44 protein-coding genes, 1 tRNA gene and 1 pseudogene are annotated in these 57,671 nt (G+C 75.0%); 19 read left to right on the plus strand and 27 right to left on the minus strand.

What is annotated here, in order from left to right:
• Nucleotides 1-16 precede the first annotated feature (16 nt).
• Nucleotides 17-721, plus strand: coding sequence for an arsenate reductase/protein-tyrosine-phosphatase family protein (locus tag ABIE39_RS12685; protein ID WP_051028577.1), 705 nt, complete (start codon nt 17-19; stop codon nt 719-721).
• 7 nt (nt 722-728) lie between these two features.
• Here the strand turns inward: ABIE39_RS12685 and mfd are convergent, their stop codons facing one another.
• Both mfd and ABIE39_RS12695 read right to left on the minus strand, forming a co-directional pair.
• On the minus strand, nt 729-4,481 hold the full coding sequence (gene mfd / locus ABIE39_RS12690) for a transcription-repair coupling factor (protein WP_175008907.1): 3,753 nt from the start codon (nt 4,479-4,481) through the stop codon (nt 729-731).
• Between the two features lie 110 nt (nt 4,482-4,591).
• Entirely contained in the window at nt 4,592-5,935 is a 1,344-nt protein-coding gene (locus ABIE39_RS12695; RefSeq protein WP_255437194.1) for a lipopolysaccharide biosynthesis protein, read from the minus strand.
• 209 nt (nt 5,936-6,144) lie between these two features.
• On the opposite strand from ABIE39_RS12695, the gene ABIE39_RS12700 reads away from it, so the two are divergent.
• Together ABIE39_RS12700 and ABIE39_RS12705 are read left to right on the plus strand one after the other, a co-directional pair.
• On the plus strand, nt 6,145-7,662 hold the full coding sequence (locus ABIE39_RS12700; protein WP_209829491.1) for a tyrosine-protein kinase domain-containing protein: 1,518 nt from the start codon (nt 6,145-6,147) through the stop codon (nt 7,660-7,662).
• Entirely contained in the window at nt 7,659-8,963 is a 1,305-nt protein-coding gene (locus ABIE39_RS12705) for a hypothetical protein (protein ID WP_354052012.1), read from the plus strand. Before ABIE39_RS12700 ends, ABIE39_RS12705 begins: the two co-directional genes overlap by 4 nt.
• A 61-nt stretch (nt 8,964-9,024) precedes the next feature.
• Here the strand turns inward: ABIE39_RS12705 and ABIE39_RS12710 are convergent, their stop codons facing one another.
• From ABIE39_RS12710 to ABIE39_RS12720, 3 genes are all read right to left on the minus strand, one after another.
• A complete protein-coding gene (locus ABIE39_RS12710) occupies nt 9,025-13,344 on the minus strand; it encodes a LamG-like jellyroll fold domain-containing protein (protein ID WP_354052014.1) in 4,320 nt (1,439 codons plus the stop codon).
• 128 nt (nt 13,345-13,472) lie between these two features.
• Entirely contained in the window at nt 13,473-14,207 is a 735-nt protein-coding gene (locus tag ABIE39_RS12715; RefSeq protein ID WP_354052016.1) for a hypothetical protein, read from the minus strand.
• Nucleotides 14,204-15,175, minus strand: a complete 972-nt coding sequence (locus ABIE39_RS12720; RefSeq protein ID WP_354052018.1) for a glycosyltransferase — start codon at nt 15,173-15,175, stop codon at nt 14,204-14,206. The genes ABIE39_RS12715 and ABIE39_RS12720 overlap by 4 nt, the downstream gene beginning before the upstream one ends.
• Nucleotides 15,176-15,388: 213 nt before the next feature.
• On the opposite strand from ABIE39_RS12720, the gene ABIE39_RS12725 reads away from it, so the two are divergent.
• Genes ABIE39_RS12725 through ABIE39_RS12740 form a run of 4 tightly spaced genes read left to right on the plus strand, consistent with a single transcriptional unit; the run spans nt 15,389 to nt 19,500 of the window.
• Nucleotides 15,389-16,150, plus strand: coding sequence for a CDP-alcohol phosphatidyltransferase family protein (locus ABIE39_RS12725; protein ID WP_354052020.1), 762 nt, complete (start codon nt 15,389-15,391; stop codon nt 16,148-16,150).
• Entirely contained in the window at nt 16,147-17,187 is a 1,041-nt protein-coding gene (locus tag ABIE39_RS12730) for a glycosyltransferase family protein (protein ID WP_354052022.1), read from the plus strand. Before ABIE39_RS12725 ends, ABIE39_RS12730 begins: the two co-directional genes overlap by 4 nt.
• Nucleotides 17,184-18,503: a phenylacetate--CoA ligase family protein gene (locus ABIE39_RS12735; protein ID WP_209829487.1), complete on the plus strand. Its 1,320-nt coding sequence runs from the start codon at nt 17,184-17,186 to the stop codon at nt 18,501-18,503. Before ABIE39_RS12730 ends, ABIE39_RS12735 begins: the two co-directional genes overlap by 4 nt.
• Nucleotides 18,487-19,500 (plus strand): glycosyltransferase, encoded by a 1,014-nt coding sequence (locus tag ABIE39_RS12740; protein WP_175008914.1) that lies wholly within the window; start codon nt 18,487-18,489, stop codon nt 19,498-19,500. The genes ABIE39_RS12735 and ABIE39_RS12740 overlap by 17 nt, the downstream gene beginning before the upstream one ends.
• On the opposite strand, the gene ABIE39_RS12745 is transcribed toward ABIE39_RS12740, so the two are convergent.
• The 8 genes and pseudogenes from ABIE39_RS12745 to ABIE39_RS12775 all read right to left on the minus strand — a co-directional run bounded on the left by ABIE39_RS12745 (nt 19,431) and on the right by ABIE39_RS12775 (nt 27,501).
• Complete coding sequence (locus tag ABIE39_RS12745; protein WP_175008915.1) at nt 19,431-20,609, minus strand: glycosyltransferase; 1,179 nt, start codon at nt 20,607-20,609, stop codon at nt 19,431-19,433. The genes ABIE39_RS12740 and ABIE39_RS12745 overlap by 70 nt on opposite strands.
• Complete coding sequence (locus tag ABIE39_RS18725; protein ID WP_502914867.1) at nt 20,606-21,556, minus strand: glycosyltransferase; 951 nt, start codon at nt 21,554-21,556, stop codon at nt 20,606-20,608. Before ABIE39_RS18725 ends, ABIE39_RS12745 begins: the two co-directional genes overlap by 4 nt.
• Before the next feature lie 201 nt (nt 21,557-21,757).
• Nucleotides 21,758-22,876 (minus strand): annotated as a pseudogene (locus tag ABIE39_RS18730) (DUF1972 domain-containing protein); the annotation flags it as partial.
• A 163-nt stretch (nt 22,877-23,039) separates the two neighbouring features.
• A complete protein-coding gene (pth, locus tag ABIE39_RS12755; protein ID WP_209829485.1) occupies nt 23,040-23,642 on the minus strand; it encodes an aminoacyl-tRNA hydrolase in 603 nt (200 codons plus the stop codon).
• A 121-nt stretch (nt 23,643-23,763) separates the two neighbouring features.
• The gene (locus ABIE39_RS12760) at nt 23,764-24,390 is read right to left on the minus strand and encodes a 50S ribosomal protein L25/general stress protein Ctc (RefSeq protein WP_021482199.1); all 627 of its coding nucleotides are present in this window, start codon (nt 24,388-24,390) and stop codon (nt 23,764-23,766) included.
• Between the two features lie 374 nt (nt 24,391-24,764).
• Nucleotides 24,765-25,907: an acyltransferase family protein gene (locus tag ABIE39_RS12765; RefSeq protein ID WP_175008919.1), complete on the minus strand. Its 1,143-nt coding sequence runs from the start codon at nt 25,905-25,907 to the stop codon at nt 24,765-24,767.
• Nucleotides 25,908-26,068: 161 nt separating this feature from the next.
• Entirely contained in the window at nt 26,069-26,788 is a 720-nt protein-coding gene (locus tag ABIE39_RS12770; protein WP_354052026.1) for a GOLPH3/VPS74 family protein, read from the minus strand.
• Nucleotides 26,789-26,883: 95 nt separating this feature from the next.
• Nucleotides 26,884-27,501: an SIMPL domain-containing protein gene (locus ABIE39_RS12775; RefSeq protein WP_255437199.1), complete on the minus strand. Its 618-nt coding sequence runs from the start codon at nt 27,499-27,501 to the stop codon at nt 26,884-26,886.
• Between the two features lie 137 nt (nt 27,502-27,638).
• Here ABIE39_RS12775 and ABIE39_RS12780 point away from each other — a divergent pair, with 137 nt between their 5' ends.
• Nucleotides 27,639-30,335, plus strand: coding sequence for a hypothetical protein (locus ABIE39_RS12780; RefSeq protein ID WP_354052028.1), 2,697 nt, complete (start codon nt 27,639-27,641; stop codon nt 30,333-30,335).
• A gap of 3 nt (nt 30,336-30,338) precedes the next feature.
• Here the strand turns inward: ABIE39_RS12780 and ABIE39_RS12785 are convergent, their stop codons facing one another.
• From ABIE39_RS12785 to ABIE39_RS12795, 3 genes are all read right to left on the minus strand, one after another.
• Nucleotides 30,339-31,322, minus strand: a complete 984-nt coding sequence (locus ABIE39_RS12785; protein WP_021483711.1) for a ribose-phosphate diphosphokinase — start codon at nt 31,320-31,322, stop codon at nt 30,339-30,341.
• Nucleotides 31,323-31,390: 68 nt separating this feature from the next.
• A complete protein-coding gene (glmU, locus tag ABIE39_RS12790; protein ID WP_175008923.1) occupies nt 31,391-33,070 on the minus strand; it encodes a bifunctional UDP-N-acetylglucosamine diphosphorylase/glucosamine-1-phosphate N-acetyltransferase GlmU in 1,680 nt (559 codons plus the stop codon).
• A 30-nt stretch (nt 33,071-33,100) separates the two neighbouring features.
• Nucleotides 33,101-33,172 (minus strand) — tRNA-Gln (locus ABIE39_RS12795).
• 319 nt (nt 33,173-33,491) lie between these two features.
• On the opposite strand from ABIE39_RS12795, the gene ABIE39_RS12800 reads away from it, so the two are divergent.
• From ABIE39_RS12800 to ABIE39_RS12840, 9 genes are all read left to right on the plus strand, one after another.
• Nucleotides 33,492-34,094: a TetR/AcrR family transcriptional regulator gene (locus tag ABIE39_RS12800; RefSeq protein WP_074807977.1), complete on the plus strand. Its 603-nt coding sequence runs from the start codon at nt 33,492-33,494 to the stop codon at nt 34,092-34,094.
• 166 nt (nt 34,095-34,260) lie between these two features.
• Nucleotides 34,261-34,866, plus strand: coding sequence for a hypothetical protein (locus tag ABIE39_RS12805; RefSeq protein WP_175008924.1), 606 nt, complete (start codon nt 34,261-34,263; stop codon nt 34,864-34,866).
• A 108-nt stretch (nt 34,867-34,974) separates the two neighbouring features.
• Entirely contained in the window at nt 34,975-35,961 is a 987-nt protein-coding gene (locus ABIE39_RS12810; protein ID WP_175008925.1) for an ATP-binding cassette domain-containing protein, read from the plus strand.
• Nucleotides 35,958-37,172 (plus strand): ABC transporter permease, encoded by a 1,215-nt coding sequence (locus ABIE39_RS12815; protein ID WP_354052031.1) that lies wholly within the window; start codon nt 35,958-35,960, stop codon nt 37,170-37,172. Before ABIE39_RS12810 ends, ABIE39_RS12815 begins: the two co-directional genes overlap by 4 nt.
• 416 nt (nt 37,173-37,588) lie before the next feature.
• On the plus strand, nt 37,589-38,089 hold the full coding sequence (locus ABIE39_RS12820) for a MarR family transcriptional regulator (protein WP_175008927.1): 501 nt from the start codon (nt 37,589-37,591) through the stop codon (nt 38,087-38,089).
• Between the two features lie 63 nt (nt 38,090-38,152).
• On the plus strand, nt 38,153-39,466 hold the full coding sequence (locus tag ABIE39_RS12825) for an MFS transporter (RefSeq protein WP_209829481.1): 1,314 nt from the start codon (nt 38,153-38,155) through the stop codon (nt 39,464-39,466).
• Between the two features lie 142 nt (nt 39,467-39,608).
• On the plus strand, nt 39,609-40,556 hold the full coding sequence (locus tag ABIE39_RS12830; RefSeq protein ID WP_354052033.1) for an ATP-binding cassette domain-containing protein: 948 nt from the start codon (nt 39,609-39,611) through the stop codon (nt 40,554-40,556).
• Nucleotides 40,553-41,374 carry an ABC transporter permease gene (locus ABIE39_RS12835; protein ID WP_354052035.1) on the plus strand — a complete coding sequence of 274 codons (822 nt, stop codon included), beginning with the start codon at nt 40,553-40,555 and terminating at the stop codon, nt 41,372-41,374. The genes ABIE39_RS12830 and ABIE39_RS12835 overlap by 4 nt, the downstream gene beginning before the upstream one ends.
• A gap of 179 nt (nt 41,375-41,553) precedes the next feature.
• The gene (locus ABIE39_RS12840; protein WP_354052037.1) at nt 41,554-42,570 is read left to right on the plus strand and encodes a TetR/AcrR family transcriptional regulator; all 1,017 of its coding nucleotides are present in this window, start codon (nt 41,554-41,556) and stop codon (nt 42,568-42,570) included.
• Nucleotides 42,571-42,640: 70 nt separating this feature from the next.
• Here the strand turns inward: ABIE39_RS12840 and ABIE39_RS12845 are convergent, their stop codons facing one another.
• Nucleotides 42,641-43,243: an NADPH-dependent F420 reductase gene (locus ABIE39_RS12845; protein ID WP_209829478.1), complete on the minus strand. Its 603-nt coding sequence runs from the start codon at nt 43,241-43,243 to the stop codon at nt 42,641-42,643.
• Between the two features lie 119 nt (nt 43,244-43,362).
• Here ABIE39_RS12845 and ABIE39_RS12850 point away from each other — a divergent pair, with 119 nt between their 5' ends.
• Nucleotides 43,363-43,848: a MarR family transcriptional regulator gene (locus ABIE39_RS12850; protein WP_175008932.1), complete on the plus strand. Its 486-nt coding sequence runs from the start codon at nt 43,363-43,365 to the stop codon at nt 43,846-43,848.
• 30 nt (nt 43,849-43,878) lie between these two features.
• Here the strand turns inward: ABIE39_RS12850 and ABIE39_RS12855 are convergent, their stop codons facing one another.
• The 8 genes from ABIE39_RS12855 to ABIE39_RS12890 all read right to left on the minus strand — a co-directional run bounded on the left by ABIE39_RS12855 (nt 43,879) and on the right by ABIE39_RS12890 (nt 54,438).
• Nucleotides 43,879-44,205 carry a hypothetical protein gene (locus ABIE39_RS12855; protein ID WP_074808004.1) on the minus strand — a complete coding sequence of 109 codons (327 nt, stop codon included), beginning with the start codon at nt 44,203-44,205 and terminating at the stop codon, nt 43,879-43,881.
• Complete coding sequence (locus tag ABIE39_RS12860; protein ID WP_354052040.1) at nt 44,202-46,058, minus strand: ABC-F family ATP-binding cassette domain-containing protein; 1,857 nt, start codon at nt 46,056-46,058, stop codon at nt 44,202-44,204. Before ABIE39_RS12860 ends, ABIE39_RS12855 begins: the two co-directional genes overlap by 4 nt.
• A 93-nt stretch (nt 46,059-46,151) precedes the next feature.
• Nucleotides 46,152-47,129, minus strand: a complete 978-nt coding sequence (locus ABIE39_RS12865) for a carbohydrate ABC transporter permease (RefSeq protein ID WP_354052042.1) — start codon at nt 47,127-47,129, stop codon at nt 46,152-46,154.
• Nucleotides 47,119-48,006, minus strand: coding sequence for a carbohydrate ABC transporter permease (locus ABIE39_RS12870; RefSeq protein ID WP_255437202.1), 888 nt, complete (start codon nt 48,004-48,006; stop codon nt 47,119-47,121). Before ABIE39_RS12870 ends, ABIE39_RS12865 begins: the two co-directional genes overlap by 11 nt.
• Nucleotides 48,007-48,008: 2 nt before the next feature.
• On the minus strand, nt 48,009-49,334 hold the full coding sequence (locus ABIE39_RS12875) for an ABC transporter substrate-binding protein (RefSeq protein ID WP_354052044.1): 1,326 nt from the start codon (nt 49,332-49,334) through the stop codon (nt 48,009-48,011).
• Between the two features lie 53 nt (nt 49,335-49,387).
• Nucleotides 49,388-51,019, minus strand: a complete 1,632-nt coding sequence (locus ABIE39_RS12880) for an FAD-dependent oxidoreductase (protein ID WP_354052046.1) — start codon at nt 51,017-51,019, stop codon at nt 49,388-49,390.
• Nucleotides 51,020-51,067: 48 nt separating this feature from the next.
• Nucleotides 51,068-52,156, minus strand: coding sequence for a LacI family DNA-binding transcriptional regulator (locus ABIE39_RS12885; RefSeq protein WP_074808016.1), 1,089 nt, complete (start codon nt 52,154-52,156; stop codon nt 51,068-51,070).
• 263 nt (nt 52,157-52,419) lie between these two features.
• Complete coding sequence (locus ABIE39_RS12890) at nt 52,420-54,438, minus strand: beta-xylosidase family glycoside hydrolase (protein ID WP_354052048.1); 2,019 nt, start codon at nt 54,436-54,438, stop codon at nt 52,420-52,422.
• A gap of 258 nt (nt 54,439-54,696) precedes the next feature.
• On the opposite strand from ABIE39_RS12890, the gene ABIE39_RS12895 reads away from it, so the two are divergent.
• The gene (locus tag ABIE39_RS12895; protein ID WP_175008936.1) at nt 54,697-55,719 is read left to right on the plus strand and encodes an acetylxylan esterase; all 1,023 of its coding nucleotides are present in this window, start codon (nt 54,697-54,699) and stop codon (nt 55,717-55,719) included.
• Between the two features lie 12 nt (nt 55,720-55,731).
• On the opposite strand, the gene ABIE39_RS12900 is transcribed toward ABIE39_RS12895, so the two are convergent.
• Nucleotides 55,732-56,682 (minus strand): 4-(cytidine 5'-diphospho)-2-C-methyl-D-erythritol kinase, encoded by a 951-nt coding sequence (locus ABIE39_RS12900; protein WP_083385171.1) that lies wholly within the window; start codon nt 56,680-56,682, stop codon nt 55,732-55,734.
• A complete protein-coding gene (gene rsmA / locus ABIE39_RS12905) occupies nt 56,679-57,620 on the minus strand; it encodes a 16S rRNA (adenine(1518)-N(6)/adenine(1519)-N(6))-dimethyltransferase RsmA (RefSeq protein ID WP_175008937.1) in 942 nt (313 codons plus the stop codon). The genes ABIE39_RS12900 and rsmA overlap by 4 nt, the downstream gene beginning before the upstream one ends.
• Nucleotides 57,621-57,671 lie beyond the last annotated feature (51 nt).

Raw genomic sequence — 57,671 nt, forward strand, 5'->3', positions numbered from 1 at the left:
AGTGCCGACCTCAGTCATGCCGTCCCAGGTCCTCACCGTGTGCACCGGGAACGTCTGCCGCTCCCCCACCGCCGAGAGGCTGCTGAGCATCCGCAGCGACACGAGCGTCACGGTGTCGAGCGCCGGGACGCACGCGCTCGAGGGGGCCCCGCTCGACGAGCCGATGGCGCGGCTGCTCGCGGCACGCGGCCTGGAGGCGTCGACGCACACCGGCCGGCAGCTCACCGCGGCGATGATCGAGCAGGCGGACCTCGTCCTCACGATGTCCCGGGCGCAGCGGGCCGCCGTCGTCACCCTCGTCCCGCAGGCCGTGCGACGCACCTACACGCTCCTGGAGCTCGCCGCGCTGCTCTCGGCCGTGGACCTGCCCGTCGACCCGGACGAGACCGACGCCGACCGGATCGCCCGCCTCCCGGAGATCGCGAGCGCGCAGCGCGTCCGGACGATCACCCCGCGCACGCCCCTCGACATCCCGGACCCGCACGGCCGCTCCGAGCGGGCCTACCGGCAGGCGTTCACGACGATCGACACCGCGGTCGCGGCGGTCGCCCGCGTCGTGCACCCGCCCGCAGCCCGGCGCCTCGAGTGGTCCCCCACCCTCACCGAGCGCGGCGCGCGCACGCCGCCGTTCCCCGGCGCCGGCGACGGCACCGACCCCACCGGGCGCGGCGGCAGCAGCTCCCCCCGGCACGGCGGCCGGCGGAGCTGGCGCCTGCGCTGACCGCGCGTCAGCGGGCCGACGACGTCCCCACCGTCGCGGCCGCGCTCACCTCGCCGAGCACCACGGCGTCGATGAGCTGGCGCGCCCACCCGAGGACCTCCGCACCGCGCAGCGGGCGGCCGCCGATGCGCGCCGTCGTCGGGTACGGCACGAGGATCGCGCGGATCGCGGGCTTGAGCAGCGTGCCCGGGTAGAGGCGCTTGAGCCGCAGCTGCGCCGACTCGGGGAGGTCGACCGGCGCGAACCGGATGAACTTGCCCTGCGCCGTGACGTCCGTGAGCCCTGCCCGGCGGGCGTGGTTGCGGAAGTCCGCGACGTCGAACAGCGCGGACGCGACGTCCGGGAGCGCGCCGTAGCGGTCGACGAGCTCGGCCCGCACCTCGGCGAGCTCCGGCGCGTCGGCCGCGGCGGCGATCTTCTTGTACGCCTCGAGCCGCAGGCGCTCGGTCGCGATGTAGGACTCCGGCAGGTGCGCGTCGACCGGGAGCTCGATCGACACCTCCGGCTGCTCCTCGGGCCCGTCGCCGCGGTAGTTCGCCACGGCCTCCCCCACCATGCGCACGTACAGGTCGAACCCGACGCCCGCGATGTGCCCGGACTGCTCCCCGCCGAGCAGGTTGCCCGCGCCGCGGATCTCGAGGTCCTTCATCGCGACCTGCATGCCCGCGCCGAGGTCGGTGTGGGCCGCGATCGTGGCGAGGCGGTCGTGCGCGGTCTCGGTGAGGGGCCGCTCGGGCGGGTACAGGAAGTACGCGTACGCGCGCTCGCGCCCACGGCCCACGCGGCCCCGGAGCTGGTGGAGCTGGGACAGCCCGAGCATGTCCGCGCGCTCGAGGATGAGCGTGTTCGCGTTGGAGATGTCGAGGCCCGTCTCGATGATCGTCGTGCAGACGAGGACGTCGAGCTCCTTCTCCCAGAACGCCCGGATCACCTGGTCGAGCTGGTGCTCGTTCATCTTGCCGTGCGCGACGCCCACGCGGGCCTCGGGGACGAGCTCGCGCAGCCGCGACGCGGTGCGCTCGATCGTCTCGACCTTGTTGTGCACGTAGAACACCTGGCCCTCGCGCAGGAGCTCGCGGCGCAGCGCGGCGGCGATCTGCTTCTCCTCGTACGCCCCGACGTACGTGAGGACGGGGTGCCGCTCCTCCGGCGGGGTCGCGAGCGTCGACATCTCGCGGATGCCCGTGACGGCCATCTCGAGCGTGCGCGGGATCGGGGTCGCGGACATGGCGAGCACGTCCACGTTGGTCCGCAGCTGCTTGAGCGTCTCCTTGTGCTCGACGCCGAACCGCTGCTCCTCGTCGATGATGACGAGGCCCAGGTCCTTGAACCGCACGCTGCCCGTGATGAGGCGGTGGGTGCCGATGACGACGTCCACGGTGCCCTGGGCCAGCCCGTCCACGACCTCCTCGGACTCCTTGGGGGTCTGGAAGCGCGAGAGCGCCTTGACCGTCACGGGGAAGCCCGCGTACCGCTCGGAGAACGTCTCGAGGTGCTGCTGCACGAGCAGCGTCGTGGGCACGAGCACCGCGACCTGCTTGCCGTCCTGGACGGCCTTGAACGCCGCGCGGATCGCGATCTCCGTCTTGCCGTAGCCGACGTCGCCGCACACGAGCCGGTCCATGGGGACCGTCTTCTCCATGTCGGCCTTGACCTCGTCGATCGTCGCGAGCTGGTCGGGCGTCTCGACGTACGCGAACGCGTCCTCGAGCTCGCGCTGCCACGGCGTGTCCGGGCCGAACGCGTGGCCCTGCGTCGCCATGCGGGCCGAGTACAGGCGGATGAGCTCGCCCGCGATCTCCTTGACGTGCTTGCGCGCGCGGGACTTCGTCTTGGCCCAGTCCGACCCGCCCATCTTGTTGAGGCTCGGCGCCTCGCCGCCCGTGTACTTCGTGACCTGGTCGAGCTGGTCCATGGGCACGAACAGGCGGTCGCCCGGCTGGCCGCGCTTGCTCGACGCGTACTCGATCACGAGGTACTCGCGCGTCGCGGCGTTGCCGCCCGTGCCGAGCGTGCGCTGCACGAGCTCGACGAAGCGGCCCACGCCGTGCTGCTCGTGCACGACGAAGTCGCCCGCCTTGAGCTGGAGCGGGTCGACGACGTTGCGACGCCGGCTGGGCATCTTGCGCATGTCGCGCGTGCTCGTGCCGGCGCGGCCCGTGAGGTCGGCCTCGGAGAAGACGGCGAGGCGCAGCCCCGGCGCGACGAAGCCCTTGCCGACCATCGCCGGGGTGACGAGGACGATGCCGCCCTCCGGCTCGTCGTCGAGCCGCGGCACGAGGCGCGCGGGCGTGTCCGCCGCGCCGAGCTGCTCGACCATGCGCTTGGCCGGCCCGTGGCCCTCCGTCGTGAGCACGAGCCGCCAGCCCGCGTGCTGCAGGCCGCGCACGTCGTCGAGCGCGCGCGCCACGTCGCCGCGATAGGACTCGACGTCGCGCGCGCCGAGCGTGAAGGTCGGCACGCCGTCGGCGCTCTCGCCGACGTGGGCGGCCGTCGTGCCCGCGCCGTCGCTCGCCGCGGCGGTGCTCCCGCCCGTGCTCCCGTCGGCGTCCGGCGGGACGTCCAGGTCGGGGTTGTCGAGCGCGAACGACGACAGCGTCCACCAGCCCAGCCCGCGGCGCTGCGCGACCGCGCGCACCTCGGAGAACGTCTCGAACGACGCCGCGGACAGGTCCACCGGCGCCTTGCCGCCCGCCACCGCACCCGTCCAGGCCGCGGCGAGGAACTCCTCCGTCGTCGCCACCAGGTCGTGGGCGCGACGGCGCACGCGCTCGGCGTCGTCCACGACGAGGAGCGCGTCGTCGGGCACGAGCTCCAGCACCGGGACCATGCGGTCCACGAGCACCGGCGCGAGGGACTCCATGCCCTCGACGGCGACGCCCGCCGCGAGCCGGTCGAGCATCTCCGTCGCGCCCGGCAGGTCCTCCACGAGCGCGGCGGCGCGCGCCCGCACCGAGTCCGTGAGCAGGATCTCGCGGCACGGCGGCGCCCACAGCCCGTGCTCGGCGATCTCCAGGCTGCGCTGGTCCGCGACCGCGAACCAGCGGATCTCCGACACCTCGTCGCCCCAGAACTCCACGCGCAGCGGGTGGTCCTCCGTGGGCGGGAAGATGTCGAGGATGCCGCCGCGGACCGCGAACTCGCCGCGCCGCTCGACCATGTCCACGCGCGTGTACGCCGCCGCGACGAGCCGCTCCGCGACGTCCGTGAGGTCCGCGGTCGTGCCCGCGTGCAGCGCGACCGGCTCGAGGTCCCCCAGACCGTCCACGACGGGCTGCAGGAGCGCCCGGACGGGCAGGACGAGCACCCGGACGGGACCGGACGGCCCGACCTCCGGGTCCGGGTGCGCGAGGCGGCGGAACACCGCGATGCGCTTGGCGACCGTGTCCGCGCGCGGGCTCAGGCGCTCGTGCGGCAGGGTCTCCCAGCTCGGCAGCACCGCGACGACGTCGCCGAGCTCGTCCGGCAGGTAGGCGCGCACGCTCGCGGCCAGCTCGTCGGCGTCGCGGCCCGTCGCGGTGACCACGACGAGCGGCCGCGAGCCGGTGGCCCACGCCTGGCCGGCCCGGGCGTCGGCCGCCGGGGCCTCGCCGTCCGGCACCGGCCCCGTCGCGCGCGCCCCCGCCATCGCCGCGAGGAGCGGCGGGCGGACGCCGGCCGGGCCGACGACGTCGGCCTCGCCGCGTGCGCGCACGTGCTCGACCGCGGCCGCCGCGGCCTGGTCGGCGAGCAGCGCGGGCAGGATGCCGGTGAGGTTCATGGGGGTCCTTCGAGGAGAGGGCACGACGACGGTCCCGACCGGGGCGGGCGATCGGGTCCGGCGTCCACACTACGCGCGTGGACCCACATCGTTCCGCGCGCGGTCCTGCGTCAGGCCCCTGCCACCGGGGCCTCCTCCGAGCGACCGGCCGCCGCGGCCCGCCGTCGGGCGCGCAGGTCCCGGGCGACCCAGATCGAGTTCGGCACCACCTGGAAGACGAAGATCGCGACCGCCGACCCGACGACCGGCCCGGCCGCGCCCAGCGGCTCGATGAGCACCCACGAGAGCGCCACGTTGCTCACGGTCATGAGCAGGACGGGGACGACCTGGAAGCGCAGGCCGCGCTCGTCGGTCATGTACATGCCCGGCGGGTAGTTGAGCGCCTGGACCGCCACGAGCGCGCAGTAGCCGAGGACGAGCGCGAGGGGCACGGTGATCTTGCCGTCGGCCACGACGTCCTGGAGGAACGGCAGGCACAGCGCGAGCACCGCGGACAGCAGCACGCCTCCGGCGAGGAACGCGAGCGAGATCCGGAACGGGCTCATCACCTCGTCGCGCGCCCGCGCCTGCGCGAAGTAGGGCCACATGCTGACCCCCGCCGCGATGATCGCCTGCATGACGAGCCCGAAGAGCTGGGTCGCGAACGTGTACTGCGCGAGCGCCTGCGTCGTGGACAGGTGGGACAGGAGGAGCCGGTCGCTCTGCATCGCCACGGGCATCGCGACGGACTGCACGAGCATCGGCACCGCGACCGCCGCCACCGGGACCCCGGGCACCGCCCGGCGCCGCGGGACGTCGCGGAACGCCCGGCCGACCTGGGGTGCCAGCAGACGCGCGGCCACGCTCACCGTGATGGCCGACGCGAGCCCGGCCGCGACGTAGGAGACGAGCGCGACGTAGTCGCCGCCCTGCCCCTTGCCCACGAGGACGAGCACGACGACGCCGACGAAGAAGAGCGGCGACACGATGCCCTGGAGGAACGTCTGGAGCACGTTCTGCTTGAGCCCGATGAGGACCCGGATGCCGATCCCGAGCGGGAGCGAGAGCCCGAACACGACGAGGCACAGGGTCGCGACGACGTCGCCGCCCGCGACGAGGCCGTCGCCGAGCAGGAGTGGCCACCACCCGAGGAGCTGGATCGCCACGCACACGGCCGCGATCGTCAGGCCCGACACGGTGAGGACGCGCAGCGCCGTCGTCAGCGTCCGGTGCACGCGCTCCGACTCGCGCGGGGACGACGCCTCCGCGATGGCGTTGATGACGACCGCGCCGATGCCCAGGTCGGCGAACGGCAGAAGGTTGCGCAGCCCGTTGAGCAGCCCGTACTGGGCGTACGACGCGACGCCGAAGTGCTCGATGATCAGGCGGCTGGTGACGATCCCGAGCAGGCCCGCCAGGCCCATCACGGCGACCTTGGCGCCGGCCGTCCCGGTCACCGAACGCCAGAGGCCCACTCGTCCTCCTCGTGCTCCCGGTGCGTCGCCCGCAGGCCCGAGCGCCGGACCGCTGCCCGGAATTCACGATCTTAGGACCTTCTCCACGAGATCCGACCGCCGCGGGAGGGTGAATCCCGCCCGACCTGCGGCGACCGTCCGGTGCGCCCGACTACGGTGGACGGCAGGGCCCGTCGCCGACGGTGCCGACCGGCCACGGAGGGCGAGAGATGACGCTGCGCGAGTACGTGACCGCGGTGCTGCGCCACTGGATCGTGGTCGCCGTGTGCGCCGTCCTGGGGGCGGTCGCCGGGTTCGGCTACGCCCGCTCGGAACCGAAGGTCTACCAGTCGTCGGCGTCCGTGATGGTCGTGCCCGAGCAGGGCGAGAACGCCGCGGAGCTCGTGCAGGGCTCGAACTACGTGCAGAACCTCGTCGCGTCGTACGCGGTGCTCGCGCAGTCGCCGTACGTGCTCGAGCCCGTGATCGACGACCTGGGGCTCGACACCACGCCCGCCCGCCTGGCCCGCAGCGTCAGCGTGAACACGCCGCTCAACACGGTCGTCATCGAGATCGCGGTGAGCGACACCTCGCCCGACCGCGCGCGCGAGATCGCCGACGGCATCAGCGACCAGCTCGCGCTGGCCGTCCCCGAGCTGTCGCCGCAGCTGGCCGACCGCTCGTCGGCGGTGCGGATCACGACGATCGCCCCCGCCCGCCAGCCGGTGAACCCCATCGCGCCCAACACGCGCCTGCTCATGATGGTCGGCCTCGCCGCCGGGCTCGCCGTCGGCGTGACGTACGCCGTCCTGCGCGAGCTGCTCGCGCGTCGTGTCGTCAGCTCGTCGTCGATCCAGTCGATGCTCGGCGTGCCGTTCCTCGGCGAGGTCGTCAAGGTGCCGTCGCGCACGTCGCTGCCCGCGGTCGTCGCCGCCGGGCCGGGGAGCCGCCCGTCCGAGAGCGTGCGCACGCTCGTCGCCAACGTCCGCTTCGCCGACGTCGACCACGGCCGCCGCGTGCTCATGGTCTCGTCCGGCGACGCGGGCGAGGGCAAGAGCTCGATCGCGATCAGCCTCGCGCTCTCGCTCGCCGAGGACGGGAGCAGCGTGCTCCTCGTCGACGCCGACCTGCGCCGGCCCTCGATCGCGCGCGTCACCGGGCTGGAGGGGTCGGTCGGCCTGACGAACCTGCTCGTCGGCGACGTGGCCCAGGAGGACATCGTGCTCCCCTGGACGCGCCCCAACCTCTTCGTGCTGCCGAGCGGCGTCCTGCCCGCGAACCCCGGAGTGCTGCTGTCCTCCGAGCGGCTCGTCGCCGTGATCGGCGACCTGCGCACGCACTACGACTACGTCGTGATCGACACCGCGCCGATCCTCCCGCTGAGCGACCCGCTCTGGCTCTCGCGCGCGGTTGACGGCGTGCTCGTCGTCGCCCGGGCGCGCAAGACCCGCATCTCGCGGCTGCGCCAGACGGTCGACAAGTTCGAGCGGGGCGAGGCCGACGTCATCGGCATCGTGCTCAACGACGTCAAGCCGCGCGGGCGCAGCGCCTACTACGTCAACGACTCCCGGGTCGGCGTCCCCGGCGCGTTCACGCGCGAGCCCGGGTCCCCGGACGTCCGGGCCGCTGCGGCGACCGGGGAGGCTGCGGCGACCGGGGACGCGCCGTCGGCCGGGGACGCGCCGGCGGCCCGGGGCGCCGCGGAGACGCGCGCCGTCGAGGACGCGGACCGCCGCACGCGGCCATGACGGCGCGAGCCGAGCCCGGCGCCGGAGCACGGGCCGGGGCCGGGGCAGAGGCCGGAGCCGTCCCCGCGGCGGCACCGCTGCCCGGGGTGTCCGACGTCGCGACGCGGATCGCGGCCGGCGCGGCAGCGCTCGCCTGCGGCGCCTGGATCCCGATCGTCGCGGGGATCACCCCGGCGCTCGTCGTCGGGCTCGTGCTGCTCCCCGTGTGGCTCCCCGTCGTGCGCCGGTCCCGTCCCGGCCGGTGGTTCGTGGGGCTCGGCGTCCTCGCGCTGCTCAGCGGCGTCCTGCTCACCGAGCTCTCCGCCCCGGACCGCGTGCTGTCCTCGCTGGCCCTGCGCGACGGCCTCATCACCCTCTCCGCGCTCGTCCTCGGCGCCGGCGTGCTCCTGTGGTGCCGCGCCGTCCTCGAGACGTCGACCGTCGCGGTCCTCTTCGGGGTCGGTGCGCTCGCCGCGGCCGTGCTCCGGACGGGGGGCGCCGACAACCCCTGGAAGTACACGTTCGGCATGCCCGTGACCGTGCTCGTGCTCGCGCTGTGCCTCAGCACGCGGTCGCGCGGGCTCCAGGTCGTCGCGGCCCTCGCGCTCGCCGGGGTCTCCGCCGTCAACGACTCGCGGTCGGCCGCGACCACGATGCTCATGGTCGCTCTCCTCGTCGCCTGGCAGGCGATGCGCACGGGCCTGCGCGTACGGTCCGGCGGGGTGCGCGTCGCGACGCAGCTCGGCGTGCTCGCGCTCGTCGTCTTCCTCGGGATGCAGACCCTCGTGCTCGACGGCTACCTCGGCGCGGACGCGCAGCAGCGCACCGAGATGCAGATCCAGACGTCGGGCTCCGTCTTCACGGGCGGGCGGCCCGAGATGGGCGCCGCGACCGCGCTCGTGGCGGCGAGGCCCTGGGGGTACGGCGCGGGCGCCGTGCCCAACCTCGAGGACCTGCTCACCGCCAAGACCGGGATGGCGCGGCTCAACTACGACCCGAACAACGGCTACGTGGAGAAGTACCTCTTCGGGTCCGGCTTCGAGGTGCACTCCGTGCTCGGCGACCAGTGGATCCGGTTCGGGCTCGCCGGCATGCTGTTCGCCGTCGTGTGCGTCGTCGTCGTCTGGCGCGGCACGCTGGCCGACCTCGGCCGCAACGCGGCGTCCGCTCTCCTGCTCTACCTCGCGCTGTCGTGCGCGTGGGACCTGCTCTTCAGCCCGTTCTACTCGGTGTCCGCCACCGTCCTCATGCTCGGCGTGGCGATCGCGACCCCGTACACGCTGCCCGACCGCGGCAGCACCGTCCCGGTCGGCTCCCCCTGAGCACGCCGGTGCCCCCGGGTCGAGGACCCGGGGGCACCGGCGGACGTGCGGGACGCGGGGCCTACGGCTCGCGCACCACCTTGACGTCGTCGAACGACACGCGCGTCGTCGGGTTGGTGGACACCGAGCTCACGGCCACCTTGATGCTCACCGTGCCGGGCGCCTGGAGCGCCGCCGTGGTGTCGGTCGCCTCGAGGTGCCACGCCTGCGCCGGGCCGGCCGCCGTGGGCCACACCTTGGCGGAGAGCGTCGTCGGGGACGTCCCGACCGCCGAGAGCGACACCGTGTACCGCGCACCGGGTGCGTACGTCACGGGGAGCAGCTGGTTCCCGAGGAGCGTCTCGTCCCGGAGCAGGTAGAGCCGCATGAGCCCGTTGGGCTCGAGCCGGACGCGCGCGGAGTACGTGCTCGTCCCGACCTGCCGCCCGATGAGGGTGACCGACGTCGTCCCGCCCACCGACGCGACGTCCGCCCAGAACGTCGTCTCGGTGCGGGCCCGCGACTCCGAGACCCCCGCCAGGCGCGCCTCGCGCGTCCAGGAGGGCGACATCGCCAGCGTGCCGGCCGAGTCCGCGACCGAGAAGGCGGCGGCGCCGCCGAGCGCGGACCACGCCGCGCCCGACGTCGTCGTGCCCCAGCCGGAGGTCACCGCGCGGTCGAACGTGTCGCGAGCGACCACGTTCTCCGCCGGCGCGGTCGCCACGACGTCGTGCGACGCGGAGGACGTGCCCCCGCGGTCGTCCGTCACCGTGAGCGTGACCGTGTACGTCCCGGCCTGCGCGTAGGTGTGCGAGGCCGTGGCGCCCTCCGCCGTCGCGTCGTCGCCGAAGCTCCACGCGTACGACGCGATCGTGCCGTCCGGGTCGCTCGACGACGAGCCGTCCACCGCGACGGTGAGGTCCGTCGCGGAGGCCGTGAACGCCGCCTGCGGCTCCACGTTCGGCGCGAGCACCTGCACCGAGGTCGTCGCCGTGGCCGTCGCCCCGCGGTCGTCGGTCACGTCGAGCGTGATCGTGTACGTCCCCGGCGCGTCGTAGGTGTGGGTCGCCGTCGCCCCGGTGCCGGTCGCGCCGTCACCGAAGTCCCACGCGTACCCGGTCAGCGTGCCGTCCGGGTCGCTCGAGCCCGACCCGTCGACCGACACCGTGAGGCCGTCGGCCTGCGCCGTCACGACCGCCTGCGGCGGGACGTTCGGCGTGGTGCCGGAGCCCAGCTGGTAGTGCTGCTTCACCTGGGCGGCCGTGAGCGCGACCGGGTAGACGGCCGCCTCGTCGAGGTAGCCCTTCCAGTACGTGTCGCCCTCCCAGCCGTTGTCGCCGCCGAGCCGCCAGTAGCCGGTGGTGTTCTCCGGCACGGCCTTGTCGTTCGACCCGACCAGCTCGCCGTCGAGGTAGAGCCGCATGCCCTCGCTCGACTGCGTCGCCACGACGTGGTGCCAGGCGTTGTCCCGGTACGAGCCCGTGGTGCTGAGCACCTGCTGCGCGCCGTCGTACGCGCCGAACTTCACCTTGCCGTCCGCCGACATGTACACATGGCGGTCGTAGTTGGAGCTCGTGCCCGTCCGGCTGCTGCCGAACCCGATGAGCTTCCCGCCCGTCGTGGTGTCGGTCTTGAACCAGGTCTCGACCGAGTACACCGTCGGGTTGGCGTAGCTGCGCTGGCTCGCGACCAGCCCGCCGTTCCAGGTGCCGAAGATGTTCTTCGTCGGCTGGAAGCGCACCGCCGTGTCCGTGACGCCCGTGAGCGCACCGGTCTGCGACTTCGTCACAGGGCCGGAGTACGAACCGTCGGACGCGTCGGGGCCGGAGTCCTTCGCGACCGAGCCCGAGGACTCGCCGAGCCGCCAGTACAGCGTCGGCTCGAGCGAGTAGACCGCCTGGCCGTACGCGTCCTGCGGCGCGGTGGCCCCGGCCGCGGGACGGCCGCTCGCCGTCCAGTGGTCGGCGACCTCGCCGCGGGTGAGCGCACGGTCGTACACGGCGACGTCGGAGATGGTGCCGTTGAAGAAGTTCGAGCTTCCGCTGTTCGGCCAGCCCGACTGGCTGTCCCCACCGACGCGCCAGTAGCCCGAGTAGGACTGCGCCGACGTCGTGTCGCTGCGCTGACCCGCCTTGACGCCGTCGACCCAGAAGGTCATGCCGGAGCCGTCGAGCGTGCCGACCACGTGGTGCCACGCGCCGTCGTTGTACGAGCCGGCGGTCGTGATCTCGCGGACCATCCCCGGGTGGACGCCGAACGTCAGGCGCCCCGAGTTGTTCATGTAGATGTGCCGGTCGTAGCTCGACGACGTGCCGGTCTTGGCGTTGCCGAAGCCGACGATCTTGCCGCCCGACGTCGAGGTCGTGCGGAACCAGGCCTCGACGGAGAACCGCTGCGGTCCGGTGGTCGCGGTCGGGGTGCTCCCGGAGACGCCGTTGGCGCCCGAGAATCGCGTCGCCTTCGCCGTCGGCGGGACGTCCTTGCCGTCGACGCCGCGCGTCGTGCCGTTCGTGAGCGCGAGGTCGGACAGCGAGGCCCAGTCGGTCGCGCTGCTCCCGCTCGCCTCGTTCATCGGCCAGTAGCTCACCGGCGAGTCGCCGAGCACCGAGTCGTTGTAGGCCGTGCTCGACCCCTGCGCCGCGATCGTGACCGGTGTCCAGTTCGAGACCGTGGAGTTGCCGTCGCCGTCGATCACCTTGACGCGGTACTCGACCGTGCTGCCCGGCGCGAGGCCGGAGTCGGTGTAGCCCATGGTCGGGCGCACCCAGTACGTGGACGACGCCTTCTGCGTGGAGATCGGGGCGGTCGTGCCGCGGCGGTACAGCTCGTAGGTCAGCTCGGCGTTGTCCTGGTCGATGTTCGCCGGCCAGGAGACGCGGGCGCTCCCGCTGACGAGGGACCGCGTCGAGATGACGTACTGCCCGCCCTGGATCGTCGGGCCGATCTTCGTCGGGGCGACGTCGCGCCGCGCGAACCGAACCAGGCCCTGCTGCCGCGCCCCGGCGACGCGCGTGAACTCGCCTCCGTACACGACGTACTTGTCGTTGGCCGTGATGTCCCACCCGGCCTGCGAGATCCCGGACGCGCTGCCCGTGCTCCACGTCGGGTACCAGTGCAGCAGCTTGCCCGCCGTCTGGCCCGTGAAGCTGCGGTAGCCCCAGATGTCCGGGGTGATCTTGCGGTCCGACGGCTCCTTGGCGAAGGCCAGCGAGTGGTTCACCGTCCAGGGGTCCGTCTGCGGGAACTCGCCGATGTTGCCGCAGTAGTGCGCGTGGGTCGCGACGTAGACGGAGTCGCCGGCCGGGTACACGGAGTACGTGTCGCCGTGGCAGTCCTCCATCCAGACGAGCGACCCGTCGGACCAGCTCGCGCGGAACGAGCCCTCGAAGTCGTCGTCCGTCTTGCTGCCGCCGAAGTCGTAGCCCGAGCCGTAGACGCTGTCGCCGTCGGACGCGAGCGAGTAGATCGCGGCGTTGTCGCCGCCGTTGCGGATCACGGAGTTGACGGCCCACGGGAGCACGGTGCCCGTCGTCGCGTCGAGGGCCGCCATGCCGCGGCCCGGGTTCGTCGACCCGTTGGTGCTCGTGAACGAGCCCGCGACGACCACCTTGGCGCCGTCGGGCGAGATCTCGATCGCGCGGCCGCCGTACCCGCCGGCGAGCTCCGGCGCGAAGCCGAGCAGCGCGCCCGTGGACGCGTCCAGCGCGGCGATGCGGGCGCGCGCGGTGTTGTTGACGTTGGAGAACTCGCCGGTGATGTAGACCGTGGAGTTCGTCGCCTTGATGTCGTAGACCGTGGAGTTCGTGCCCGGGTTCCAGCTCGAGACGAGCGCCCCGGTCGCGGTGTCGAACGCCGCGAGGCGGTACCGCGTCTGGCCGGCGATCTCGGTGAACGCGCCCGCGACGTAGAGCCGCTTGCCGTCCGGCGACGACGAGATCGCGAGGACGCGGCCGTTCGTGCCCGGGTTCCAGGACCCGTCGAGCACACCGGTCTCGACGTCGTACCGCAGGATGTTCGCGCGCGGGGTCTCCCCCGTCCCGGCCGCCGCACCCGCGGGGCGCGCCGAGGTGAACTGGCCGCCGGCGTACGCGCGTCCGCCGACGATGGTCTGCGCCCAGACGATCCCGTCGATCTGGGTCGTGGGCAGAGGGTCGGCCGTGACCGGGACGGTCGCGTCGGCCGGGGTGGCGGCCGCGGCCACCGGCGCGTCGGGCGCGACGGCGGCGGGGGCCGCGACGGGCGCCGCGGTCTCGACCGCACCGGCCGACGGGGCGACCAGCGCCGTCGCCACGAGGGCGGCGACGGTCAGCCCGGCGACCCGGCCGACGACGCGTCGTCGTCCCGGCGGCGCGCCCCGAAGAGAGCCCTGGACGACCGTCCGACTCACATCATTGTTTTTCATGGGTGACTCTCTTCGTCGCGGACCCGCGGAAATGCCGGTCCATCAGCCGGACGTTGTGACTGTAGCGCCGGTGAACCGGCCGCAGAACGGCGCGAGCGGGCGAAATTTACCGCCCCTTCCCGCGCGGGTCAGGACAGATCGCCGCGAAACACCACGGTCGACGTGCCCGGCGCGTACTCCACCGCGACGGTGACGTCGTCGCGGTCGGCGTCGGGGATGGAGAACAGGACGACGCCCGTCCCGCTCTCGCCCGGGGCGAGCTCGCCCTCGAAGGGCTGGCCGCCGGGCTGCACGAGGCGCCCGGCCGGCGCGCGGTCCTCGCCCGTGTAGGCGTTGACCACGGCGTAGGAGAGGTCCAGCGGGGCGTCGGTCCCGTTCGTCACCTCGACGGTGAGGCGGACGGCCGGACCCGAGGTCTCGCCCGCGGCCACGGCCTCCCCCTCGACGTGCTCGACCTGCGCGAGCCGCACGGTCACGCCGTCGGGCGCCTGGACCGTCTGGTCCGGCGCGGCCGGCTCCAGCTCGGGGGCCACGGGCACGACGGCGGGGTCCGCCCCGTCGGCCCCGGCCGTCCCGGCGGTCCCGTCGCCGCCCGCCGCGTCCGCGCCGTCCGCGGCGTCCGTGCCGTCCGACGGCGTCGCGTCGGCCGAGGCGTCGCCGCTCGCCTCCGGGGAGGCGACCGGCGCGGGCGTGACCGTCCCGCCCGGGGACTCGTCGCCGTCGGACCGCCACGGCTGCAGCACGACCAGGGTGACGGCGACCGCGAGAGCGACCGCTGCCCCGATCACCGCGACGACGCGGCGGGAGGGCCGCCGTGCCCGGGTGGCGCCACCCTCGGGGGCTCCGTCGTTCTCCGTGTTCATCGTCCGCCTCCGGTCGTGCTCCGTGCCGGCTCGCGCCGGTCCGCCGTCGCGGCGCCCTGCCGGGCCGCCCGCCGGCCGTCGCGCAGCCCGCGCCAGGCCGCCCGCAGCGGGACGACCGGCCGCAGGAACTGGCGCCGACCGCCGCGCCGCAGGACCGCGCGGGCGTTGCCCGGCGCGCTGCGCCGCCAGCGCCGCACGGACACCTCGTCGAGGTGCTGCGCGGCGAACAGCATCCGGTTGCGGATGTTGTAGTAGTAGTACGTCTCCGACTTGGCCTCCGGCCGCTGCCGGCCGTCGCGGTGGGTCCCACCCTCGTCGTGGACCGCGACGGCGTCCTCGACGACGGCGACCCGGCCGCCCGCGCGCTGCAGGCGGTAGGACAGGTCGACGTCCTCCCAGTAGAGGAAGTAGGCGTCGTCGAACCCGCCCGTGCGCTCCCAGACCTCCCGGGTGACGAGCAGGCACGCGCCGCTGAGCCACTCCACGCGCGCGGCGCCGGGGTGCTCGTCACGGCGCGACGGCGCGCGGAACGTGCCGTCGTCGAGGTAGACGTCGAGGCCCCCGAACCAGCGGCGCCCCGCAGGCGTGAGGACGACCGGGGAGACGAGGAGCAGGCGGTCGTCCTCGACGGCCGCCCGCAGCGTCCGGACGTCGGTCGCGGCGATCGTCGCGTCGGGGTTGAGCAGGAGCACCTCGTCCGCGCCGGCGTCGAACGCCGCGCGCATCCCCAGGTTGGCGCCGCCGCCGAAGCCCAGGTTCTCCGCCGGGGCGAGCAGGTCCCAGCCGCGCTCGTCCGCCAGGCGCGAGACCCGCTCGCGCTCCGCCGTCGTCGACCGGTTGTCGACGACGAGCACGCGCGCCTCCCCGACCTCGCCGCGCGCGCCGAGGTTGCGCTCCAGGAGGGCGGCGGAGCCGTAGCTCACGACCACGATCGCGAGGTCGCCGGAGGCGTCCGAGACGTCGTCCACGGTCGTCACCTCCAGGTCCTGGCACGTCGGCCGTCGCGGCGATCCTAAGCCCGCCGCGCGGCCGTGACGCCGGAATTCACCCGGGCGAGATACAACCTCACCCGCTGTTCACCCAGCCTCGCCTGGATACGATTCTCGGCACGGTCGGGGGCGGGCAGACAATCCGTCGCCGCCGCTTCCCAGAAGCTCCCCCGTCTCTTTCGCGAGGTGCCCATGTCCGAGTTCGGCGCGGCGATGACGCGACTGCACGACGCGCAGAAGTCCTCGAGCGGCGCGGCCGCGTACTCGCGCTTCGTCAACCGCCCGCTCGGCCGCCCGCTGGCCGCCGGCGCGTACGTGCTCGGCCTCACGCCCGACGCCGTGACGCTCGTCAGCGCGGCGACCACGCTCGCCGGGATCGCCACGATCGCGCTCGCCGGGCCGACGCTCGCGTCGTCGCTCGCGGCCGTCGTGCTCCTCGTCCTCGGGTACGCCCTGGACTCCGCGGACGGCCAGCTCGCGCGGCTCTCGCGGTCGGGCAGCGCGGCGGGCGAGTGGCTCGACCACTTCTTCGACGCGTTCAAGACGGTGGCGCTGCACCTCGCCGTGCTCGTCTGCTGGTTCCGGTACTACGACGTCGACGCGGGCTGGCTCGTCGCGCCGCTCGCGTTCTGCGTCGTGAGCAGCACGTTCTTCTTCGGGATCGTCGCGGTGGACCTGGTGCGCCGCGCGAAGGGCTCGCCGGGCGGGGCCGCCCACGGGACCGGCGGCCGGCTCCGCGAGCACCCGCTCTACACGCTCGCGGTGCTCCCGACCGACTACGGCTTCCTGTGCCTCTCGTTCGCGCTGCTGTGGCTCCCCTCCGCGTTCCTCGTCGTGTACACCGCGCTCGCCGTCGTCAACGCGCTCGTCCTCCCTGTCGCGGCCGTGCGGTGGTACCGGTCGCTCCAGGCCCTGGAACGCAGCGCGACGACGACGGCAGGGGTGCCCTCGTGAGGCCCGTGCGGGTGATGCAGTCGTTCCGCGCGCCGCGGCCGACGACGAACCCGTACATCACCCAGCTCGACGCGGCGCTCGCGGCGGAGCCGTCCGTGGAGCACCTGCGCTTCGACTGGCGCACGGCGATCGTGGGCCGCTACGACGTCTTCCACTGGCACTGGCCCGAGGGCAAGCTCGAGGGCACCACGTGGTGGAAGGCCGCTGCCAAGCACGCGCTCGTCGCCGCGATCCTCGTGCGGCACCGCCTGAGCCGCGTGGTCGTCGTGCGGACGGTCCACAACGTCGAGCTGCCCGACGTCCCGCGCGTCTCGCGCTGGCTGCTGGTCCGCGTCGACCGCTCGACGGACCACCGCATCGTCCTCAACGAGACGACCGAGCTGCCCCCGGAGCAACCGCGCACCACGATCCTCCACGGCCACTACCGCGACTGGTTCGCGCGGTACGCCCGGGACGAGCAGGTCCCGGGACGGGCGGGCTACTTCGGCGGCGTGCGGCGCTACAAGAGCGTGGGCGACCTCGTGCGCGCCTACCGCGAGGCGCGCGCCCTGCGCGACGACCTGAGCCTGGAGATCGGCGGGCGCCCGTCGTCGGCCGAGCTCGAGACCTCGCTGCGCGCGGAGACCGCGGACCTGCCCGGCGTCGAGCTGACCCTGCGCTTCCTCCAGGACGACGAGCTCGTCGCCCTCGCCTCGCGCTCGCAGCTCGTGGTGCTGGCGTACCGGTTCATGCACAACTCCGGGAGCGTGCTCGCCGCCCTGTCGCTCGACCGCCCGGTCCTCGTGCCGCGCAACGCGGTGAACGAGGCCCTCGCGAAGGAGGTGGGCGACGAGTGGGTGCTCATGTTCGACGACCGGCTCACGGGCGAGCGCCTCGTCGGGGCGCTCGCCGAGGCGGCCGCGATCCCGGACGGCGCGCGGCCGGACCTGTCGCGCCGCGAGTGGACGGACGCGGGGGCGGCGCACGCCCGCGCCTACCGCTCCGCCCTGGCGGGCCGGCGGTCGCGCCGACGCCCCGGGCAGGAGGGGGCCGCGTGATCGCCGAGGCGGCGTTCCGCGCCAAGACCGCCGTCGTGGGCCGGGACAGCACGGCCCAGCTCGACGCGTTCGTGCAGCACGACGCCCTCCCGGCGCCCGCGCTCGAGCAGCTCTCGCGCGAGCGCGCGCTGCGGCACGCCCGGTTCGCGTCCGAGCACAGCCCGTTCTACCGGGACCTCTACCGCGACGCCGGGATCACGGCCGCCGACCTCCACGACGACGCGGTGCTCGACGCGCTCCCCCTCGTCGACAAGCCCGCGCTGCGCGAGCACTTCGACACGATCCGCACCGACGAGGCGACGGACCGCACCTCGGCGACGTCGCGCACGGGCGGCAGCACGGGCCTCCCGCTGCACGTGCTGCGCGACCTGCGCTTCCCGGCGCGCGCGCTCGAGTGGCGCCTGTTCCGGTGGTGGGGCGTCGAGCCGTGGGAGGACCGCGGGATCATCACCCGGCACATGCTCGAGGGGCTCGCGCGTGTCCGCCACGACCTGCAGTGGCTCCCGAGCCGCCGCGTGCAGCTGGACGCGTTCCGCATCACGGACGAGACGGTCACCGAGTTCGCGCGCCGCTGGAACCGGCTCCGGCCGCCCTTCCTGCTGGGCTACGGCGGGGGCGTGCTCGAGCTCGTCCGGCGCACCGGGCGGCTCGGCATCGAGCTCGCGCCGCCGCGCGCGGTCGCGGTCACGGCCGCGCCGCTCGCCCCGGGCGTCCGTGCGGAGATCGCGACGGCGCTCCGGGCCCCCGTCTACGACCACTACCGCAGCGCCGAGGTGCCGTGGATCGCCGGCGAGTGCGCCGAGCAGTCGGGGATGCACGTGTTCTGGGACGTGCGCCGCGTCGAGATCCTCGACGACGACGACCGCCCGGTCCCCGACGGGCAGGAGGGCAACGTCGTCGTCACCGACCTGACGAACCGCGTGTTCCCCGTGGTGCGGTACCGCCTCGGCGACGTGAGCAGCCTCCACCGCGAGACGTGCGCGTGCGGGCGGTCCCTGCCCCGGCTCGGCGCCGTCTCGGGGCGGGCGTCCGACGCCGTCCGGCTCCCGGACGGGACGACCATCGCCGGCGCGCTGGGCCACATCTTCGACCACGCGCCGCTCTCGGTGCGCCAGTTCGAGATCGTGCAGGGACGTGACTACGCGGTGACGCTGCGCTGCATCCCGGCGAGCGACGAGCGCGCCGACATCGAGCGGGCCCTCGCGACGCTGCGCCGCGCGACGCGCGGGCTCGTGCCGGTGACGCTCGAGCTCGTCGACCACATCCCGCAGGTGGGCGGGAAGATGAGGTTCATCCGCAGTGACGCCCCCTCCTGAGCTCCGGCTGGTCGTCGCGGTCCCGACGTTCCGGCGCCCCGCGACGCTCGCCGGGCTCCTCGCGCGGCTGCCCGAGCGGGTGGCCGAGGTGGAGGGCGCCCGGGTGGAGGTGCTCGTCCTGGACAACGACCCCGCCGGGTCGGCGCGGCAGGTCGTGCGGGACGCCCCGCTGCCCGTGCGCTACGTCGTCGAGCCGCGCCCGGGCATCGCCGCCGTGCGCGACCGCGCGCTCGACGAGGCGGCTGACGCCGACCTGCTCGCGTTCCTCGACGACGACGAGCGCCCGCGCGAGCGGTGGCTCGCCGCCCTCGTGGGCACGTGGCGCGACACGGGCCGGCCGGCCGCCGTCATGGGCCGCGTGATCTCCGTGTTCGCGCACGAGCCCGACCCGTGGCTGCTCGCGACCGGCGTGTTCCGCCGTCGTCCGCGCCCGACGGGGCTCGAGATCCCCGTCGCGGCGAGCGGCAACCTCCTGCTGGACCTGCGGCAGGTGCGGTCGCTCGGGACCCGGTTCGACGTCACGCTCGGCCTCGCCGGGGGCGAGGACACGCTCTTCTCCCGCGCGCTCGTCGCCGCGGGCGGCCGGATCGTGTGGTGCAACGAGTCCGAGGCCGAGGACCTCGTCCCGGCCGAGCGCATGACCCGGGCGTGGGCCATGCGGCGCGCGTTCAACGGCGGCAACGGCGCCGTGCAGGTCGAGCTCCGCCTCGCCCGCGGCCCCGCGCGTCGTGCGCTCGTGCGGGCGCGCGCTCTCGTCGGGGGCGCGGGGCGCACCGTCGCGGGCGCGGCGCGGCACGTCTGGGGCCGCTGGACGGGCGACCTGGAGAGCGACGCGCGCGGCCTGCGCACGAGCCACCGGGGCCGGGGCATGGTCGCCGGGGCGTTCGGGCACCTGCACCGGCAGTACGCCCGCGACGCCGTGGCGGCTCAGGGCGCGAGCCCCGCCTCCTCGGCGACCGGCTCGAACGACGAGACCGCGGCGGGGATCTCCGCCTGAGCGAGGAGCGCGCGCGTGAGCAGCACGTACCGCGCGACGTAGTCCTCCTGGCGCAGGCCCCGCGCCCGGACGTCGGCGGCGCTCGTCGCCTCCCCCGGGCCCAGCGCGTGCCGCACCGCGTCGGCGAGCGCGGCGGCGTCGTGCGGGGCGACGAGCCGGGCCCGCGTCCCGGCGACGTAGTCGCGCACCCCGCCCGCGTCGGTCACGACGAGCGCGCGGCCCGCCGCCATCGCCTCGACGCACGCCGTCGCCCCGGACGCGTGCCGGTTCTCGCGCAGCGGCACGACGACGACCCGGCAGCCCTCGTAGAGCCGCGCGAGCTCGGCGCGGCCCGCCGCGGGCGCGACGTCGACCCGGCCCGCGACCGCGACCCGGGCCGCCGCCGCCGACCGCGACGCGATGCGCGCGGTCACCCCGGGCAGCAGGTCGAGCGCGGCGCGCAGCACGGCCCAGTCCCGGTCGCGGTCGTTGCCCACGGCCAGCACCTCGGGCGCGGACGCGGCGCTCCCGGCCGCGCGCCCCTCCCCGGTCGCGGGCGCCGTCCCGAACGGGACGAGGACGACCCGCCGACCGGGGACGCGGTCCAGCGCCACGCGCCGGTTGACGTCGCTGTGCACCGCCTCGACCGCGTGCCCGCGCAGCACGGCCGCGAAGAGGCGCCGGCGGGCGCGGCCGAGGTCGTCCCACCGGTCCCAGAGCCAGACGGACTGTGCGAGGACGGCGGGCCGGCGGCGTCGCGGCAGGGTCGTGCGCACGAGGCCGACCGCGAGGTGCTCGCGCTCGGTGTGCGTCCACACGACGTCCGCGCTCCCCAGGAGCGCGCGGTTGCGCCACGCGTGCACGACGTCGGTCCCGAGCCGCGCCGCGAGCGCGCGCCGGACGCGGGCCACGACCGGTCGCTCGCGGTGGGACACGCTCCAGGCGAGGTCGAACGCCCCCGCGGCGAGGTCGTAGCCATAGGGCGTGCGGTCCAGGGTCTCCCCCGCCGCGTGCCGCGCGCGCCAGGCCACCGGGTCCTGCTCGTGCGCGAGGTGCACGACGACGCGCGGCCGTGCCGCCGCCCGCGCGGCGGGGCGCTCGGTCCCCTGGGCTGCCGCGCGCCGCGTCACGGGACGAGCCCGCGCAGCCGTTCCACCACGCGGTTCCACTCGTACCGGGCCAGCAGCCGCTCGCGGGCCCCGGGGTCCGGGGTCGTCCCCCAGGCGGCGTCCAGCGCGGCCGCGACGTCGCGCGACGGCGCATCGAGCGGGACGAAGCGTGCGAGGCCGTCGGCGAGCTCACGAAAGACCGGGGTGTCGGCGAGCACGAGCGGCGAGCCGAAGTGCGTCGCCTCGAGCACGGGCAGCCCGAAGCCTTCGTCGCGCGACAGGAACGCCGTGACGGCGGCGCGGGAGTAGAGCCACGCGAGCTCCGCGTCGTCGATCGCGCCGAGCAGCCGCACCGCGCCGCTCGCGAGGAGCGCGTCCGTGCCGGGCGGGAGGTCCGGGGCGACGCCGGAGTGCTCGGCCCCCCCGACGACCAGGAGGGGCGCCGCGGGCCCCAGCCGCCCGGACAGCGGGACGGCGCGCAGCACGGCCTCGAGGTTCTTGCGGACGTTGAGGCGCCCGACGCACAGCGCGAACGGGACCCCCGGGTCGACGCCCGCGGGCGGGCGCGGGACGGCGTCGGTCAGGGCGCGCGGCACGCCGAGACCCACGGGCGTGACCGGGCGGCCGGAGCGGCCCTCGATGCGGTCCGCCTCCGTGCGCGACGACGTCGCGACCGCGTCCGCCGCGCGCAGGAGCGGGATCATCGGCGCGAAGTACGCGCGCTCGGTCCGCGAGAACCACTCGGGGTGGTCGCGGAACATCACGTCGTGGACGAACGTCACCGCCGGGACCCGCCCGAGCGGCGTGTAGTTGTGGGCGACGACGACGTCGGCGTGGACCGTCCGCGCGAGCCGCCCGAGCTCGACCGTGTTCGACAGCGCGTGCGGGTACAGGCGCGTCCCGATCGTCCGCGCGCCGGGCGGCAGGTCGGACGGCGCGGCGCCCTGCCCGCCGCGGACGGCTAGCACGAGCTCGTCCTGCGGGAACCGCTCGTGCCAGTGGTGGATGAGCGCGCGCTGGACCGACCGGTTCGAGAACGGCCCCCGGTCCCACCAGTAGGCGTCGAACAGGACCCGACGGGCCGGGTCACCGAGGGCCGGGTCACCGAGGGCTGGGTCACCGGCGGCTGCGGCGCGACGGGGCGCGTCCTGCCGGTCCGCGGCGCCGGCGCGGCGCCGCGCCGTCCGCCACGGCCCGGGCGTCCGCCGGGCCGCGAGGTCGTGCGCGAGCCGCTCGTACCCGTCGGCGACGTCGTCCCACGAGTAGTCCTCGGCGCGCTTGCGGTTCGCGTGGCCGCGCTCGATCGTCCCGACGTCGTCGCGCTCGGCGTCCTCCAGGATCCCGGGGAGGTCGTGCACGCCGCGGAAGTAGAGGCCGGGGTCGCGCACCACCTCGCGGTTGAAGTCGACGTCGAACGCGACGACGGGCGCCCCTGCGCCGATGGCGCGCAGGAGCGACGGGTTGGTGCCCCCGACGGAGTGCCCGTGGACGTAGGTGAACGCGGACGCGTAGAGGTCGTCGAGGAGCTCCTGGTCCCACACCGCGCCGAGCAGGCGGACCCGCTCGTCCCCCTGCGCGAGCCGGTCGATGCGGTCGGTGTACTCCGCGGAGTACGGCGCGGAGCCGACGACCACGAGCGGCTTCGTCGCGGCGGACCGCACGTAGCCCTCGACGATCTCCTGGACGTGGTTCTCGGGCTCGAAGCGCGCGACGACGAGGTGGTACCCCCCGGGCTCCAGCCCGAGCTCGGCGACGCGCGCACCGCGGTCGTCGTCGAGCAGCGGGGCGCCGTACGCGATGAGCGACGACGGCACGCCGTACTCGCGCGTGTAGTAGTCCTGGATGCCCCGGGCGTCGGCGATGATCGCGTCGGAGCACCGGACCGCCGTCGTCTCGGCCGCGCGGTAGTAGCGGCGGCCCGCGGGGCCCCACTTCGCACGCCGCCACTCGAGCCCGTCCACGTGGGTCGCGACCGGGATGCGCGCCACGCGCAGCAGCGGCAGGAAGGGGGCGTTGGCCGCGTTGAAGACGAAGGCCGCGTCCGTGCGGTGCGTCACGAGGTGGGCGACCGAGACGGCCGTGTGGCTCAGCGTCTCGAGCGAGCGGCTGCGGAGCGCGCCCGCCGTGACGACCTCCATGCCGAGGTGCTCGCGGACGACGTCCTCGGTGTTCCCCGTCCGCGTGTAGACGCGCACGCGGTGCCCCCGCGCCGCGAGGCGCGAGCCGACCTCCTCGACCGCCGTCTCGAAGCCGCCGTACCGTGCCGGGACGCCGCGCGTGCCCACCATCGCGATGCTCAGCGTCGCCGCCACCGTCACTCCCGCCCTGCCGCCCTGTGCCTTCCTGCGAGGCTAGTGGCGCGCGGGGCCCGCGAGGCCCGGTTCGCCGAGCCTCACCCGGGTGATTTCCGCAGGCGGGACGGGGCGGAGGGGCCTCGGCGGGCGGGACCGGTCAGGCTCGGGCGTGGTACTTGCCCTGTGCGGCGAGCAGCCCCTCGGTGAGCAGCATCTCGACGGCGTCGGCCGCGTCGTCGAGGAGGAAGGGCAGCTCCTTCGCCTCAGTGCCCTTGAAGTCCTTGAGCACGTAGTCGGCGGTGTCCATGCGGCCGGGCGGACGCCCGACGCCGCCCCGGACCCGGACGTAGTCCTTCGTGCCGAGCGCCTTGGTGATGTCGCGCAGCCCGTTGTGGCCGCCCTCGCCGCCGCCGACCTTCAGCTTGACGGTGCCGAAGGGGATGTCCACCTCGTCGTGGACCACGACCACGTGCTCAGGATCGATGCCGTAGTACTTCGCGAGCCCCGCCACGGGCCCGCCCGAGACGTTCATGTACGTCGTGGGCTTCGCGAGCACGACGCGCGGCCCGGGACGCCCGCCGGGCAGCATGCCGAGGCGCGCCTCCGCGACGGCGGCCTGCGCCCGCGGGTGCCGCGCGAACCGGGCGCCCGCCCGGCCCGCCAGGACGTCCAGGACCATGTGGCCCAGGTTGTGGCGGTTGCCGGCGTAGCCGGGGCCCGGGTTCCCGAGCCCGACGACGAGCCACGGCTGGTCGCTCATGTGCACCGTTCCTTCGCTGACGTCCTGCACGGTCCCGGCTCCCGACGCGCGCGAGGCGTCCGGCACCAGGGTGCCGGACGCCTCGCCGAGAGCATGGCGCGGACGAGGTCCGCGCGGGGGGTCACTCGCCCGCGGTCGCCTCGGCGGCGGCCTCGGAGCCGGCGGCCTGCTCGGCAGCCTCGGCCTCGGCGGCCTCGATGTCCGCCGAGTTGTCCTGCGGCACGGAGATCGTCACGACGACGAGCTCCGGGTCCGTCGTGAGCGTCGCGCCGGAGGGGAGCTTCACCTCGCCCGCCGTGACGGTCGTGCCGGCCTCGAGGCCCTCGATGGAGACCTCGACGGACTCGGGGAGGTGCGTCGCCTCGGCCTCGATGGCGAGGGTCTGCAGGTCGACGAGGTGGATGGTGCCGGGGGCGGACTCGCCGGTGACGGCGACCGGGACCTCGACGGCGACCTTCTCGCCCTTCTTCACGATGAGCAGGTCGACGTGCTCGATGACGTTGCGGACCGGGTCGCGCTGGACGTCCTTGGCGATGGCGAGCTGGCCCTTGCCCTCGAGCTCGATCGAGAAGAGCGCGTTCGAGTGCTTGAGCGCCATCATCGTCTGGTGGCCCGGGAGGGTGACGTGCACCGGCGCGCTGCCGTGGCCGTAGAGGACCGCGGGGATCTTGTCGGCACGGCGGATACGACGGGCGGCACCCTTGCCGAACTCGGTACGGGCCTCGGCGGCGAGCTTGATCTCGGACACGTGGATCACTCCTGGAAGAACGTTGCGGGCCGGCCGCCAGTGGGGGACGGTCGGCTGTCCGGACGGTGAGAGGGCCTCCCGGACGGGCGGCTGCGTCGGCGCGGGACGTGTGACGGGCGCGCAGGAGGACGACCGCCCAGTCGATAACGGAGATCCAACAGGTCTGGCTGACACGTGCGGTCCCGCGCCGCCGGTGTGCTCACCGGTCCAGCGCTGCCGGCCGTCAGACGTCCCTCGCCGAGGCAACCTGATAACTGTACCCGGGCGCGGCGCGAGTCGGAAACCCGCGTCCCGCCGTCGCGACCCTCGGCACGTCCCGAGCCACCCCGGGAGCCGCGCGGGGCCGCAGTCGTCGGGCGTCGGCGCGGGGGGCGTCAGGGCGTGGCGTCGGCCCGGGCGGTCTCGGGACGGGCCGCGGGCCGGCCGGCGAGCCGGCGCGCGAGGCCCCGGGGCAGCTCGTACAGCCAGTAGACCGGGGTCCGGGAGACGACGGCGTACACGCCCACCGACACCAGCGTCGCCACGAGCGCGAGCACGGGCGGCGCGAGCGCTGCCACCGGGGCGGGCACCGCGTCGAGCGCCCCGCCGCCGACGAGCAGGATCGCGTGGATGACGAGCATGTGCGTGAGGTAGACGGGCAGCGTCCGCGTCCCGAGCGCGCGCAGGGGCCGCAGCCCGCTCGTCGCGACGCCGAGCACGATGCCCGCCGCGACGCCGAGCACGCACACGACCCACAGCAGGACGCCCGACGCCACGTGCGCCGCGAGGACGCAGCCGGCGACCCAGAGGGCCACGACCGCCGCGCCCGACCACACCGTCAGGCGCTCGGCCAGCCCGAGGACGCGGTCGCGCAGGAGGAGGCCCCCCAGGAAGAAGACGAAGTACTTGGGCGCGCTGTCCCACGCGTTGTTCGGCAGCTCGAGCGCGAACGCGAACGCCGCGAGCGACACGGCCGCCGCGCCGACCAGCTGCACGCGCGGCGACAGCCGCGAGAGGAGCTTCGCGACGACGAAGAACACCGCGAGCGCCCAGAGGAACCAGCGGATCCCCGACGGCCACACCCACGCCGAGAGCGCCGCCGCGCCGACCTGGAGCGCGGGGCCGCCGTCGTCGGCCAGGCCGGGCGGGAGCTCGAGCCCGACGAGCGCCTCGTGCACCGGGTCGGGGTCGCCCGCGACGACGGCCCCGAGGAGGTAGCCGAGCGCACGGACGAACGGCCACAGGAGGAGAAGCCACGCGAAGAGCGCGACCTTGGACGCGAGCAGCGCGCGCCACGGCCCGCGCACCCACTTCCCGGCGAAGAGGCCGGCGACGGCGAAGAAGAGCGGCATGCGCATCGTGCCGAGCGCCGCGTTCACCCGGTCCCACCCGGCGAGGACCGTGCCCCAGGCGCCGGTGAGGTCGAGGTCCCCGAGCGCGCGCGTCGCGTGGAGCACGACGACGAGCAGGATCGCGAGGCCGCGCGCGGCGTCGGGCCAGCGCAGGCGCACGCGTTCGACGGGCTGCTGCCGGGGCACGTCGTCACCTCCGGACGCTGCGGACGGGACCGCGCGGGGACTGCCACGACCGGACCGGGAGAGCCGGTCGTCGGGACCGACGCGGACCGTGCGAACCTACCGTCGCGACGGCGGCGACCACGAGGGTCCCGCCGCCTTTTCACCCGGGCGAGATCGCGCGCTCAGCCCGTCACGGCCGTCGTCGTCGCGACGGTGGCCCCGACGAGGATCACCGCGGTGACCTCGTCGACGTACGCGCGCACGGCCTCGCTCGCCCAGCTCTCGCGCGCGATCTCGCGCGCCCGGGCGTCGACGTCGCGGCGGCCCGCGGGGGTGCGCTCGGGCCCGCCGTCGGCGTCGGCGCCGGACCCGCCGGTCGCGAGGACCCGGCCGGCCTGGCCCGTCGCGGCGAGCAGCGCGACGATCGCCGCCGCGCGCGCGTCCGGCGCCTGTCCCTCGACGAGGACGCGCCGCAGGTCCGCGCGCACGGCGTCCTCGTGGCGCGAGTCCGCCGCGGGCCAGCGCGTCGTGGGGAAGATCCCGAGCACGCGACCCTCCTCGCGCCGCAGGACACCGCGCTCCGCGAGCGCCGCGACCGCGCGGGCGGCGGGCCGGAGCTTCGCGATCGGCGAGACGAGCGCCTTCGGCGTGGAGCCCTCCTTCGCCCGCACGACGTCGAGCGCCTCGTCGAGCAACGCGTTGCCCGTCGGGGACGCGTCCCGGACGACGATCCGGCCCACCCGACCGCCGTCGCCGTCGCCCGCGAGGTCGGCCCGGCCGAGCAGCGCGAGCTCGACGAGCAGAGCGCCGGCGGCGACCTGCTCGCGGAACGAGGTGTCACCGACGGCCTTCCCGGTCACGTCGTCGAGCGTGAGCAGCAGGTAGTCCTCGAGGATGAGCATGCGTCCACGCTAGGACCGCGCGACGGGGCCGGGCACCTGCCGTTTGTCACCGGTGCGCGGTGCAGGTCTCACGCCGTCGGCGACGCCGTGCCCCGTCAGGCCGGGTCGGCGAGCTCCCACCGGACGGTGACGGTCGCGCGGACCTCCTGGCTGCCGGGCTCCACGACGAGCGCGTCGCTCGTCGCCTTCGCCGCGAGGACGCGTGCCACCGGGGCGGGTGCGCCGTCGTCCTCGCGGACCTCGACGACCGGACCGAGCGAGCGTCCCGCGAGGCGGGCGTACTGCTCGGCGCGTGCGCGCGCGTCGGCGAACGCGGCCTCGCGCGCCGCGGCCGCGAGCGGGCCGGGGTCGCCCACGGCGAGGCTCGTCGAGTCGAGCCGGCCCACCGGGCCGGCGGCGTCGAGCGCGGCGCGCACGACCTCGCCGCTCGCCCCCACGTCGCGCAGCGTCGCGCGCACTGTGAGGCGGGCGGTCGTGCGCGGGCCGTCCTCGCGCTGCTCGGTCCACGTGGACGTCTGCGACGTGCGCAGGTCGGACGGCGCCACGCCGCGCGCGACGAGCGCGTCACGCGCCGCGGCGAGCCCGGCGTTGGCGCGGTCGAGGGCGTCCTGCACGCCGGGCGCGCTCGCCTCGGCGCCGAGCTCGACGACGGCGACGTCCGGCGTGGCCGTCACCGCTCCCTGACCGGTGGTCGTCACCCCAGAGCCGTTCATGGCCGCCATGCTCGCACGGACCGTCCGGGCCCGCCGCCGTTTCACCCGGGTGGACGCGGCACGGACGGCCCGCTGCCTGCCACTCTCGTGTCAGAGGGGCACGACGTCGTGCCCGTCGCCGCACCCGGGAGGTCCGCGTGAGACGTCTCCTCGCTCTCGCCGCGCTGCTCGTCTCGCTCGCCCCCGTCCCGGGGGCAGCCGCCGCGGACGCCGCGAGCACCGACCCGGCCGCCACGACGCCGCGCGCGTGCGCCGACGCGGTCGCGCTGCTCGACGACTCTCGCCCCCAGGACGCCATCGCGCTGATCGACGCCTACCGCGCGACGGCCACGTCCCCCGCGGACCCGCTGGCGCGCGCAGCGGCGTGCGCCGACGCGCGGGACGCGGCGGTCGCCGCGCGGGACACCGCGGCCACCCTCGCCGCGGAGGCGGAGGCCCTCGAGCCCGGCGGGGCGCCGCCGACGTCCGGGCAGCCCGAGTCCTGGGCCGCCGCACGGGACCGCGCGGAGCAGGCGCTCGCGCTCGACGCCCAGGACGCGCGAGCAGCCGCCGTGGTCCGTGCGGCTCAGGACGAGGAGGCCACGGTCCCGGTGCGCGCGGCATCGGCCTGGGACGGGCTCGTCGAGGCGGTGTCTCCCCTGGGTCCGCCGCTGCTCGCGCTCCTCGTCGGCGTCCTCGTGCTCGTCGTCGTGGCGCGGCTCGTCGCGCCCGTGACCCTGCGCTGGCCCGTGCTGTCCGCGGGCGAGCGCGTGCGCGCGGGCGCCGCCGGGTGGGGAGCGCTCGTCGCCGGCGCGGCCCTCCTCGTGTGGGGGCCCGCCGCGAGCACGAGCACGTGGACGGGCTCCGGCGGCGCGGGCACGACCCTCGCGGGGGTCGTCCTCGTCCTCGGGTTCGTCGCCGGGGTCGTGGCGGTGGGGCTCGCCCTCCTCCGGCTCGTCGACCCGGGTACGCGCCACGACCGCACCCGCTGGTGGGCGTGGGCGTGCGCCGTGGCCGGCGTCGCCACGGTCGCGGCCGTCGTGCTGCTGGCCCTCGGCGGCGCGCGGACGATCGGCGCGGAGCCGCTCACGGCGAGGTCCGTCGCGGCCGGAGCCGTCGTGGCGGCGCCCGGCGTGCTCCTCGTGGCCACGGTGCTCGCGACCCGGCTGCGGCTGACGATCGAGGTGACGTCGGGCCGCTCCGCCGACCGGACGACGTCGCACGAGGGGACGGGCGGCGCGCGCCTCGTCGCGCTGCTGGGCGAGCTGGGCGCCGAACCGCCGCGCGGGCTGGAGGTGCCCCGCGGCACGGACATCAGCGCCCTCAGCGGGTCCGCGCTGTCCGAGCTGCCCCAGGGCGCGTTCGTCAAGGCGGTCGTCAGCCTGGCCCAGGGCGTCGTCGGGTCGGTTCCTTGGCGGGTCACGGTCGAGGAGCGGGACGCCGACCACCTGGCCGTCGTCGTCACGAGGAACGGACGAGCCGCGGGCTCGGCCGCGCTCGACCGCGCCGGGCTCCTGCGGTTCGACGCCGCGGACCCGACGTCGGCCGCCACCGCGGCGCAGGTCGACCTCTACCGTGCCGCCGCCGCCGTCGTGCTCCTGACCCTGGCGCGCCACCACGCGGGCTTCGACGGGCTGTGCGGCGCGACGTCGTGGCGCAGCCTCGCCCTCCAGTACGTCGCCCAGAGCGACCTCGCCGCCGCGCCGGACCGGGAGCGGGAGCTCCTGGCGCGCGCCGTCGACGTCGACCCGCGCAACGACCTGGCCCAGGTCGCCCTCGCGCACGCCGAGGGCCGGCACCACACCCTGCGCGAGGACCTCGACGCGTACGGCCGCTGGCTCGACGGGTTCGTCGCGCGGACGGCGGGCCGCAGCGGGTACCGCGCGCTGCGGCTGCGGGCCCAGTACTCGCGCGCCGTGACGACCGTCAACGCGTGCTTCGCACCGCGGCGCGACGGGGGCGGCCCCGCGGGCAGGCTCGACGCGACCGCCGTCGACGCCGTCCGCGCGCTGCTGGAGGCGCTCGCGGCGGAGCGTGCCGCGGGGCGGGAGGACGCGCTCGTCGTCCGGCTCCAGGACGCCGTCGAGAGCCTGTACCGCCAGGCGGAGGACGCGGCCCGGGCGCTGGAGCCCGTGCGGGCGCAGGGGGCGCCGCCGGTCCCGGGGACCGGGCCGGCCGAGCCCACGGAGCCCGCCGAGCCGACCGAGACGCCCCGGCAGCGCCTGCGGCGCGCCTACCGGGCCGCCCTGGCCCGCGACCCCGACGACGGGGACCCGCCGCCCCCCACCACGCCGACCGGCGAGTACAACCTGGCGTGCACGTACGCCGTCCGCGCGGACCCGCTCGACGCCGAGGACGCGCTCCGGACGACCGACCACCTGCGGCGCGCGGTCGTGCTCGCCGACCTGCGCGCGTGGCTCCACGACGACCCGATGCTGGCCGCGTACCGCGAGCGGCCGGAGTACGCCGCGGAGTTCGGCCAGGACCCGCTCGACCTGCTCGCGGTCGCCCCGTTCGCCCGGTACGCGCCGGCCCTGCGCGCGTGGGGCCTGACGACGGAGCAGCGGATCGTGGCGGTCCCCCCTCCCGACCTCGCGGCGCTCCTCGGGACGACGCCCGAGGAGGCCGCGAGGGTGCGCGCCGCCGCGCACCTCGCGGCGGACCTCCCCGCGCTCCCGGGCCGCTGCGACGTGCTCGACGTGCTGCTCACCCACGACGTGGGTGCCCTGCCCCCGGCCGGGCAGGGCCTCCCCGACGACGTCGCCCGCGCCCTGCGGTCCCGCGTGACGCGCCTGCGGCTCACGCCGTCGGAGCGCGACCGGCTGCGGGCCGCGCTGGCCGCGTGGCTGGGCTGAGCCTCAGCTGTTGCCGTCGAACAGCGAGGTGACCGAGCCGTCGTCGAACACCTCGCGGATCGCGCGCGCGATGAGGGGCGCGATGGAGAGCACCGTGAGCTGCGGGAACTGCTTGTCCGCCGCGATGGGCAGCGTGTCGGTGATGACGACCTCGCTCGCCCCGCACTCGGACAGGCGCTGGGCCGCCGGGTCGGACAGCACGCCGTGCGTCGCGGCCACGATGACCGACCGCGCGCCCGCGGCGAGGATGACGCGCACGGCCTCGGCGATCGTGCCGCCGGTGTCGATGAGGTCGTCGACGAGCACGCAGTCGCGGCCCTCGACGTCGCCGACGACGCGGTTCGCGACGGCCTGGTTCGGGCGCGTGACGTCGCGCGTCTTGTGGACGAACGCGAGCGGCCCGCCGCCGAGCTTCGCGGCCCACTGCTCGGCGACGCGGATGCGGCCCGCGTCGGGCGAGACGACCGTGACGTTCGACGTGTCGACGCGCGAGCGCACGTAGTCCGTGAGGATCGGCATCGCCCACAGGTGGTCGACCGGCCCGTCGAAGAAGCCCTGCGTCTGCGCGGCGTGCAGGTCGACGCTCATGAGGCGGTCGGCGCCCGCGGCGGTGAACAGGTCGGACATGAGGCGGGCCGAGATCGGCTCGCGCCCGCGGTGCTTCTTGTCCTGGCGGGCGTACCCGTAGAACGGCTGCACGACCGTGATCGTGCGGGCCGAGGCGCGCTTCGCGGCGTCGACCATGAGCAGCTGCTCCATGATCCACTGGTTGATCGGCGCGGTGTGGCTCTGGAGGATGAAGACGTCCGAGCCGCGCACCGACTCGCCGAACCGGACGTAGATCTCGCCGTTCGCGAAGTCGTACGCGGTCGTGGGCAGCAGGTCGATGCCCAGCTCCCGCGCGACGTCGTTGGCCAGCTCGGGGTGCGCGCGCCCCGAGGCGAGGACGAGGGACTTCTCCCCGTTGCCGGCGATCGTGCTGCTCATACCAGTGGGTTCCTTCGGTGGGGTTTCCGGGTGCGGGGTGAGGTCTGAGGTCGGCTGGCCGGTCGCGGTCAGTCTGTCGTGGTGGCGGGACGACCGCCACGCAGCGCCTCGAGCGTGTGCTCGAGCTCGGGACCGGGCGGCGGCGGGGTGGGGCGGTCGGCCGTCGCGGCGGCGCTCTGGTCCGCGAGCTGGGCCTGCGCCTGCGCGCCGAGCGGGGGCGCCTCCGGGTCCGCGGCGCGCGCGGCGGCCGCGGCCTCGGCGGCGGGCGTGCCGGCGCGACGGCGCTCGACCCAGCCCTCGATGTTGCGCTGCTGGCCGCCGCTCACGCCGAGCGCGCCCGCGGGCACGTCGCGGCGGATGACGGACCCGGCGGCGGTGTACGCGCCGTCACCGACGCTCACGGGCGCGACGAACATGTTGTCCGCGCCGGTGCGGGCGTGCGAGCCGATGACGGTGCGGTGCTTGTGCACGCCGTCGTAGTTGACCGTGACCGACGCGGCACCGATGTTCGTGTGCTCGCCGATCGTCGCGTCGCCCACGTAGGACAGGTGCGGGATCTTCGACCCCTCGCCGATCTCCGCGTTCTTCGTCTCGACGAACGTCCCGATCTTGCCGTGCGCCCCCAGCACGGTGCCGGGCCGCAGGTACGCGAACGGGCCGACGGACGTCCCCGCGCCCAGGACCGCGAGCGAGCCGTGCGTGCGGGTCACGGTCGCGCCGGCGCCGACCTCGGTGTCCGTGAGCGTGGTGTCGGGGCCGACCGTCGCCCCCTCGGCGACGACCGTCGCGCCGTGGAGCTGCGTCCCCGGGAGCAGCGTCACGTCGCGCGCGAGCTCGACGTCGACGTCGACCCACGTCGTGGCCGGGTCGACGACGGTCACGCCCGCGCGCATCCAGTCCTCGAGGATCCGGCGGTTGAGCTCGGCCCGCAGCGTCGCGAGCTGGACGCGGTCGTTCACCCCCTCCACGACGGTCGGGTCGTCCGAGACGAGCGCCCGCACGACGCCGCCCTCGGCGCGCGCCGCGGCGACGACGTCCGTCAGGTAGACCTCGCCCTGCGCGTTGTCGCGGCCGAGCGTGCCGAGCCCGCGCCGCAGGACGGCGGCGTCGAACACGTAGATCGACGCGTTGATCTCGCGGATCGCGAGCTCGTCGGGCGATGCGTCCTTGTGCTCGACGATCCGCAGGACGTCGCCCGTCGCGTCGTCGCGCACGACGCGGCCGTAGCCGGTCGCGTCCTCGAGCTGCGTCGTCAGCATCGTGACCGCGTTGCCGTCGGCGACGTGCGCCGCGAGGAGCTGGGCGAGCGTGCCGCCGTCGAGCAGCGGGGTGTCGCCCGCCGTGACGACCACGGGACCCTCGAGGCCGTCGCCGACGCCGCGCCCCTCCTCGCCGTCGGGCACGCCGTGGACGAGCGACTGCGCGTGCGCCTTCGCGTCGAGAGCGGCGAGCGCGCACTGCACGGCGCGGCCCGTCCCCGGGATCTCGTCCTGGTCCACGACGACCGCGTCCGGGTCGACCGACACCGCGTGCTCGGCGACGCGGTCGCGCTCGTGCCGCACGACGACGGCGAGCAGCGCCGGGTCGAGCGAGCGCGCGGCGACGAGCACGTGCCCGAGCAGGCTGCGGCCCGCGAGCGTGTGCAGCATCTTGGGGGTGGACGACTTCATCCGCGTGCCCTCGCCTGCGGCGAGGACGATCACGGCAGCGGGGGCGACGGTGGTGTCGGTGCCCTGCTGAGCTTCCATGGGTGTTCCCCTCGGGATCGGTGGCACGAGCTCCGCCCCCAGGACTCGAACCTGGACCAAGGGCACCAAAAACCCTTGTGCTGCCGATTACACCAAGGCGGACCGGACCCGGCGACGCCGTGCTCGTCACGTGCTCGGCACGTGCGCGTCACCTGCCCGTCGCCACGCCCCCGGTACGACCCCGGGCCGCGGCGGGCGGGCCGGGTCCGGGAACAGTCTGCCAGGTCGGTCCCCGTGCCCGACGCCGCGCGTGCCCGTCTCGCCCCATCCGCGCCGGACGCGGGGCGTGGCCCGCACCACACCCGGGCGCGCACCTGCCCGACGACGCCCGCACCGGCGGGCGCGGACCCTCCGGCTGCGGCGAGCGCCCGCACGGCATGATGGACCCGTGGCCGACTCCAGACGCACCCCCCGATCCCGCATGACCGCGAGCCAGCGGCGCGAGCAGCTGCTCGCGGTCAGCCGTCGGCTGTTCGCCGAGAAGGGGTTCGAGGGGACGAGCGTCGAGGAGATCGCCGCGCGCGCCGAGGTGTCGAAGCCCGTCGTGTACGAGCACTTCGGCGGCAAGGAGGGCATCTACGCGGTCGTCGTGGACCGCGAGGTGCAGGCGCTCACCGCGGCGCTGTCGGGCGCGCTCGACGAGGGCGGCCACCCGAAGGTGCTGCTGGAGCGCACCGCGCTGGCGCTCCTGTCCTACATCGAGGCGTCCGAGGACGGCTTCCGGATCCTCGTGCGCGACTCCCCCGTCGCGCAGGCGACGGGCACGTTCTCGAGCCTCATCGGCGACGTCGCGACGCAGGTCGAGCACCTCCTGGCGAACCAGTTCCGCACGCGCGGCCTCGACCCGAAGGTCGCGCCCATCTACGCGCAGATGCTCGTCGGCATGGTCGCCCTGACCGGCCAGTACTGGCTCGACGCCCGCTCTCCCAAGAAGACGGAGGTCGCGGCGCACCTCGTCAACCTGGCCTGGAACGGCCTCGCGGACATGGAGAAGCGGCCCCACCTCATCACCACGAGGTCCTGACGCAGATCCGGCCCCGAAACCCGCGTCATGACAGCGGGGTCAGCCCGTCTCTCTGGCGGCAGAGCAGAACGACGGAGCGGGGCAGCGGATGCACGGGCACGACCGGTCGACCGACCAGGGGTACGGCGACCCACGGGACGAGATCCGTCCCACGGTCTGGGGGTACGTGACCTGGACGACCGCACGCTGTCTGCAGGGCGACGTCGCGGGCGCGCCCGCGCGCGTCGTCCAGCGCACCGACGTGCTCGTCCCGGGCCTCACGCCTCACGAGCTGGACCGGGTACGCAGGCACGCCGAGTGGCGCGCGTCGGTCGACGTGGTGCGGATCGGTCTCGTCGCGGGCGTGACCACCGCGCTCGCCGCCCTGGTCGCGGGACGGCACCTGACCGCGCCCGAGACCCTGCTCCTCGCCGCGGTCCTCGGGCTCGTGGCGGCCCTCCTCACCGTCGCCCTCCTGCACGTGACGGGCCCGCGCCTCACGCGGGTCGAGCGGCGCGCGCTGCGCCGCGCCGTGGAGATCCGGCGCGTGCGGGTCGCGCCCCCGACGTCGGCCGTGATGCGCGTGCTCGTCGCGATGAGCGCCGTCGAGTCGGTGTCCGGACGGCTCGAGGAGCAGGACGCCGCGCTCGCCCGCGAGCTGCTCTGGGTCTCGCTCGACGCCGTGGGGCGCGACGACGCCGCGGCGGTCGACGAGGCGACCGGGACCATGCTGCGCCTCGCCGTGCGGGCCGCCCGGACGGTGCCCCCGGTGCGCGACGAGCACCTCGGCTGACCGGCGGGCCGGCCCGACGGAGGCAGGGGTGCACCCCCTGCCTCCACACGGCCAGGACGTGACATCTGTCCCGTGCCGCACGCGCTCGCGCGTGGTTGTGTGGAGCGCATGGCGACACTCGAGATCGACTCGCTCACCAAGTCCTACGGCGCCGTGCGCGCCCTGCGCGGCACGTCGTTCGACGTGCGCGCCGGGGAGATCTTCGGCTTCGTCGGCTCGAACGGCGCCGGGAAGACGACGACGATGCGCATCGTCCTCGGCGTCCTCGCCGCCGACGGCGGCGAGGTCCGGTGGGAGGGGCGGCCCCTCGACCTGGCCGCCCGCCGTCGCATCGGCTACATGCCCGAGGAGCGCGGCCTCTACCCCCGCATGAAGGTCGGCGAGCAGCTCGTCTACCTCGCCCGGCTGCACGGGCTCTCCGCCGCCGGGGCGAAGGACGCGATGGAGCGCTGGACCACCACGCTCGGTGTCGAGGCGCGCCGCGACGACGAGGTGCAGAAGCTCTCGCTCGGCAACCAGCAGCGCGTCCAGCTCGCCGCCGCGCTCACCCACGACCCCGAGCTGCTCGTGCTCGACGAGCCGTTCAGCGGGCTCGACCCGGTCGCCGTCGACGTCATGAGCGGGGTGCTGCGCGACCGCGCCGACGCGGGCGTGCCCGTCGTGTTCTCGTCGCACCAGCTCGACCTCGTGGAACGGCTGTGCGACCGCGTCGGCATCATCAAGGACGGCGCGATGGTCGAGGTCGGCACGATCGACGAGCTCCGCCGCACCGAGCAGGAGCGCTGGGTCGTGGACGGCCCGCCCGGGGCGACGTGGATCGGCGCCGTGCCCGACGCGCGGGCCGTCAGCCTGGAGGGGTCGCGCACCGTCGTCGAGCTCGCGCCCGGCGGTCCGCCCGGTGCCGGGACCGGTGACGGTACCGGGGGCGTCCCCGGTGGGCGCGAGCAGGCCGTGCTGCGCGCGGCGCTCGCCGCCGGGCCCGTGCACGAGTTCGCGCTCGTCCGGCCGTCGCTCACCGAGCTCTACCGCGACGTCGTGAGCGCCGAGGAGAAGCCGGCCGCGACGGCCGCCGAGACCGTGGAGGTGGGGGCATGAGCGCGGGCCAGGGCACGTCGCTGACGTCGTGGGGCGCGATCCGCCTCGTCGCCGGCCGCGAGATCATGACGCGGCTGCGCTCCAAGTCCTTCGTGTGGCTGACCGTGATCCTCGTCGGCGCCGTCGTGCTCGGCGGGGTCGTGCTCAACCTCGCGAACGGGTCCGGCCCGAGCGCCGAGCGCGTCGGGGTCACGCCGCAGACCGCCGCGCTCGCCGAGACGATCGAGACCACCGGGAGCACGCTCGGGACCGACGTCGAGACCGTCGACGTCGCGGACGACGCCGCGGGCGAGGCCCAGGTGCGCGACGGCGACCTCGACGCCCTCGTCACCGGGAGCGCCGGCTCCCCCACCGTCGTCGTCGACACCGAGCTGTCGTCGGGCCTCACGGCCGTCTTCACGACGCTCGCCCAGCAGACCGCGCTGTCCGACGCCGTCGCCAGCCTCGGGGGCGACCCCGCCCAGGTCGCGGGCGACGTCGCGACGGCCGCGCCGGACGTGCGCACCATCGGCGAGCCGAGCGAGTTCGACCCCGCGCGCTACGTCACCGGCCTGGTCACCGGCATCCTGCTCTTCATGGCCATCATGATCAGCGGCCAGCTCATCGCCCAGGGGGTCGTCGAGGAGAAGACGAGCCGCGTCGTCGAGCTCCTGCTCTCGACCGTGCGCCCGTGGCAGCTCATGGCGGGCAAGGTCCTCGGCATCGGGCTCGTCGGGCTCGGGCAGGTCGCGCTCGTCGTGCTCGCGGGCGTCGGGACCGCGCTCGGCCTCGGCCTCGTCGACACCTCGACGATCGACCTCGGGACAGCCGCCGCCTGGGCGCTCGTGTGGTTCGTCGTCGGGTTCGTCAGCTACGCGCTGCTCATGGCGGGCCTCGGCGCGCTGGTCTCGCGCCAGGAGGACGTCGGCGCGGTCACCACGCCCGTCACGTTCCTCATGATCGTGCCGTACATCGTGGGCGTCTCCGTCGCGCCGTGGGCGCCGGACAACCCGCTCGTCGTCTGGCTGTCGTACGTGCCGCTGTGCTCGCCGCTGCTCATGCCGGTCCGCATCGCGCTCGGCAGCGCCGAGACGTGGGAGGCCCTCGTCGCGCTGGGTCTCTCCGTCGCGGTCATCCCCCTGCTCGTGTGGCTCGCGGCGAAGATCTACTCCAACGCCGTCCTGCGCACCGGCGCCCGCGTGCGCCTCAAGGACGCCCTCCGCACGTCCTGACCGCAAAGTAGAGCTCCGGCCCCCCGAGGTAGAGCCCCGGTCCGGCGAGGTAGAGGCCCGGTCCAGCGAGGTAGAGGCCCGGTCCAGCGAGGTAGAGGCCCGGTCCAGCGAGGTAGGGGCCTGGTCCGGCGGGTCGACGGCGTGTGGTCATCCCACCCGGCGCTGGCCTCGCCCGGGAGGGCGCGCCCCCTGGGCACGACCTGCATGACCAGGGCTCTACCTCGCGAGACCACGGCTCTACCTCGCCAGACCACGGCTCTACCTCGGGGGACCTGGGCTCTACCTCGGGGGACCTGGGCTCTACCTCGGGGACCATGGCTCTACCTCGCGACTCGGTGGGCTTCCCGTGGCGCGCCGCGGCGACCGCCGAGCCGTCAAGAGTCTTGACGTCGAGACACGTCGAGTACCCTCGCGTCATGGACCAGCAGCACGAGGACGAGGTCGACCGCATCGTCGCGGCGTGGCAGCGGGAGCGGCCGGACCTCGACGTCGAGCCGCTCACCGTGTTCTCCCGGGTCGACCGGCTCGCCCGGCACCTGGACCGGGCCCGGCGCACGGCGTTCGCGCGCGGGCACCTGGAGACGTGGGAGTTCGACGTCCTGTCCGCGCTGCGCCGCGCGGGCGAGCCGTACCGCCTCTCTCCGGGGGCGCTCGTCACCCAGACGCTCGTGACGAGCGGGACCATGACGAACCGCATCGACCGGCTCGAGGAGCGCGGGCTCGTGGTGCGTCGGCGCTCGCCCGACGACCGGCGCGGCGTGCTCGTCGAGCTCACGCCGGAGGGCCTGGCGCGCGTGGACACGGCGATGACCGACCTCCTCGCCGTCGAGGCCCGCATCCTCGACGCGCTCGAGCCCGGCGAACGACCTGCGCTCGCGGCGCTCCTGCGTACAGTCGGAGGACAGTTCGACGACTGACCGACGGCCCGGACGACCGGGCGGGCGTCGCCGCACGCGCCCGCACCCGGAGGTCCCCGCCCGATGCCGTCGTCACGGCCGCCCCGCCCGAGCACCTTCCGCGGCGGGATCGACGGGGTCCTGCTGGTCGCCGTCCTGCTCGTGGCCGTCAACCTGCGGGCGCCGCTCACGGCGCTCCCGCCCGTCGTCGCGGACGTCGCGGCCGACCTCGACCTCACCGCCGCCGCGGCGGGCCTGCTCACCGGCATCCCGGTGCTGTGCTTCGCGCTGGCGACGCCCGCCGTCGCGGGCGTGCTCGGGCGGTCGTCGCTGCGGACGGCGATCGCCGTCGCGCTCGCGCTGATCTTCGCCGGGACGGTCCTGCGCTCGGCAGACCTCGCGCCGCTCGGCGCGGCCGGGACGTTCGCGGGCACGGTGCTCCTGGGGCTGGGCATCACGACGGCGAACCTCGCGGTGCCGATGATCGCCCAGCGCGACTTCCCCGGGCACGTCGCGACGGTGACGGGCCTGTACACGGCCGCGATCAACGTCGGGACCGTCGCGACGACGGCGCTCACCGCGCCGCTGGCGGACACCGTCGGGTGGCGCTGGGCGCTCGCGTCGTGGTCGGTGCTCGCGGTCGTCGCGCTCGTGTGGTGGCTGCGCGCGGTGCCGCGCGAGGCGCGCGAGCCCCGGGGCGGCCCGGCAGAGCGCGCTCCCGGCCCGACGGCGGCGGGGACGAAGGCTGCGGCTGACGAGGAGGCGCTGGCGGCGGCCGCGGCGGAGGGGGTCACGGGGACCGACCCGACGACGGCCCGCGAGCGCCACGTCCTCGCGACCTCGTTCACGTGGTGGCTGTGCGCGATGTTCGCGCTCCAGTCGTCGAGCTTCTACGCGCTCACGGCGTGGCTGCCGCTGATCCTCGAGGACCTCGCGGGCATCCCGCGCTCGGCGTCGGGCGGGGCGGCGTCGCTGTTCCAGGGCTTCGCGATCGTCGGTGGTCTCGCGGTGCCGCTCGCCGCGCGTCGTCTCAGCCTGCGGCAGACGTTCGTGGGGATCGCGGTGCTGTGGCTCACGCTGCCCGTGGGCCTGCTCGTCGCGCCGGGGCTCTGGGCGGTGTGGGCGTCCGCGGCGGGCGTCGCCCAGGCGGCGAACTTCGTCGTGATCTTCACGCTCGTCGCGCAGCGGTACCCGACGGTCCGGCGCGGCCGGCAGGCGTCGGCGACGGTGCAGTCCGTCGGGTACTGCCTCGCCGCCGTCGCGCCCACCGCGGCCGGGGCCCTGCAGACGGCGACGGGGACGTGGACCGTGCCGGTCGCCGTCGTGCTGGGCGCGCTCGTGGTGATGACCGGGATCGGGCTGGTCCTCACCGGCGCGCCCCGTCGTCGCGCGGGCTGAGCACCGGGCCCGACCTTCCCCGCCAGGCTCTCCTCGAACCCTTGACCCTCGGCTCCACACCTGTTTATGGTGTACACACAGTTTATGGCACACACATGACGTGTGCGCCGCACACGGACGGCCGACGGAGAAGGAGAAGGCGATGACCGGAGCGATGATCGCCGCGCAGGGGCTGGAGAAGTCCTACGGCGGCCACGCCGTGCTGCGCGGCGTCGACCTCACCGTGCGCCGCGGCGAGATCTTCGCGCTGCTGGGCCCCAACGGCGCGGGCAAGACGACGACCGTCAACATCCTCACCACCCTCGTCCGGCCCGACGGCGGCACCGCGCGCGTCGCGGGCGCCGACGTCGTGCACGACGCCGCCCGGGTGCGCGAGACCATCGCGCTCACGGGCCAGTACGCGTCGGTGGACGAGTTCCAGACGGGCCGCGAGAACCTCGTGATGATGGGCGAGCTCGCCCACCTGCCCCGCCGTGCGGTGCGCCCGCGCGCCGCCGCCCTGCTCGAGCGCTTCGACCTCACCGACGCCGCGGACCGGCGGGTCGCGACCTACTCGGGCGGCATGCGCCGCCGCCTCGACCTGGCGATCAGCCTCGTGGCCGACCCGGCGGTGCTCGTGCTCGACGAGCCGACGACGGGCCTCGACCCGGCGTCGCGCGCGCAGCTCTGGGAGGTCGTGCGCGGCCTCGCCGCCGACGGGACGACCGTCCTGCTGACGACCCAGTACCTGGAGGAGGCCGACCGCCTGGCCGACACGATCGCCGTCCTGCACGACGGCCGCGTCGCGGCGCGCGGCACGGCCGCCGAGCTCAAGGCGCTCGTCGCGGGCGACCACGTGCGCGTCGCGTTCGACGACCCGGAGAGCCTGGCCGCCGCCGTCGGGCTCGCCGCCTCGATCGGGCTGGCCCGCACGACGAGCGACGAGAAGGACCTCTCGCTCACCGCGCCGAGCGACGACCCCGTCCGCACGGTCCGCGACGTGCTCGCGGCCGCCGACGCCCACGGGCTCGCGGTCGTGGGGGTCAGCGTCGTCCGGCCCACGCTCGACGACGTGTTCCTCGCCCTGACCCGGAAGGAGGGCGCCCGATGAGCGCCGCACCCACGACCACCCTGTCCCGACCGTCCCGCACCGCGCCGCCGCGCGTCCGACGGACCCCCGCCACCGCCGCGCGCGACGTCCGGACGATGGTCGGGCGCGAGACGCGCCGCCAGCTCCGCAGCGTCGACGGCCTCGTCACGGCCTTCGCGCTGCCCGTGATGATCATGCTCGTCTTCGTCGTGATCTTCGGCGGGGCGATCGGCGGGGACGACTACATCGACTACGTCGTGCCCGGCGTGCTCGTGATGTGCCTGGGGTTCGGCTCCGCGACGGCGGCGGTCGGCGTCGCGCAGGACATGACGTCCGGGACGATCGACCGGTTCAAGACCCTGCCGATCTTCGGGCCGTCCGCGCTGTGGGGGCACGTCGTGGCGAGCGTCGTGCGCAACCTCGCGTCCGCCGTCGTCGTCGTGGGGGTCGCGCTCGCGCTCGGCTTCCGGCCCGACTCCGGGCCCGCCGACTGGGCGGGGCTCGTCGCCTTCGCCGTCCTCGCCGTGCTGACGTTCACGTGGCTGAGCGTGGCGCTCGGCCTCGTGCTGAGCGTCGAGGCGTCGCAGTCGGTGAACTTCCTCTTCCTGTTCGTGCCCTACCTCAGCTCGGGGTTCGTCCCGATCGACACGATGCCGTCGTGGCTGCACGGGTTCGCCGAGAAGCAGCCGTTCACCCCGGTCATCGAGACGTTCCGCGGGCTGCTCGCGGGCGCGCCCGACGCGTCGACGGTCCTCACGGCCGTCGCGTGGCTCGCCGGCTTCCTCGTCGCGAGCTGCACCGCCGGCTCCCTGCTCTACCGCCGACGGACGGCCCGCTGACCCCCTCCTGCCCCTCCCCCCACCCGCCCTCCACCCCACCCGCCCGCCCCGCGGCCGAGCAGGTGGTCCTGGTGCGTCCTGCCGACCGGACGCACCAGGACCACCTGCTCGCGCCACCGGGAGGGCCTGCTCGGCACGGCTGCGACCCACGTCCGGGCGCCGTCGGGGAGGATGAAGCCATGACGGACGCACCCGACCTCCCGCCCCGGCTCGCGCTCGCGTGGGGCGTGGCCGAACGCCCCGAGCGCGCGCCGAAGCGCGAGCTGAGCATCGAGCGGATCGTCGACGCGGCGACGGAGATCGCCGACGCCGACGGGCTCGGGGCCGTGTCCATGGCGAAGGTCGCGCAGAGCCTCGGCTTCACGACGATGTCGCTCTACCGGTACGTCACGAGCAAGGACGACCTGCTGCTCCTCATGCAGGAGGCGGCGCTCGACGTCGAGTACCCGCCCGCGCACGAGCCCGCCGACTGGCGCGCCGAGCTGCGCGAGTGGGCGCAGTTCACGATGGCGGTGTTCGCGTCGCACCCGTGGTTCCTCGACATCCCCGTGACCGGTGCGCCGCTCACGCCGAACAACCTGCGCGGCGCGGACGCCGGGCTGCGCGCGCTGCGGTCCACGCCGCTCGACGACGAGGAGAAGATGTCCGTCATCCTCCTCGTCAGCGGGTACGCCCGGAACGCGGCCCGGCTGCAGACCGACCTCGCGCGCGCCGTCGCCGCGGCCGGGGGCGACGAGGCGGTCCAGGGCGGTGCGTGGGCCGACGCGCTGCGCGGGCTCGTGGACGAGGTGCGGTTCCCCTACCTGCGGCCCCTCGTCGAGGCGGGGACGTACGCGGGCGAGGGCGAGATCGACGACACCGCGTGGGGCCTGGAGCGGGTGCTCGACGGGATCACCGTCTACGTCGACGCTCGGGCCGCCGGGGCGCCCGGCGCGGGGAGCGCGCCCGGAAAGCAGCCCGCCACGGACACGGAGCCCGCGCCGGCGGCGGACCCGCGCGACGCCGTCGCGCCGGTCGAGGTCGCGGTCCACGTCAAGGACCCGCGGGTCAAGAAGGCGACGCTCCGGCGGCGCGACGCGGAGCGGCGCGTGCGCGAGGCGCAGAAGAAGGTGCGCGAGCTGGAGAAGGCGCTGCGCGAGGCCCAGAAGGCGGAGCACGAGGCGGCCCGCGCCGCCGTCGAGAAGGCGCGCGGCTGACCCTCCGGGCACGACGACGGCCGGTCACCCCGCGGGGTGGCCGGCCGTCGTCGTGCGCGAGCGGGTGGGGTCACTCGGCGAGCGCGAAGCCCGTCGTCCAGGAGGTCTTCTCCCCCGCCGCGAGCGTGAGCTGCAGGAAGCCGAGGGCCTCGAGCTCGTGCGCGCGCTTCAGCGAGCCGGCGTCGACGACGCGGACCCCGGACACGGCGCCCGCGAGGGCGGCCTTCGCGTCCGCGTCGTCGCCTGCGACGAGGACCGTCGTCGGGAGCGGCCCGACCTGGCCCGTCGCGAGCGTCGCCGCGAAGTTCGTGTTGAACGCCTTGAGGACGCGCGCGCCCGGGACGCGCTCCTGGATCTGCGCCGCGGCCGACGAGCCGGCGGGCACGACGAGGGAGTCGAACGTCGCGAAGTCGAGCGGGTTGGTGATGTCGACGAGGACCTTGCCGTCGAGGCGGCCCGCGTAGGCGCCGAGGACGTCGTCGAGCGCCCCGTACGGGAGCGCGAGGACGACGACGTCGCCCGTGATCTCGTCGCCGACCGTGCCCGCCGTGACGCGCGGGTCGACCTCGGTGGCCTCGCGGGTCAGGACCTGCACCTGGCTGCCCGCGGCGAGCGCGAGACCGGCGATGGCCGAGCCCATGTTCCCGGCGCCGATGATGGTGATGCTGCTCATGGTGGCTTCCCTTCCTCCGCCGGCCCGACGGTCGGCTATTAGTTGTTGCTACAACTAACACCGTACGCCGCTAAACTTGTACCGTCAACTATGTGGATCGCCGGACCGGAGGAGGAGTGATGGCGACGGAACCCCGCTGGCTCGACGACCAGCAGCTCGACGCGTGGAAGCGGCTCGTGGCGGTCGTGGAGCTGCTGCCGGGCGTCCTCGACTCCCAGCTCCGGCGCGACGCCGACCTCAGCCACTTCGAGTACTACGTGCTGGCCATGCTCTCGGAGGCTCCGCGGCGCACGCTGCGCATGACCGACCTCGCAGGCGCCACGAACGCCACGCTCCCCCGGCTGTCGCACGTCGTCGCGCGCCTCGAGAAGCGCGGCCTCGTCGAGCGCGTGCCGTGCCCCGAGGACCGCCGCGCGACGAACGCGCACCTCACCGACGCCGGCTGGGAGAAGGTCGTCGCGACGGCGCCCGGGCACGTCGCGACGGTGCGCGACCACGTGATCGACGCGCTCACCGACGAGCAGGTCGAGCAGCTCGACGCCATCGCGGGCGCCATCCTCGAGCGCGTCGACCCCGACGACCGCATGGGCTTCCTGCGGCGCTGAGCCGCGCGCCCGGACGCGGGTCCCCGGCGGTCAGCGGGTCCGCACGGGCCCCGCGAGGACGAGCCTCCCGCCCGGCGCGAGCGCGCCGAGCGCCGCGAGCGGGTCGTCCACCGCGAGCTCGACCCGCCCGGGCAGGGCGGCGAGCACGTCGTCCCACTCCGGGGCGGCGTCGTCCACCTCGACGCTGTGCCCGTTCACGAGGTCGAACGACACGTACCGGGCGGTGCCGCCCGGGCCGCCGAGCGCGAACGCGGTGACGCGGCGCACGTCCGCCCAGGGCGCGAGGACGCCGCCCTGACCGTCGTCGACCTCGACGCCGCGCGCGGACACCGCGACCCGCATGCGGTCGGCCGTCACCCGGCGACCTCCGCCGCCTCGAGCCACGCCGCCTCGAGCTCGTCCTTCTCCGCCGCGAGCGTGCGCAGCTCGGCGTCGAGCTCCGCGACCGCCGCGAAGTCGGTCGCGTTCGCCGCGATCTTCTCGTGCAGCCGGCCCTCGACCTCTGCGATCTTGCTCAGGCGCCGCTCGATGCGGTTGATCTCCTTCTTCGCCGCCCGCACCTCGGCCGCGCTCGGGCCCGGGGCCTCCGCGGCCGACCCCGCGTCCGGCGTCCCGTCGGCGCCGCCCGTGGGCGCGAACCCGGTCGACGCCGCGCCCGTGCCGCCCGCGAGCGCCGCGCGCCGCAGCTCGAGGTACTGCTCGACGCCGCCCGGCAGGTCGCGCACCTGGCCGTCGCCGAGCAGCGCGACCTGGCGGTCCGCGACGCGCTCCAGCAGGTAGCGGTCGTGCGAGACGACGATGAGCGTGCCGGGCCAGCCGTCGAGCAGGTCCTCGAGCGCGGCGAGCGTGTCGGTGTCGAGGTCGTTCGTCGGCTCGTCGAGCAGGAGCACGTTGGGCTCGGCGACGAGCAGGCGCAGGAGCTGCAGGCGCCGCCGCTCGCCGCCCGAGAGGTCGCGCACGAGCGTCTGCGACCGCTCGCGCGTGAAGCCGAGCCGCTCGACGAGCTGGGACGCGGAGAGCTCCTTGCCGTCGACGACGACCGAGCGCTTCTCGTCCTCGATCACCTGGATCACGCGCGCGCCGGCGATGTCGTCGAGCTCGCCGACGTCCTGCGACAGCTCCGCGACGTGGACGGTCTTGCCGCGCTTGACCCGCCCGGAGTCGGGCTCGCGCCGCCCGGCGAGGAGCGCGAGGAGCGTCGTCTTGCCGGCACCGTTGACCCCGACGACCCCGTACCGGTCGCCGGGCCCCAGGCGCCACGTGACGTCGTCGAGCAGCACGCGCTCGCCCTGGCCGTCCTGGCGCGGCACCGCGACCGTCACGTCCTCGAGGTCGAGCACGTCCTTGCCGAGGCGCTTCGTCGCGGTGCGCGTGAGCTCGAGCGTGTCGCGCGGCGGCGGGACGTCGGCGATGAGCGCGGCGGCGGCGTCGAGCCGGAACTTGGGCTTGGACGTGCGCGCGGGCGCGCCCCGCCGGAGCCACGCGAGCTCCTTGCGCAGCAGGTTGTCGCGCTTCTCCGCCGCGACGGCCGCGGTGCGCTGGCGCTCGGCGCGCGCGAGCACGTACGCCGCGTACCCGCCCTCGTAGCCCTCGACCTGGCCCGAGCCGTCGCCCCGCACCTCCCACATGCGCGAGCACACGGCGTCGAGGAACCAGCGGTCGTGCGTGACGACCACGAGGGCGCCCTTCGCGCCCGGGCGGGCGAAGCGGTCGCCGAGGTGCGCGGCGAGCCATGCGACGCCCTCGACGTCGAGGTGGTTCGTCGGCTCGTCGAGGAACAGCACGTCGTGGTCGGCGACGAGGAGGGCCGCGAGCGCGACGCGGCGCCGCTGCCCGCCGGACAGCGTGTCCGCCGGGGCGTCGAGGTCGAGGTCGCCCAGCAGCCCCGCGTGGACGGTGCGGACGCTCGCGTCCGACGCCCAGGCGTGGGTCGCGGCGTCGCCGTGCACGAGGTCGCGGATCGTCGCGCCGGTGCCGACGTCGTCGCGCTGGTCGAGCAGGCCCACCCGCAGGCCGCCCACGCGGGTGACGCGGCCGCCGTCGGGCTGCTGCGTGCCCGCGAGGAGGCGCAGGAGCGTGGTCTTGCCGGCACCGTTGGGGCCGACGATGCCGACACGGTCGCCGTCGTCGAGGCCGAGCGAGACGTCGTCGAGCAGGGTGCGGGTGCCGACGGTCAGCGAGATGCCGTCGGCGCCGAGAAGGTGAGCCACTCCTCGAGCCTAGGCGGCACCCCGCGGGTGCGGGAAATGGTCGCCGCCACGGGGCGGATCGGCGACCGTCTCCCGCACCCGCGGGAGAGGGGGTCAGCCCTTGAGGCCGGTGTGCGCGAGGCCCTGGACGAACTGCTTCTGCGCGACGAGGAACACCGCGAGCACGGGCAGCACGGTGAGCGTGGTCGCGGCGAGCTGCACGTTCCACATCGGGCCGCCGTAGGCGTCGACGTACTGCGTGAGCGCCTGCGGGAGCGTGAACCGGTCCTTGCTGGACAGGTACACGATCGGCTCGAGGTACAGGTTCCACGACTTGAGGAACGTGAAGATCGCGACGGCCGAGATCGCCGAGCGCGACAGCGGGAACGCGATCCGCCAGAAGATCCCCCACCGCCCGAGGCCGTCCATGCGCCCCGCCTCCTCGAGCTCGCCGGGGAGCCCGAGGAAGAACTGGCGCATGATGAACGTCGCGAGGACGCTCGGCGCCCCGAGGATCGGGATGACCACGAGCGGCCAGTGCGTGTCGATGAGCCCGAGCGAGTTGACCATCCGGAACAGCGGGACGATCGTCACCTCCGACGGCACGAGCAGCCCGACGAGCACGAGCAGGAACAGCGCGTTCGCCCCGGGGAACCGGATGCGCGCGAACGCGTACCCGGCCATCGAGGCCACGAGGATCGTCCCGACGGTCACGACCACGGCGATGTAGAGGCTGTTCCAGTACTGCTGCGCGAACGGCTGCAGCCGGAACACCTCGCCGTAGGCCGCGAACGACGGGTCCTGGGGCCAGAGCGTCGGCACGGCCCGCAGGATCTCGCTCATCGGCTTGAGGCTCGACGTCGCCATCCACCACGTCGGGAAGACGAAGGGCACGCTGAGCACGACGAGGAGCGCCACGAGCGCCGCACGCCCCCAGCGGCGGCGCGTGCGCGCGCTCCCCGTGCGGCGCCCGTGCCGACCGCCCCGGGCCGCTGCGCCGTCGTCGCCGCCCCTGCCCGACGTCGCGGGCCGGGCCGGGCCGGCGTCCGCGCCCGGGAGCGTGGCCGGGCCGGGCATCACGTCAGACTTCATGGAAGACCCACCTCTTGCGCGTCTGCCACTGCACGAGTGTCAGGACGAGGACGATGACGAACAGCAGGACGGAGATCGCGCTCGCGTAGCCGAAGTCGTTGAACCGGAACGCCTGCTGGTACAGGTAGTAGACGAGCACGGTGGTCGAGCTCCCCGGCCCCCCGCCCGTGAGCACGGCGATCTGCGCGAACACCTCGAGCGAGCCCACGATGGTAAGGATCGAGACCAGCAGGACGGTCGGGCTGATGAGCGGGAGCGTGATGGACCGGAACCGGCGCCACGCGCCGGCGCCGTCGATGCGCGCGGCCTCCTGGATCTCCTCGGGCACCCCCTGCAGGGCCGCGAGGAACAGGATCATGTTGAGGCCCACGTTCTTGAAGACCTGCACGACGATCACCGAGAGCATCGCCGTCGTCTCCCCGCGCAGCCAGTTCGGGCCGTCGACGCCGAGCAGCGACAGGAACCCGTTGATCCCGCCGTCGGCCTGGAGCAGGAAGCTCCACACGATCGTCCACGCCACGAGGGACACGACGACCGGCGAGAAGAAGAACGTGCGGAACGTCGTCGTGCCGGGGAGCCGCTGGTTGAGCAGCACCGCGAGGACGAGCGCGAGCGAGATGTTGAGCACGACGAGCCCGACGGAGAACCACAGGCTCGCGAGGAGCGAGTCCCGCAGCCCGGGGTCGGCGAGCATCCGCTCGTAGTTGTCCGCGCCCGCGAACGTGAACGTGTTCGCGAGGACGTTCCACTCGTGCAGCGAGTACCAGACGACGGCGACCAGCGGCGCGACGACGAACGCGAGCGCGCCGAGCACGGCGGGCGCGACCATGGTGTAGCCCACGGCCGCGTCCCGTCGTGCGAGCGCGGAGGACGCCACGCTCAGTCCCCGAGCAGGGGCTGGATCGCCGCGCACGTGTCGGCGAGGACGCCCTCGACGTCCGCGTCGGCGGTCCACAGCGCGTCGAGCTGGGCCCGCACCGTGTCCTGCAGCTTGGCGAAGTTCTGGTGCGACGGCTTCGTCACGGCACCCTGGATGCCGTCGACGACGACCGCCTGGAGCTGCTCCTCGCTGAGCTTCGGGTTGGCCGCCCCGAGCGTCTCGGCCGTGAGGAGCGACTCGCGCGGCGGCGGGAAGTACGCGGCGAGCGTCTCGGCGTTCTCCGGGTTGGTGAACCACGCGAGGAAGTCGGCCGCGACGTCGGGGTGCTCCCCGGCCGCGAAGACGCCGATGCCGGCCTGGCCGATGACGTTCTGCTGGCCCGCCGGGCCCGCCGGGAGCGGCACGACGTCCCACCCGAACGAGTCGTCGAGCGACGACGCGCGGCTGATCTGCGTGATCGTCATGGCGGAGTCGCCCGCGAAGAAGTCGGCCGTCGTGCCGGGACCGGGCAGCGCCTTGTCGACGAACGTCGCGTCGTGGATCCACGTGAGCGCGTCGACCATCTCGGGGTCGGTGAACGTGCACTGCGTGCCGTCCTCGCTCCAGGGCGTCGCGTCCCAGCCGTCCCAGATCGTCGACAGGTTCTCCCACACCTTGTAGTCGAAGTCGCGGACCACGAGGCCCTGCTTGCCCGACGTCGCGGCGGCCGCCGCCGCGATCTCACGGACCTGGTCGTAGGTCCAGTCGCCCGACGCGACGAGGTCCGCCGGGTTCGGCTGGCCCGCCGCGGCGACCTGGTCGGTGTTGACGAACAGCGCGAACGGCGAGTTGGAGAACGGGTAGGCGTACAGGCCGTCATCCTTCTGCCACAGCGCGAGCGAGGACTCGAGCAGGTCGTCGTACGCGTACCCCTCGGTCTCCTGCAGCTTGGGGGCGACGTCGACGAGCGCGCCGCTCGCCACGAACTCGGGCGCGTAGCTCTCGAGGATCCAGGCCAGGTCCGGCGCGTTGCCGCCGGCGAGCTGCGTCGTGAGCGACGTCGTGTAGTCCTCGAACGGGATCGTCTCGAACGTCACGCCGGACACGAGGTCCGGGTTCTCCGCGACGTACGCGTCGGCGATCTCCTGGAACTGCGCGAGCTGCGTCTCGTCGGCCGTCCAGACGGTCATGCGCAGCTCGACCGGCTCGCTCGGGGTGCTCGGCTCGCCCGCGACGTCGTCGCCGCCGCCGGAGCACGCGGTGAGGACGAGGGCGAGCGCGACGCCGCCGGCGGCGAGAGGTGCGCCGACGAGGCGGCGTCGGGTGCGCGGGGTGAGGGGGTTCATCAGTTCTCCTTCGGACTGAGGGTGGGCGGGGTGCCGGGCGCGGGGAGCCCGGGTCAGTAGGGGTGGGCCTCGGCGGGCCAGCGCAGCTCGACGCCCGCCCGGACGAGCTCGTCCTGGTAGTCGGCGAGGAGGTCGGCCTTCGACTGGACGGCGTGCGGCGTGCGCCCGGTCGCGAGGCAGTGCGCCGCGAGGTGGCCGGCGGCCTCGCCGATGTTCCACTCGACCGGGTGCAGGCGGTAGCAGCCGTTGGTGATGTGCGTCGTGCCGATGTTCTTGTTGGCGGCGAGCAGGTTGGTCACGCGCTGCGGCAGCAGGGCGCCGAGCGGGATCTCGAACGGCGTCGACGCGACGTCGATGTACGTGTCGCCGCCCGTGGAGGGGTGCAGGTCGATCCGGTACATGCCGACGCCGACCGAGTCGTCGTAGCGCGTCGCGCCGCGGTCGCCGCGCACGGCGTACGAGACGTCGTTCTCCGTCACCGTCGTCACGGCGCGCAGGCGGCGGGACTCGCGGTGGTAGGCCGCCTGGGCGAGCCCGTCGGCCGAGCCCATGACGTCGGGCCGCAGGCGCAGGCCCGGGAAGCCGGTCCCGCCGTCGGCGCGGGGCGCCTCGGTCTGCATCCAGTAGAGCATCGAGAGGCTGAGCTGCCGGGCGTCGGCGATCCGGGCCTCCTCCACGTCGCGCGGCACGTCGAGCACGGGCTCGAGGAAGTAGTCGATGCTCGGCCAGTTCACGAGGCACAGGTCGCTCGCGTAGTGACCCGGCGCGAAGAGGTCGCGGGCCGCGATGCGCCGGAACGTCCAGAGGTTGCCGTCGCCGGGGTTCTTCGACTGGTCGGCGTCGACGGCGCGCGGGTCGTCGCCCGGGTTCGGGGTGAACGACCGCACGTCCATCGCGAGCGTGCGCGGGTTGGGCGCCTCCCACGACAGCATCCGCCGCCCGTTCCACGGTCCGGGGGTGTACGTGCTCCAGAAGTCGTAGCGCTCGGGACGGTCGATCGTGTGGTCGCCGTCCACGTGCTCGACGGCGAAGCACACGCTGAGGGCCTGCACGTTGTCCGGCTGCGCCTCGTCCGGCGCGCTCGGCTCCCCGGTCTCGCGGTTCGACTCGAACCCGGTGACGTACTCGGTGCCCGTCAGCGGCAGGAGCTCGCCCGTCTCCGTCGCGTCGACGACGAACGCGGCGTGGACCGTCACGGCCGCGCCCGCGCCGTCGGCGGTGACCGGGGTGAGCGTCACGGAGGTGACGCGGTCGCCGTCGGTGGTGGCCGCCGTCGGGCGCACGCGCTCGAGCAGGCGGACGCGGCCCGCGGACCGCCACGGGGCGAGCATCTCCTCGAGCACGCCCACCGCGACGCGCGGCTCGTGGCACAGCTTGGAGACCCAGCCCGCCCCGGGGTTGAGGGCGTCCCACGTGCGCGCGGCGTCGGTGAGCGGGTAGGAGCGGCGGTAGACGTCGCGGATGCCGTCGCGCAGCGCGCGGTAGCGCGCGGTCACGCCGAACCGCTCGACCCACGGGCTCTCGTCCGGCGGTACCGCCTGGGACGTGAGCTGCCCGCCGATCCACGGGTGCTCCTCGGTGAGGACGACGCGGGCGCCGCGCTCCACCGCCGCGAGCGCGGCGGCCACGCCGCCGAGCCCGCCGCCGACGACGAGGACGTCTGCCTGGAGGTCTGCATGGGTCACGCTGGGGTTTCCGTTTCTCTGGTGCTCGGTGGTGCGGTCTGAGGTCGGTCAGGCGGGCGCGGCGACGCCCGACGGCGCGGCGACGGTCTCGCCGTCGACGTCCACGCACTCGAGGAGCTGGTGGAGCTCCTCCTCCGGGACGGCGACGGCGCGCGACGCGCGGCGGTCCGAGCGGCCCGAGCCGGACTCGGCCGCGACGAGGCGGGACAGCAGCACGAGGGCGCGCGCGCCCATCTCCTCGCGCGGGATGGAGAAGCCCGACCAGCGGCGCCCGCCCGGGCGCCCGTGGTGCGGCTGGCCGAGCAGGAGCACCGAGACGTCCGCCGGCACGCGCACGCCCCGGTCCTCGAGCTCGTCGACGAGCTCCTCCGGGGAGTTCTCGGGCGCCACGACGACGGCGGTGAGCCGCTGGTCCACGATCTCGGTCGCCGTCGCGGGGACGTCGTCCAGCTCGACGAACCGCACGGTCAGGCCGTGCGCCTTCATCGTCGCGCGGTAGGCGTCGACGCGGTCGAGCGTGGGCTGGTCCGTGCCGCGGGGCCCGACGTACCCGATGCGCTCGTGCCCGAGCTCGACGAGCCGCTCGACCTGGCGCGCGGTCGCCGCGACGTAGTCGGCACCGACGTAGGGCAGGCGTCCGCCGTCGCTGCCGCGCTTGCCGATGAAGACGAAGGGGTAGTTCGTGTCGAGCAGGTGCTGGAGCTCGCCGCGGTCCTCGTGCTGGCCGAGCAGCAGGCAGCCGTCGGCGATCCCGAGGCGCTGCCAGCCGTCGCGCGTGAGGCGGCGGCGCCCGTCGACGACGCGCGCGCTCGTGAAGAGCAGGATGTCGATGCCGAGCTTCTCGGCCGCGTGCTCGATCCCGACGAGGAACGGCCCGTAGAAGTCGCGCCCGGCGCGCGGGAACGTCGCCTCGTAGGTGAAGACGCCGAGGATCTGGTTGCGCCCGCCCGCGAGACGCTGCGCGACGGGGTTCGCCGAGTAGCCCGTGATCCGGATCGCGTCGAGCACGCGCTGCCGCGTCTCCTCGCTGATCCGCACCCCCGCGGGCGTGGAGTCGTTCAGCACGAACGAGACCGTCGCCTGGCTGACGCCCGCCATGGCGGCGACGTCGGCCTGGGTGATGCGGTGCCTCGGCATGGATCCTCCTCGATCACGTCGTCGATGACGTGGAAGGAGTCTCGCCAGGCCGGGCCCGGCCGGTCAACGCGATAATACGCATTATTACGCCGGGACCCGCGCGACTCCGCGGGCGGGCGGCCGCCCGGTGATCCGCATAATGCCGTGCGCCACGGGCTGAGGCCGGCGCTGCGGCCGGGCGGGCGGGGCGCGGGGACGCACGACGGGCCCGGGGCCGCACCGTGGTGCGTCCCCGGGCCCGTCGCCCCCGCTCGCGCCGCGCGCTACCCGCAGGTCAGCGCGCCGTACGGCGCGGTCGTCGTCCCCTGCCCGACGCCGTCCGTCCCGACGACCTCGACCGTCGCCTCCCCCGCCGCGACCGTCGCGGCCCGCGTCGCGAACGACTGGTAGGCGCTGCGCCCGGACGCGACGTCGGCCACGGTGCGCTCGCCGAACGGCGTCGCGAGCCGGACCGCCACCGCGCCCTCGCCCGCGTTGCGCGCCGTCACGGCCACGTACGCGCGGCCCGCGAGGCACCGCGTGACGGCCTCGACCTCGACGGCGGGCTCGCCGTCGTCGCACGCCGCCGCCTCGTCCGCGGTCGGCGTCCAACGGAACCAGTCGAACGACGCGACGATCTCCGGCGGCGTCGCCGAGCCGCGCATCGCGAACGGGCCGACGCCGGTCGCCCGGAGCGCGGCGACGTCCACCGTGCGGCCCCACGGCGCGAACTCGACGCCGTCGACCGACACCGACGCCTGCACGGCGGTCCCGTCGCTCGTCAGGCGCAACCAGAAGGTGTCGCCGAGACCCGCGGGCGGGACGACCGAGTCGAAGCCGGTGTTGCGGTCCGTCCCGTCCTGGCGCCAGATGAACTCGACCCGCGGTCCGAGCGACCCGTGCACCAGGTCGAGCTTCGCGTAGTTCGCGTCGTCGCGGTACAGCAGGAGACCGCCCTGCTGGAACCGCTCCGTCGGGGAGACGGAGACGGCCGTCGTGACCTCCCACGGCCCGGCGGGGACGGCCTGGAGCGGCAGCGCGGCGCCGGCGACGCCGGTCGGGTACGCGGGGACGCGCAGGGAGCCGTCGACGAGCTCGTGCCGGGCGGTCCCCGGCCGGACGACGGTCCAGCGCGCCGGGTCGAGCGTCGTGCCGTCGAACTCGTCGGACGCCGCGCCGCTGCACCGCTCGCGCAGCGGGTCGGGATCCTGACCCGGCTCCGGGGGTCGCACGGCGTCGGGGTCGCGCTGCGCCCACGCGATCGTCGCGCCCAGGCGGTCGCCGGACTCGTAGAAGAGGTACGTCTCGTCACCGTCGGTGACGATCTCGGGGGCCGCGACCCGGCCCGTGTCGTCACCCACGCCGCTCGCCCGGTGCAGCTCCCACCGCGGGCCGACCTGCGTCATCGTCGGGTCGAGCGTGCGGGCGAACGTGATGCCCGTGGAGCCGTGGTAGATCACGTACAGCTGGCCCTCCCACTCCCACAGGTTGCCGCCGGACACGTTGGTGCCGGTCGCGGCGTCGGGCACGACGAGCGGGTCCGGCCGCACGACCCAGGTCTTGCCGTCGACCGACTCGGCCACCTTGATGCGGCGGATGTTGTCGGTCCGGTTCTGCATGTACGTCATCGCGAACCGGTAGCCGGACGACGGGTCCGGGTGCTCGACGACGCGCGCGTACGAGGTCTCCGTGGTCCCCGCGCCGCTGTCGGCGTTCGTCACGGCGACCCCCGAGTCGTCGAACGCGAGCCCGTCGGGCGACGTCGCCCAGCGCGTCGTGGAGTTCTCGCCGTGGAAGTACAGGAGCACCTGGTCCGTCGCGTCGTCCCACAGGACGTCGGGCGACGAGACGTGCGAGACGCGCTCGTAGAACGGCAGCCACTCGTCCGCGACGATCGGGTTGTGGGCGTACTCCGTCCACGGGCCCTCGAGCGAGTCGGCGTACATGACCGAGATCCCGCCCGGGGAGTCGTGCGGGGCGTAGTAGAGGTACCACTCCCCCAGCGGGTCGTCGAGGTACGCGCCCGCGTGGAAGACGCTCGGGAAGATGAACTCGTCCGTCGGGTTGTAGATCATCGACTCCTTGTCGGTGACCACGCCGCGGTACTCGAACACGGGCAGGTCGGACGCCGACGGGCCGTCGGTCGTCGCTCCGGTCGTCGCTGGGGCCGTCGTCGTTCCGGTGGTCGCCCCGGTCGTCGTCGGGGCGGTGGCCGCGGACGGCGCGCCCGCGGCCTGGGCCGTGGCCGGGACGAGCGCCCCGGCGGCGAGGACCGCCGTCAGGGTGGCGACCGCCGTCGCCACGGTGCGCGATCTGCGGCGTGGTGCTGCTGCTCGGGTTCTCACAGGGGACCTCCGTCGGTTCCTCGCCGGCGGCGTCGTCGCCGCCGGGCGCCACGTCGGGACGTGGGCTGCTGGCAGTGTCGCCGGACGAGCACGGTGGAGGTCAAAGGGATGATGCGCATTATTAGCGTGCTCACGGTGCCTGGGGCGACGACGCTAGAGTCGTCCCGACCGCACCTGAATGTCGGACATCAGATGTATTGACCGGAGGATCGCCCCGTGCCGCTCTTCGACCTGCCCCTCGCCGAGCTCGAGACCTACGCCCCCGTGCTCGACGAGCCCGCCGACCTCGACGCCTTCTGGGCGAAGACCCTCGCGGAGTCGCGCGAGGCGGGCGGGGACCTGGCCGGGTCGGTGCGGCTGGAGCGCGCGGAGACCGGCCTCGACCTCGTCGTGGTCGACGACGTGACGTTCCCCGGGTTCGCCGGCCAGCCCGTCAAGGCGTGGCTCGTGCGGCCCGCCGAGGCCGCCCGCGCCGCCGCGGCCGGCGACGACGACCCGCTGCCCGCGGTCGTCGAGTTCCTCGGGTACGGCGGCGGTCGCGGCCTGCCCCACGAGCACCTCGCGTGGGCGAACGCCGGGTACGCGCACCTCGTCGTGGACACGCGCGGGCAGGGCAGCCAGTGGGGCAGCGGCGGCGGCACGCCCGACCCGGCCGGGTCGGGACCCGCCGTCCCGGGCGTCCTCACGCGCGGCATCGAGGACCCGCACGACCACTACTACCGTCGCGTCTTCACCGACGGCGTGCGCGCCGTCGACGCCGTCCGCTCCCTGCCCGGCATCGACCCCGAGCGTGTCGCGGTGCACGGCGTGAGCCAGGGCGGCGGCATCGCCATCGCCGTCGCGGGCCTCGCCGACGGGCTCGTCGCGGCCCTCCCGGACGTCCCGTTCCTGTGCCACTACCGCCGCGCCGTCGAGATCACGGACCGGGACCCGTACCGCGAGCTGACGCGCTACCTCGCCGTCCACCGCGACGCGGAGGAGACCGTGTTCCGCACGCTGTCCTACCTCGACGGCGCGGTCCTCGGGCGCCGCGCCACCGCGCCGGCGCTGTTCTCCGTCGCGCTCATGGACCAGGTCTGCCCGCCGTCCACCGTCTACGCGGCGTACAACGGCTGGGGCGCGGCCGCCGGGGCGGCACCCGCGGCCGAGCGCGCGATCGACGTCTACCGCTACAACGAGCACGAGGGCGGCCAGGGCTACCGCTTCCCCCGCCAGCTCGCCTGGCTGCGCGACCGCTAGACCGCCGGGAGGTCAGTGCGCGACGACGCGCGCGCCCGCCGCGGGGGCCGTCGTGCACCACACGGTGTCGCACGCGTCGTTCGCGGTCCACGAGGCGGCGATCGCGAGCGCGTGCTGGCGGCTGCGCGCGAGCGCGGCGACGGTCGGGCCGGAGCCGGACACGATCGCGCCCAGGGCGCCGGCCTCGGTCGCGACGTCGATCGTCCGCCGGAGCTCGGGCCGCAGCGCGAGCGCCGGGCCCTGGAGGTCGTTGCGCAGCACCTGCCCGAGCCCGACGGCGTCGCCCGCGCGCAGGGCCTGCATGAGCGCGGTGTCCTCCGCGAGGTCGAGCTCGGCCGGCCCGCCCACGGTCTCGTCGAACGTGCGGTAGACCTGGGCGGTCGACAGGCCCTCGGCCTGGACCGCGAACACCCAGTGGAACTCCCCGCGCGTCATCGCGGGCGTGAGCACGTCGCCGCGCCCCGTGCCGACGGCGGTGTGCCCGACGAGGCCGAACGCGACGTCGGCCCCGAGCCCCGCGGCGAGGCGGACGAGCTCGGCCCGCGGCACGCCCGCGTCCCAGAGCGCGTCGCACGCGACGAGCGCGGCGGCGGCGTCGGCCGACCCGCCGGCCATGCCGCCCGCGACCGGGACCTCCTTGTGGATCTCCAGCCGGACGTCGGGGTCGAGCCCCACGTGCTCCGCGAGCGCGACGGCGGCGCGCCACGCGAGGTTCGTCTCGTCGGTCGGCACGGCGTCCGCCTGGAGGCCCGAGACGCTGAGCGACACCCCGGAGCCGGGCGGCACCTGGTGCGCGACGACGTCCTCGCTGAGCCCGACGGCCTGGAAGATCGTCACGAGCGGGTGGTAGCCGTCGTCCTGCACCGCACCGACGCGCAGCGAGAGGTTGACCTTGCCGGGCGCGCGCACGCGGACGGACGGGGGCGGCGCGAGGGAGATGCTCGGCGGGCGCGGGGGTGTCACGCGTCCACTGTGCCAGGTCGGCCGGTGGGCCGCCCCGCGGCCGGGCCGGCGCCGCGCGCCGGTCGGTCGGCGAGGCCGACGCGGCGGACGAGCTGCTCGGCGACGCGCGCGAAGGCCGCGACGTCGAGCACCTCGCCGCGCGCCTGCGGGTCGACGTCCGCGGCCTCCAGCACCTCGGCCGCGACGCTCGCCGAGCCGGCGAGGCCGGACAGGGCCGAGCGCAGCATCTTGCGGCGCTGCGCGAACGCGGCGTCCACGACGGCGAAGACCTGCTCCCGGGTCGCCGCGGTGGCAGGCGGCTCGCGACGGTCGAGCGCGACGAGGGCCGAGTCGACGTTGGGGACGGGCCAGAACACGTTGCGCCCGATCGTGCCCGCGCGTCGCGCGTCGGCGTACCAGGCGGCCTTCACCGACGGCACGCCGTACGTGCGCGACCCCGGGGGCGCGGCGAGCCGGTCCGCGACCTCGGCCTGCACCATGACGAGCACGCGCTCGAGCGAGTCGAAGCGCTCGAGGAACGTGAGCAGCACCGGCACCGCGACGTTGTACGGGAGGTTGGCGACGAGCGCCGTCGGGGCCTCGCCGGGCAGCGTCGTCACCTCGAGCGCGTCCGCGCCCACGACCTCGAGCCGCTCGCCGACGTCGGGCACGTGCGCCGCGACCGTGTCGGGGAGCTGGCGCGCGAGGACGGGGTCGATCTCGACCGCGACGACGCTCGCGCCCGCCTCGAGCAGCCCGAGGGTCAGCGAGCCGAGCCCGGGCCCGACCTCGACGACGCGCTCGCCCGGGCGGACGTCCGCCGCACGCACGATCTTGCGGACGGTGCCGCCGTCGTGCACGAAGTTCTGGCCGAGGGTCTTCGTGGGGCGGACGCCGAGACGCCCCGCCAGGTCACGGATCTCGGCCGGACCCAGCAGGGCGCCTCGGGTATCGCTCATGGGACGCAAGCCTACCGACCCGACGCCGACCGGCCCTCGCCGGGGACGACG

Origin of the sequence: Cellulosimicrobium sp. 4261, assembly GCF_040546915.1 — a bacterium.
GTDB lineage: Bacteria > Actinomycetota > Actinomycetes > Actinomycetales > Cellulomonadaceae > Cellulosimicrobium > Cellulosimicrobium cinnabarinum.

What these genes read in the sequence shown, in the direction of transcription:
- ABIE39_RS12815 (WP_354052031.1), top strand. Translation starts at nt 35,958, where the DNA reads ATGAGCGCGGGCCAGGGCACGTCGCTGACGTCGTGGGGCGCGATCCGC.
- ABIE39_RS12785 (WP_021483711.1), bottom strand. Translation starts at nt 31,322, where the DNA reads ATGAGCAGCACGATCGCCGGCAACGGGGAGAAGTCCCTCGTCCTCGCC.
- ABIE39_RS12705 (WP_354052012.1), top strand. Translation starts at nt 7,659, where the DNA reads ATGACGGCGCGAGCCGAGCCCGGCGCCGGAGCACGGGCCGGGGCCGGG.
- ABIE39_RS12830 (WP_354052033.1), top strand. Translation starts at nt 39,609, where the DNA reads ATGACCGGAGCGATGATCGCCGCGCAGGGGCTGGAGAAGTCCTACGGC.
- ABIE39_RS12845 (WP_209829478.1), bottom strand. Translation starts at nt 43,243, where the DNA reads ATGAGCAGCATCACCATCATCGGCGCCGGGAACATGGGCTCGGCCATC.
- ABIE39_RS12770 (WP_354052026.1), bottom strand. Translation starts at nt 26,788, where the DNA reads ATGCTCATCCTCGAGGACTACCTGCTGCTCACGCTCGACGACGTGACC.
- ABIE39_RS12800 (WP_074807977.1), top strand. Translation starts at nt 33,492, where the DNA reads ATGACCGCGAGCCAGCGGCGCGAGCAGCTGCTCGCGGTCAGCCGTCGG.
- ABIE39_RS12810 (WP_175008925.1), top strand. Translation starts at nt 34,975, where the DNA reads ATGGCGACACTCGAGATCGACTCGCTCACCAAGTCCTACGGCGCCGTG.
- pth (WP_209829485.1), bottom strand. Translation starts at nt 23,642, where the DNA reads ATGAGCGACCAGCCGTGGCTCGTCGTCGGGCTCGGGAACCCGGGCCCC.
- ABIE39_RS12825 (WP_209829481.1), top strand. Translation starts at nt 38,153, where the DNA reads ATGCCGTCGTCACGGCCGCCCCGCCCGAGCACCTTCCGCGGCGGGATC.
- glmU (WP_175008923.1), bottom strand. Translation starts at nt 33,070, where the DNA reads ATGGAAGCTCAGCAGGGCACCGACACCACCGTCGCCCCCGCTGCCGTG.
- ABIE39_RS12875 (WP_354052044.1), bottom strand. Translation starts at nt 49,334, where the DNA reads ATGAACCCCCTCACCCCGCGCACCCGACGCCGCCTCGTCGGCGCACCT.
- ABIE39_RS12725 (WP_354052020.1), top strand. Translation starts at nt 15,389, where the DNA reads ATGTCCGAGTTCGGCGCGGCGATGACGCGACTGCACGACGCGCAGAAG.
- ABIE39_RS12685 (WP_051028577.1), top strand. Translation starts at nt 17, where the DNA reads ATGCCGTCCCAGGTCCTCACCGTGTGCACCGGGAACGTCTGCCGCTCC.
- ABIE39_RS12710 (WP_354052014.1), bottom strand. Translation starts at nt 13,344, where the DNA reads ATGAAAAACAATGATGTGAGTCGGACGGTCGTCCAGGGCTCTCTTCGG.
- rsmA (WP_175008937.1), bottom strand. Translation starts at nt 57,620, where the DNA reads ATGAGCGATACCCGAGGCGCCCTGCTGGGTCCGGCCGAGATCCGTGAC.
- ABIE39_RS12775 (WP_255437199.1), bottom strand. Translation starts at nt 27,501, where the DNA reads ATGAACGGCTCTGGGGTGACGACCACCGGTCAGGGAGCGGTGACGGCC.
- ABIE39_RS12700 (WP_209829491.1), top strand. Translation starts at nt 6,145, where the DNA reads ATGACGCTGCGCGAGTACGTGACCGCGGTGCTGCGCCACTGGATCGTG.
- mfd (WP_175008907.1), bottom strand. Translation starts at nt 4,481, where the DNA reads ATGAACCTCACCGGCATCCTGCCCGCGCTGCTCGCCGACCAGGCCGCG.
- ABIE39_RS12850 (WP_175008932.1), top strand. Translation starts at nt 43,363, where the DNA reads ATGGCGACGGAACCCCGCTGGCTCGACGACCAGCAGCTCGACGCGTGG.
- ABIE39_RS12715 (WP_354052016.1), bottom strand. Translation starts at nt 14,207, where the DNA reads ATGAACACGGAGAACGACGGAGCCCCCGAGGGTGGCGCCACCCGGGCA.
- ABIE39_RS12820 (WP_175008927.1), top strand. Translation starts at nt 37,589, where the DNA reads ATGGACCAGCAGCACGAGGACGAGGTCGACCGCATCGTCGCGGCGTGG.
- ABIE39_RS12835 (WP_354052035.1), top strand. Translation starts at nt 40,553, where the DNA reads ATGAGCGCCGCACCCACGACCACCCTGTCCCGACCGTCCCGCACCGCG.
- ABIE39_RS12840 (WP_354052037.1), top strand. Translation starts at nt 41,554, where the DNA reads ATGACGGACGCACCCGACCTCCCGCCCCGGCTCGCGCTCGCGTGGGGC.
- ABIE39_RS12865 (WP_354052042.1), bottom strand. Translation starts at nt 47,129, where the DNA reads ATGAAGTCTGACGTGATGCCCGGCCCGGCCACGCTCCCGGGCGCGGAC.
- ABIE39_RS12885 (WP_074808016.1), bottom strand. Translation starts at nt 52,156, where the DNA reads ATGCCGAGGCACCGCATCACCCAGGCCGACGTCGCCGCCATGGCGGGC.